Annotated in this window: 55 protein-coding genes and 3 tRNA genes; 18 read left to right on the top strand and 40 right to left on the bottom strand. The window is 60.1% G+C overall.

The annotated features are described in order from the left end of the window. Positions 1 to 172: 172 nt before the first annotated feature. Positions 173 to 248, top strand: a tRNA-Lys gene (locus RAE09_RS09060). 51 nt (positions 249 to 299) lie between these two features. Here RAE09_RS09060 and RAE09_RS09055 read toward each other — a convergent pair. From RAE09_RS09055 to RAE09_RS09035, 5 genes are all read right to left on the bottom strand, one after another. Then, entirely contained in the window at positions 300 to 1061 is a 762-nt protein-coding gene (locus tag RAE09_RS09055) for an ABC transporter ATP-binding protein (RefSeq protein ID WP_316981519.1), read from the bottom strand. Next, positions 1052 to 2107 (bottom strand): FecCD family ABC transporter permease, encoded by a 1056-nt coding sequence (locus RAE09_RS09050; protein ID WP_316981518.1) that lies wholly within the window; start codon positions 2105 to 2107, stop codon positions 1052 to 1054. The genes RAE09_RS09055 and RAE09_RS09050 overlap by 10 nt, the downstream gene beginning before the upstream one ends. After that, positions 2107 to 3270 carry an ABC transporter substrate-binding protein gene (locus tag RAE09_RS09045; protein WP_316981517.1) on the bottom strand — a complete coding sequence of 388 codons (1164 nt, stop codon included), beginning with the start codon at positions 3268 to 3270 and terminating at the stop codon, positions 2107 to 2109. The genes RAE09_RS09050 and RAE09_RS09045 overlap by 1 nt, the downstream gene beginning before the upstream one ends. Before the next feature lie 90 nt (positions 3271 to 3360). Continuing rightward, entirely contained in the window at positions 3361 to 4638 is a 1278-nt protein-coding gene (locus RAE09_RS09040; RefSeq protein ID WP_086588449.1) for a glutaminase, read from the bottom strand. Positions 4639 to 4688: 50 nt separating this feature from the next. After that, entirely contained in the window at positions 4689 to 4967 is a 279-nt protein-coding gene (locus tag RAE09_RS09035; protein WP_005323988.1) for a DUF3618 domain-containing protein, read from the bottom strand. A gap of 96 nt (positions 4968 to 5063) precedes the next feature. Here RAE09_RS09035 and bcp point away from each other — a divergent pair, with 96 nt between their 5' ends. From bcp to RAE09_RS09020, 3 genes are all read left to right on the top strand, one after another. Beyond that, complete coding sequence (bcp, locus tag RAE09_RS09030; RefSeq protein WP_316981516.1) at positions 5064 to 5531, top strand: thioredoxin-dependent thiol peroxidase; 468 nt, start codon at positions 5064 to 5066, stop codon at positions 5529 to 5531. 3 nt (positions 5532 to 5534) lie between these two features. Beyond that, positions 5535 to 6161 carry a TetR/AcrR family transcriptional regulator gene (locus RAE09_RS09025; RefSeq protein WP_316981515.1) on the top strand — a complete coding sequence of 209 codons (627 nt, stop codon included), beginning with the start codon at positions 5535 to 5537 and terminating at the stop codon, positions 6159 to 6161. Between the two features lie 75 nt (positions 6162 to 6236). Then, on the top strand, positions 6237 to 7223 hold the full coding sequence (locus RAE09_RS09020) for an HNH endonuclease signature motif containing protein (protein WP_316981514.1): 987 nt from the start codon (positions 6237 to 6239) through the stop codon (positions 7221 to 7223). 21 nt (positions 7224 to 7244) lie between these two features. Here the strand turns inward: RAE09_RS09020 and bioD are convergent, their stop codons facing one another. Beyond that, a complete protein-coding gene (bioD, locus tag RAE09_RS09015; RefSeq protein ID WP_005323982.1) occupies positions 7245 to 7904 on the bottom strand; it encodes a dethiobiotin synthase in 660 nt (219 codons plus the stop codon). After that, the gene (locus RAE09_RS09010; RefSeq protein ID WP_005323980.1) at positions 7901 to 9172 is read right to left on the bottom strand and encodes an adenosylmethionine--8-amino-7-oxononanoate transaminase; all 1272 of its coding nucleotides are present in this window, start codon (positions 9170 to 9172) and stop codon (positions 7901 to 7903) included. Before RAE09_RS09010 ends, bioD begins: the two co-directional genes overlap by 4 nt. Positions 9173 to 9215: 43 nt before the next feature. On the opposite strand from RAE09_RS09010, the gene RAE09_RS09005 reads away from it, so the two are divergent. Further along, positions 9216 to 10646 carry a peptide MFS transporter gene (locus RAE09_RS09005; protein WP_034668059.1) on the top strand — a complete coding sequence of 477 codons (1431 nt, stop codon included), beginning with the start codon at positions 9216 to 9218 and terminating at the stop codon, positions 10644 to 10646. A gap of 131 nt (positions 10647 to 10777) precedes the next feature. On the opposite strand, the gene RAE09_RS09000 is transcribed toward RAE09_RS09005, so the two are convergent. From RAE09_RS09000 to pflB, 5 genes are read right to left on the bottom strand one after another with little or no spacing between them, the layout of a single operon-like run. Further along, positions 10778 to 11920: an SPFH domain-containing protein gene (locus RAE09_RS09000; RefSeq protein WP_316981513.1), complete on the bottom strand. Its 1143-nt coding sequence runs from the start codon at positions 11918 to 11920 to the stop codon at positions 10778 to 10780. Positions 11921 to 11979: 59 nt separating this feature from the next. Further along, the gene (locus tag RAE09_RS08995) at positions 11980 to 13218 is read right to left on the bottom strand and encodes an alpha/beta fold hydrolase (RefSeq protein WP_316981512.1); all 1239 of its coding nucleotides are present in this window, start codon (positions 13216 to 13218) and stop codon (positions 11980 to 11982) included. 11 nt (positions 13219 to 13229) lie between these two features. Beyond that, on the bottom strand, positions 13230 to 14099 hold the full coding sequence (gene pflA / locus RAE09_RS08990) for a pyruvate formate-lyase-activating protein (RefSeq protein WP_005327293.1): 870 nt from the start codon (positions 14097 to 14099) through the stop codon (positions 13230 to 13232). 2 nt (positions 14100 to 14101) lie between these two features. Further along, on the bottom strand, positions 14102 to 14353 hold the full coding sequence (grcA2, locus tag RAE09_RS08985) for an autonomous glycyl radical cofactor GrcA2 (RefSeq protein WP_005323969.1): 252 nt from the start codon (positions 14351 to 14353) through the stop codon (positions 14102 to 14104). A 43-nt stretch (positions 14354 to 14396) separates the two neighbouring features. Then, the gene (pflB, locus tag RAE09_RS08980) at positions 14397 to 16484 is read right to left on the bottom strand and encodes a formate C-acetyltransferase (RefSeq protein WP_316981511.1); all 2088 of its coding nucleotides are present in this window, start codon (positions 16482 to 16484) and stop codon (positions 14397 to 14399) included. A gap of 316 nt (positions 16485 to 16800) precedes the next feature. Between pflB and RAE09_RS08975 the strand changes: the two genes are divergently transcribed. Continuing rightward, a complete protein-coding gene (locus RAE09_RS08975) occupies positions 16801 to 18711 on the top strand; it encodes a solute carrier family 23 protein (protein ID WP_316981510.1) in 1911 nt (636 codons plus the stop codon). Here RAE09_RS08975 and RAE09_RS08970 read toward each other — a convergent pair whose 3' ends face one another. Then, positions 18712 to 19302: a hypothetical protein gene (locus RAE09_RS08970; protein WP_236587107.1), complete on the bottom strand. Its 591-nt coding sequence runs from the start codon at positions 19300 to 19302 to the stop codon at positions 18712 to 18714. It lies immediately after the preceding gene. A gap of 78 nt (positions 19303 to 19380) precedes the next feature. After that, positions 19381 to 19462, bottom strand: a tRNA-Leu gene (locus tag RAE09_RS08965). Positions 19463 to 19534: 72 nt separating this feature from the next. Between RAE09_RS08965 and RAE09_RS08960 the strand changes: the two genes are divergently transcribed. Further along, on the top strand, positions 19535 to 19975 hold the full coding sequence (locus RAE09_RS08960; RefSeq protein ID WP_316981509.1) for a hypothetical protein: 441 nt from the start codon (positions 19535 to 19537) through the stop codon (positions 19973 to 19975). A gap of 2 nt (positions 19976 to 19977) precedes the next feature. Beyond that, on the top strand, positions 19978 to 20322 hold the full coding sequence (locus RAE09_RS08955; protein WP_179386919.1) for a DUF3817 domain-containing protein: 345 nt from the start codon (positions 19978 to 19980) through the stop codon (positions 20320 to 20322). On the opposite strand, the gene rdgB is transcribed toward RAE09_RS08955, so the two are convergent. The 8 genes from rdgB to clpS all read right to left on the bottom strand — a co-directional run bounded on the left by rdgB (position 20319) and on the right by clpS (position 25737). Then, positions 20319 to 20927: an RdgB/HAM1 family non-canonical purine NTP pyrophosphatase gene (gene rdgB, locus RAE09_RS08950; protein ID WP_316981508.1), complete on the bottom strand. Its 609-nt coding sequence runs from the start codon at positions 20925 to 20927 to the stop codon at positions 20319 to 20321. The genes RAE09_RS08955 and rdgB overlap by 4 nt on opposite strands. Then, entirely contained in the window at positions 20921 to 21649 is a 729-nt protein-coding gene (gene rph / locus RAE09_RS08945; RefSeq protein ID WP_316981507.1) for a ribonuclease PH, read from the bottom strand. Before rph ends, rdgB begins: the two co-directional genes overlap by 7 nt. Positions 21650 to 21664: 15 nt before the next feature. Beyond that, positions 21665 to 22426, bottom strand: coding sequence for an MBL fold metallo-hydrolase (locus RAE09_RS08940; protein WP_239194593.1), 762 nt, complete (start codon positions 22424 to 22426; stop codon positions 21665 to 21667). A gap of 71 nt (positions 22427 to 22497) precedes the next feature. Next, positions 22498 to 23277, bottom strand: a complete 780-nt coding sequence (gene murI / locus RAE09_RS08935) for a glutamate racemase (protein ID WP_316981506.1) — start codon at positions 23275 to 23277, stop codon at positions 22498 to 22500. Then, a complete protein-coding gene (locus tag RAE09_RS08930) occupies positions 23277 to 23930 on the bottom strand; it encodes a rhomboid family intramembrane serine protease (RefSeq protein WP_250409258.1) in 654 nt (217 codons plus the stop codon). The genes murI and RAE09_RS08930 overlap by 1 nt, the downstream gene beginning before the upstream one ends. A 13-nt stretch (positions 23931 to 23943) precedes the next feature. Then, entirely contained in the window at positions 23944 to 24870 is a 927-nt protein-coding gene (locus RAE09_RS08925; protein ID WP_316981523.1) for a P1 family peptidase, read from the bottom strand. Then, positions 24870 to 25406 carry a DUF2017 domain-containing protein gene (locus RAE09_RS08920; protein ID WP_316981505.1) on the bottom strand — a complete coding sequence of 179 codons (537 nt, stop codon included), beginning with the start codon at positions 25404 to 25406 and terminating at the stop codon, positions 24870 to 24872. Before RAE09_RS08920 ends, RAE09_RS08925 begins: the two co-directional genes overlap by 1 nt. Positions 25407 to 25410: 4 nt before the next feature. Next, positions 25411 to 25737, bottom strand: coding sequence for an ATP-dependent Clp protease adapter ClpS (gene clpS / locus RAE09_RS08915; RefSeq protein ID WP_005323948.1), 327 nt, complete (start codon positions 25735 to 25737; stop codon positions 25411 to 25413). A gap of 122 nt (positions 25738 to 25859) precedes the next feature. Between clpS and RAE09_RS08910 the strand changes: the two genes are divergently transcribed. Next, complete coding sequence (locus RAE09_RS08910) at positions 25860 to 27188, top strand: nicotinate phosphoribosyltransferase (RefSeq protein ID WP_316981504.1); 1329 nt, start codon at positions 25860 to 25862, stop codon at positions 27186 to 27188. An 18-nt stretch (positions 27189 to 27206) separates the two neighbouring features. Next, positions 27207 to 29186, top strand: a complete 1980-nt coding sequence (locus RAE09_RS08905) for an ATP-dependent DNA helicase (protein WP_250409257.1) — start codon at positions 27207 to 27209, stop codon at positions 29184 to 29186. Here RAE09_RS08905 and RAE09_RS08900 read toward each other — a convergent pair. The 4 genes from RAE09_RS08900 to nrdF form a co-directional block, all read right to left on the bottom strand. After that, the gene (locus RAE09_RS08900; RefSeq protein ID WP_316981503.1) at positions 29152 to 29883 is read right to left on the bottom strand and encodes an aminoacyl-tRNA hydrolase; all 732 of its coding nucleotides are present in this window, start codon (positions 29881 to 29883) and stop codon (positions 29152 to 29154) included. The two genes, RAE09_RS08905 and RAE09_RS08900, sit on opposite strands and share 35 nt — an antisense overlap. Next, a complete protein-coding gene (gene serB, locus RAE09_RS08895; protein ID WP_316981502.1) occupies positions 29876 to 31066 on the bottom strand; it encodes a phosphoserine phosphatase SerB in 1191 nt (396 codons plus the stop codon). Before serB ends, RAE09_RS08900 begins: the two co-directional genes overlap by 8 nt. A gap of 103 nt (positions 31067 to 31169) precedes the next feature. Further along, on the bottom strand, positions 31170 to 32864 hold the full coding sequence (gene ctaD, locus RAE09_RS08890; RefSeq protein WP_316981501.1) for an aa3-type cytochrome oxidase subunit I: 1695 nt from the start codon (positions 32862 to 32864) through the stop codon (positions 31170 to 31172). Positions 32865 to 33206: 342 nt separating this feature from the next. Continuing rightward, positions 33207 to 34196, bottom strand: a complete 990-nt coding sequence (gene nrdF, locus RAE09_RS08885) for a class 1b ribonucleoside-diphosphate reductase subunit beta (protein WP_005323941.1) — start codon at positions 34194 to 34196, stop codon at positions 33207 to 33209. Between the two features lie 146 nt (positions 34197 to 34342). On the opposite strand from nrdF, the gene RAE09_RS08880 reads away from it, so the two are divergent. Continuing rightward, entirely contained in the window at positions 34343 to 35038 is a 696-nt protein-coding gene (locus RAE09_RS08880) for a FadR/GntR family transcriptional regulator (protein ID WP_316981500.1), read from the top strand. A gap of 55 nt (positions 35039 to 35093) precedes the next feature. Here the strand turns inward: RAE09_RS08880 and nrdE are convergent, their stop codons facing one another. From nrdE to RAE09_RS08850, 6 genes are all read right to left on the bottom strand, one after another. Then, positions 35094 to 37256: a class 1b ribonucleoside-diphosphate reductase subunit alpha gene (gene nrdE, locus RAE09_RS08875; RefSeq protein WP_316981499.1), complete on the bottom strand. Its 2163-nt coding sequence runs from the start codon at positions 37254 to 37256 to the stop codon at positions 35094 to 35096. Between the two features lie 53 nt (positions 37257 to 37309). After that, positions 37310 to 37741 carry a class Ib ribonucleoside-diphosphate reductase assembly flavoprotein NrdI gene (gene nrdI / locus RAE09_RS08870; RefSeq protein WP_005327333.1) on the bottom strand — a complete coding sequence of 144 codons (432 nt, stop codon included), beginning with the start codon at positions 37739 to 37741 and terminating at the stop codon, positions 37310 to 37312. Between the two features lie 23 nt (positions 37742 to 37764). Further along, positions 37765 to 38004, bottom strand: coding sequence for a glutaredoxin-like protein NrdH (nrdH, locus tag RAE09_RS08865; protein WP_179386930.1), 240 nt, complete (start codon positions 38002 to 38004; stop codon positions 37765 to 37767). 307 nt (positions 38005 to 38311) lie between these two features. Further along, positions 38312 to 39217, bottom strand: coding sequence for an esterase/lipase family protein (locus tag RAE09_RS08860; protein WP_316981498.1), 906 nt, complete (start codon positions 39215 to 39217; stop codon positions 38312 to 38314). 165 nt (positions 39218 to 39382) lie between these two features. Beyond that, a complete protein-coding gene (gene ykgO / locus RAE09_RS08855; RefSeq protein ID WP_003847162.1) occupies positions 39383 to 39505 on the bottom strand; it encodes a type B 50S ribosomal protein L36 in 123 nt (40 codons plus the stop codon). A gap of 120 nt (positions 39506 to 39625) precedes the next feature. Continuing rightward, positions 39626 to 40981, bottom strand: a complete 1356-nt coding sequence (locus tag RAE09_RS08850; protein ID WP_316981497.1) for a sugar porter family MFS transporter — start codon at positions 40979 to 40981, stop codon at positions 39626 to 39628. Positions 40982 to 41008: 27 nt separating this feature from the next. Between RAE09_RS08850 and nadE the strand changes: the two genes are divergently transcribed. Further along, positions 41009 to 41830: an ammonia-dependent NAD(+) synthetase gene (nadE, locus tag RAE09_RS08845; protein WP_316981496.1), complete on the top strand. Its 822-nt coding sequence runs from the start codon at positions 41009 to 41011 to the stop codon at positions 41828 to 41830. Here nadE and RAE09_RS08840 read toward each other — a convergent pair. Both RAE09_RS08840 and RAE09_RS08835 read right to left on the bottom strand, forming a co-directional pair. Further along, positions 41827 to 42552 (bottom strand): fructosamine kinase family protein, encoded by a 726-nt coding sequence (locus tag RAE09_RS08840; protein ID WP_316981495.1) that lies wholly within the window; start codon positions 42550 to 42552, stop codon positions 41827 to 41829. The two genes, nadE and RAE09_RS08840, sit on opposite strands and share 4 nt — an antisense overlap. A 30-nt stretch (positions 42553 to 42582) precedes the next feature. Then, positions 42583 to 42957: a DUF805 domain-containing protein gene (locus RAE09_RS08835; RefSeq protein WP_316981494.1), complete on the bottom strand. Its 375-nt coding sequence runs from the start codon at positions 42955 to 42957 to the stop codon at positions 42583 to 42585. Between the two features lie 80 nt (positions 42958 to 43037). Here RAE09_RS08835 and RAE09_RS08830 point away from each other — a divergent pair, with 80 nt between their 5' ends. Further along, positions 43038 to 43946 carry an NAD(P)/FAD-dependent oxidoreductase gene (locus RAE09_RS08830; protein WP_316981493.1) on the top strand — a complete coding sequence of 303 codons (909 nt, stop codon included), beginning with the start codon at positions 43038 to 43040 and terminating at the stop codon, positions 43944 to 43946. A gap of 52 nt (positions 43947 to 43998) precedes the next feature. On the opposite strand, the gene RAE09_RS08825 is transcribed toward RAE09_RS08830, so the two are convergent. The 4 genes from RAE09_RS08825 to pgm form a co-directional block, all read right to left on the bottom strand. Beyond that, positions 43999 to 44071, bottom strand: a tRNA-Ala gene (locus RAE09_RS08825). A 76-nt stretch (positions 44072 to 44147) separates the two neighbouring features. After that, entirely contained in the window at positions 44148 to 44879 is a 732-nt protein-coding gene (locus tag RAE09_RS08820; protein ID WP_316981492.1) for a DsbA family protein, read from the bottom strand. Between the two features lie 54 nt (positions 44880 to 44933). Continuing rightward, the gene (locus RAE09_RS08815) at positions 44934 to 45371 is read right to left on the bottom strand and encodes a MauE/DoxX family redox-associated membrane protein (RefSeq protein WP_316981522.1); all 438 of its coding nucleotides are present in this window, start codon (positions 45369 to 45371) and stop codon (positions 44934 to 44936) included. A gap of 43 nt (positions 45372 to 45414) precedes the next feature. Then, the gene (gene pgm, locus RAE09_RS08810) at positions 45415 to 47031 is read right to left on the bottom strand and encodes a phosphoglucomutase (alpha-D-glucose-1,6-bisphosphate-dependent) (RefSeq protein WP_316981491.1); all 1617 of its coding nucleotides are present in this window, start codon (positions 47029 to 47031) and stop codon (positions 45415 to 45417) included. 133 nt (positions 47032 to 47164) lie between these two features. Between pgm and RAE09_RS08805 the strand changes: the two genes are divergently transcribed. The 5 genes from RAE09_RS08805 (at position 47165) to RAE09_RS08785 (ending at position 52815) form a co-directional block, all read left to right on the top strand. After that, positions 47165 to 48586 carry an alanine/glycine:cation symporter family protein gene (locus tag RAE09_RS08805; protein WP_316981490.1) on the top strand — a complete coding sequence of 474 codons (1422 nt, stop codon included), beginning with the start codon at positions 47165 to 47167 and terminating at the stop codon, positions 48584 to 48586. Between the two features lie 10 nt (positions 48587 to 48596). After that, positions 48597 to 48899: a fluoride efflux transporter family protein gene (locus tag RAE09_RS08800; RefSeq protein ID WP_049360965.1), complete on the top strand. Its 303-nt coding sequence runs from the start codon at positions 48597 to 48599 to the stop codon at positions 48897 to 48899. Continuing rightward, complete coding sequence (locus RAE09_RS08795) at positions 48896 to 49255, top strand: fluoride efflux transporter FluC (RefSeq protein WP_316981489.1); 360 nt, start codon at positions 48896 to 48898, stop codon at positions 49253 to 49255. The genes RAE09_RS08800 and RAE09_RS08795 overlap by 4 nt, the downstream gene beginning before the upstream one ends. A gap of 61 nt (positions 49256 to 49316) precedes the next feature. After that, a complete protein-coding gene (locus tag RAE09_RS08790; RefSeq protein WP_316981488.1) occupies positions 49317 to 50519 on the top strand; it encodes an alpha/beta hydrolase in 1203 nt (400 codons plus the stop codon). Next, positions 50506 to 52815 carry a bifunctional lysylphosphatidylglycerol flippase/synthetase MprF gene (locus RAE09_RS08785; RefSeq protein WP_316981487.1) on the top strand — a complete coding sequence of 770 codons (2310 nt, stop codon included), beginning with the start codon at positions 50506 to 50508 and terminating at the stop codon, positions 52813 to 52815. The genes RAE09_RS08790 and RAE09_RS08785 overlap by 14 nt, the downstream gene beginning before the upstream one ends. 54 nt (positions 52816 to 52869) lie before the next feature. Here RAE09_RS08785 and RAE09_RS08780 read toward each other — a convergent pair whose 3' ends face one another. Together RAE09_RS08780 and RAE09_RS08775 are read right to left on the bottom strand one after the other, a co-directional pair. After that, entirely contained in the window at positions 52870 to 55413 is a 2544-nt protein-coding gene (locus tag RAE09_RS08780; RefSeq protein ID WP_316981486.1) for an ABC transporter permease, read from the bottom strand. Next, positions 55414 to 56142: an ABC transporter ATP-binding protein gene (locus RAE09_RS08775; RefSeq protein WP_316981485.1), complete on the bottom strand. Its 729-nt coding sequence runs from the start codon at positions 56140 to 56142 to the stop codon at positions 55414 to 55416. Between the last annotated feature and the right edge of the window lie 215 nt (positions 56143 to 56357).

The following is a 56357-nucleotide window of genomic DNA, read 5'->3' as shown; positions in this document are numbered from 1 at the left end:
AATTTAGATTAGCGTCTCGCTCCAGCAATTACCAGAAGCCACTTCAGGCATTAACCAATTCGTTATACACCCCTAAAAACATGCGATGACCAGGCGATTTTACACTTTTCAAGAATGGCTGCTAGAGTATCTACTCGTTGCACAGAGAGCCACACGGCAGGAAGTCAACAATGCGCCATTAGCTCAATTGGCAGAGCAACTGACTCTTAATCAGTGGGTTCGGGGTTCGATTCCCTGATGGCGCACCACTTAAAAATTTAAATTAAAAAATTAGGCCGGGCAATAGCCCGGCCTTTTTGTTATCTCACCCGCAGCGGGGCAATGAGTGGAGCGCCTCCATGCTGGACGACGTCCGCCTCTACCCCATACACACCTTCCACAAGCTCCCCCGTGAGAACGTCTGAAGGCGTGCCCTGAGCGCGAATATGGCCCTTCTTAAGCACCACTAGCTGATCGCACATGCGCGCAGCCAGGTTGATGTCGTGAATGGCCACCAGGCCCAGGCTGCCATCGCGCTTCGCCTTGGCACGCACCTCGTCCAGCACGAAGATCTGGTGGTGCAGGTCGAGGGCGGAGGTAGGTTCGTCGAGAAGCATCAGGCCCGGGTTGCCCACCAACATCTGCGCCACCGCCACCAACTGGCGCTGGCCGCCGGAAAGCTCGTTGAGGTAGCGCGAGGCAATCGCGTCCAGCCCTAGCGAGTGCAGCACCTCGCCGGTGCGCGTAATCGGGTCCTCGCAGGCCTCACGGCGCGCAGAGATCAGCACGGCTTCAAACGCCCGCAGCGCGGCCGTGCTCGTGAGATCCTGCGGCACGTAGCCGATGAGCTGCCGGCGGCGCTTGCCGCGCGGGGCCGTGCCATCGACGCGGAAATCCACGTCTCCGTCGCAGCCGCGGTGCACGCCGGCCAGGGACTTAATGAGCGTGGTCTTGCCGGAGGCATTCGGCCCCAACAATCCCACCAGCTGCCCGCCGTGGAGTTTTTCCACATCCACGGACTCCAGCACGCGGTGTTTGCCATAGGCCGCACTCAGCCCGGAAATAGTCAGTTCTACGTCCACAGTGCCCTCCTTCGGGTCATAACGATGGCAATGAAGAATGGCACGCCCAGAAGCGAAGTAACGATACCAATGGGAATGGCCAGGCCCGGCTTAATCATCAGGCTCACCGCATGCGCGGCACACATCACGGCCGCGCCCGCCGCCATTGAGGCCGGCAAGAAGTAGCGCTGGTCCTCGCCCACCAGCATGCGGGCAATATGCGGGCCGACCAGACCAATGAAACCGATGATGCCGGCAAAGGCCACGGTCGTCGCCGCCACGAGCGACACCACGATGAGCACTACTACGCGCAGACGGGAGGTATTGATGCCCATGGCGGTGGCGCGGGCGTCGCCAAGCCGCAAGGCAGTAAGGCGCCAGCCCAGCGCCCATAGGATGGGCAGGGCGATAATCAGCACGGCCGCCAGTACGCCGTTGGCCGCCCAATTGGCGCGGGTAAGTGAGCCCATGGACCAAAAGACGATCTGTTGCAGCGCTTCGGCCGAGGACTGGTACTGGATAAGCGCCAGCATGGCCTGGAAGAAGAACACCAAGCCGATGCCCAACAGCACCATGGTCTCCGCCTTCGCGCCGCGGATAACGGCCGCGATAACAATAATGGCCGTAGCCACCGCGGCAGCAAGCCACGCCATCAGCGCCAGGTTGAACTGCGGCTGCGCAATCAGCTGCCACTTGAGCACGATGGAGGTGGCGCCGCCAAACGCGGCGGCCGCAGAAATGCCGAGGGTAAAAGGCTCGGCCAGCGGGTTATTGAGGATGGTCTGCATTTCCGCGCCGGCCAAAGACAGGGCCATGCCGATGAGCACGGCCATCACGGCCATGGGCAGGCGCAGCTGCCATAGCACCGTGCGCGTCTGGTCATCCAGCCCCGCGGGATTGACTATGCCCTTCATAACCTCGCCCGGGCTGATATCGATCGCACCCACGAAGTTGCTGATAATAAAAGCCACGGCTGCGATCAGGGTCAGGCCCGCAACAATGCCGATGCGTTGCCACGTTAACTTCTTGTGCTGCCGCGCCAGCGCGGCTACCTCTGCGCCCTCCATTAGTTGGTGCTAAAGAAGGTTCCCTCGCCGGAAACCGGCGAGTACTTTTCTTGCGCATCCATCCACTGCTTGGCGACGTCCATATCGGCATACGCCTCCGGGTCGATCCACTCGGCCACCTGCAGCAACGCTAGGTAATTAAACGGCGAATTATAGAATTGGTGCCACATGCTGTGGAAGTGGTGTTCCTTGACCGCACGCAGCTTATCGAAGCCAGCCTGCTTACCCGGCAGCTTAGCCACACTGCCCTTGGCTTCCTTTTCATCGATGCCGTAGCCCACTGCAGCGTATCCGACAGGGTGGCCTTCATCGTCCTTCATCTCAGACCAATCGCCACCGGTGGCGATGATCATATCCGGGTCAGATTCCAGGACCTTTTCCGGGGTGATCGTGCCAGACTCGCCCGGAATGACTTTATCGCCGACATTCTCGCCGCCGGCCGCGTTGACCAGCTGGGAGATATTGGAATCGTTCCAGGAGCCGCAGCAATCGGACACACCGGCCGAGCGCCAGACGAAGGTCTTTGGTTTATCCTTTACCTTCTCTGCGCGGTCCTCAACCAGATCCACCGTCTTTTGCCAATCCGCGTTGAATTCCTCAGCGCGGTCCTCTTGGCCAAAGATCTCACCGAAGATGTCCATAGTCTTAGGCGTACTCTCCAGCGGGTCGCGGCGGAAGTCGGTGACCGCATACTTCAAGCCAGCCTGATCCATCTTGTCGGTCAGGCCAGCTTCGCGGGAGGCATCGTATTGATCCAGCGAGAGCACAATGAGGTCCGGGTCTAGGCTCACGAGTTTTTCTACGGTGACATCGCCCTTGGCAAAGCCGCCGATCTCTGGAACCTCGTTTACGGACGGCAGTTCCTTTTCCAGCGCCGCGTAGTAATCCGGCACCATCTGCTTGAGATCCGTTCCGATGCCAACGACCTTGTCCAGTGGATTATCGGGGTCGAGTACACCGGTAGCAAAAATCGATCGGCCCTCCCCCAAAATCACGCGATCGGGAGCCTTATCCAGTTCCACGTCACGGCCGATGATATCGGTGAAGGAGAACTCGGCATCGCCGCTGGAGCCTCCAGTTACTTCCTCAGCTGCGCCGCAGCCGACGAGTGCGGTTGCCGATGCCGCCACAACCGCCATTACCTTGAAGGGGGTATGAGCCATTTTTAGTCCTTGGTCGTTGGATGCCCTCGCAGTTAACGCAAAGGGCCTTACATAGGACATCCTAACCTGATTAAGTAAGGTAACCCAAACCTAAACGGGTTCGCCGTTGATCGCGTAGTCTTCCGGCTCGCCCTTGGGCACCTCGGTTCCGTCCGACATGGTGCGATCTTCCAGCTCTCCATCCGGATCCACGATGGCGATATCGAAGCCAGACTCGCGGATTCGGCGTAGCCCCTCCTTCAGCATGCGCCGGCCCATGCGGTTCGTGCCCGTAATATGCGATAGCTCGAGCACCACCGTGCCCTCGCCAAAATCCGACTCCATCAACTCGTACAAGATGGTCTCGGCCGCGTTGAAGTTGATTAGGCCCTGCAGGTAGATCACGGTCAGCTCCGCATCCTGCTCCACCTTGCGCACTGGGTTCACGCCATAGCGCTCGTCTGTAGACATCAGGTGCAGGCCCATGTCCTTCGACAGCAGCTTGAACGCATCCACCCCGCGCACCGAGTTGCCTTCTTTGTTCAGTCGCGGCGAGAATGTCGCCACGCCCAACTGGCCCGGCAGCGTGCCCAGCAGGCCACCCGACACGCCCGACTTCGCCGGGATGCCCACCTCGGCCATCCACCGGCCGGCGCCGTCATACATGCCGGCCGAGCTCATCACCGATAGCGTCAACCGGCACACATCCGCGTCCAAAATCTTGTCTCCCGTTACCGGCTGCACCCCACCATTGGCCAGAGTTGCCGACATCACGGCCAAGTCCCGCACCGTCACCACAATCGAGCACTGCTCAATATACGTTGACACCGCATCGTGTGCCTCGTCCTGGATGATGTCGTAATTCCGCAGCATGTGTGCCAGCGAGAGGTTGCGTTCACTGACATCGAGCTCGGAGGAGCGCATGGCGTCGTCGATAAGCAAGTCGCGGCCTGCCAACCGGGAGAAGTAGGTGCGCAGCCGCTCCACGCGCGCGGCCGGCTCCGAATCCACGCCATTAATCAGCTGCGTGACCGCAATCGCGCCCGCATTGATCATGGGGTTGACCGGCCGATGATCATCGCGGTTGAGCGAAAGCTCGTTGAAAGCCTCGCCCGAAGGCTCCATGCCCACTATCTCGCGCACCGCGGAAAGGCCCAGCTCCTGCAGCGCCAGTGCGTAAACAAACGGCTTGGACAGAGACTGAAGGGTAAATTCCACCTCATCATCGCCCGCAGAGTAGACGTGGCCGGTGGTGGTGCACATCGCGGCGCCGAGATACTCGGGCTCTGCCTTGGCCAGCTCCGGAATATAATCCGCCACGGCACCGTCGCGATTATCGCGCACCTTGGTGAGGATTTCCTGCAAATAAAAAGGGATTGGTGTCTTCATCCCAACCCAGCCTACGAAAAAAGTCCCCGCGGTGTGCGGGGACTTCGCAATTAGTGGCGCTCGGACAGCAGGCGCTGCAGCTCCTTCAGGTCGCTCTTGCGGCGGCGAGAGCGGAAGACCGAGAAAGCAATCAGGCCAACCACAGCGGCGCCGACACCGCCCAGGGCCATCTGCACGTTGCGGTCCTGCAGCTTATCGGTGGCCGCGGTCTTAGCCTCGTTGGCAAAGTTCTGCGGCTTGCTGCGCTGTGCCAGCTCGTCCAGGGTGCCGGCCAGCTGGCGGCGGGTGCGCTCGATATCGCGCTGAATGTCTTCAATATTGCGTGCCACGAAGTTCTCCTCTTAACTTAGGTTCGCTCTTAACGGGGTCATTCTACCCCGCCGGCCCAAAAGCGTGCAGCCCGGGCGGTAAGTAAGGTGGAAACTATGACTGAAAACCGTTTGAACGTTGGAGATACCGCCCCTGCCTTTGCGCTTGCCGACGACGCCGGAAACACCGTTTCCCTCGCCGATTACGCAGGCCAGCGCGTACTGGTCTACTTCTACCCCCGCGCCAATACCCCGGGCTGCACCAAGGAAGCCTGCGATTTCCGCGATTCCCTGGAACAGCTCAATGATCTCAATATCTCCGTCGTGGGTATCTCGCCCGATAAGCCGGAGGCGCTTGCAAAGTTCCGCGCGGACCACGAGCTGAACTTCCCGCTGCTCTCGGACCCAGATAAGTCCGTCATGACCGCCTACGGCGCGTTTGGTGAGAAAAAGAACTACGGCAAGGTGGTCCAGGGCGTTATCCGCTCCACCTTCCTGGTCGAGCCGGATGGCACCATCGGTCAGACGCACTACAACGTCAAGGCCACCGGCCACGTCGCCCGCGTGATGAAGGGACTTAGCTAGCGCGTGGGAGAGATTCTGCTACCGCGGCGTCGGCCAGCGCAGGCGCGCAGTCGCGAGCGCTTCGAGCGCATTCTGCAGGCCGCCCGCGCCGTGCTTGTCGACGTCGGCTTTGAATCCTTCACCGTCGACGAGGTCGCCCACCGCGCCGGAGTGCCCATCGGCACGCTGTATCAGTTCTTTGCCAATAAATACGTGCTTGTCTGCGAGCTCGACCGCCAAGACACGGCCGCCAGCCGGGCCGAAATCGAGCGCTTCTCTCGCCGCGACCCGGACGTGCAGTGGCCCGATGTGCTGGATGAAACCATCGATCACCTGGCGCGCATGTGGCGCGACGATCCCTCCCGGCGCGCCGTGTGGCATGCCGTGCAATCCACCCCCGCCACCCGCGCGACGGCCGCAGATACCGAGCGTCAGCTGCTTTTCCCCTTGTCAGAAATCCTCTCCCCGCTCGCGCCGTCCATGAGCGATGACGAACGCATTGACCTGGCCGGCTTCCTTATCCACAGCGTGGTCTCGCAGCTCAATTACGCAACTGCGGGCGACCCAGGCGACTTTGACGCCGTGGTTGTAGAGATTAAGCGCATGCTCGTTTCGTATCTATTTGCCATTGCGGCCCACTGGGGCAGTTGACGCTTAAACAAGTTATCCACAGCTGCGGACGTCTTCGCCTTGGCTCGCCCGCCAGCTCTGCTTAAAGTTGCAGCCATGAGCGCACTGAAGGCCTATGCCACCCACATAGCCTCGGCGATGGACATCCTCGCCGAGGCCCACGGCATGTCTGAACGCGCCCTTGTCGAGCTGGGTTTGCCGGATGTCGAGGCCCGCGACCTTCGCGCGCTGGCCGCGGTCTACTTCGACCCGACCGGCTTCAGCCGCAAGCAACGCCACGCAGCCGCGGCCGCCCGACACCACGACCTCGTAACGCTCAAGCTGATTGAAAAGTACGTCTCCCGGGTGCGCACTAAGCGTGAGGCGTGGAACCTGCGCGTGGAGCTATGCCGCCTGCGTGGGCCGGCTTCTGAAATCGCCCGCCGCGCCAAGCAACGCCTGCGCGAACTTCGCCCGCGCCGCATGCCACCCCGCGAAGGCGTCCAACTCCTTCGCCGCCCGAACGGACCGTGGACTATGCGGATTACCGCACCCTCGGCCTTCCTTGCTGAATTCGACGCCGCGCTCGACCCCGACCGCCCACTCGATTCCCTCCGCGACCTACTTCGCGGCACCGGCGCGCCCTCCGCGCGCACCACCACTAACGTCATCATCCCGCTCAACGCCCTAGACCAAATCCTGGACGGCGACGGCGAGGAAGTCACGCTGCGCCTTACCAATGGCGCCACCATTTCCGGCGCCGAGCTCGTCGAGCGCACCTTCACCGAGCACGGCCTTGCGACGCTAATCCACCCCGTCAAGGGCCCCGTCAACCTGTATCGCACATCACGTTACGCCACCGAGAAACAGCGGCAGATGGCCGCGGCCGAAAATCCCACCTGCCCGTGGCCGCCGTGCAACCATCCGGCAGACAAGGCCCAGATCCATCACCTCAAGGCGTGGAAACACGGCGGGTTGACCAATATGGAGAACCTGACGGTGTGCTGCCCCTACCACAACGGGGTCAACCAGGATGATCCAAATGCCCCGCCGCTGCGCGGGCGCCTTGCCCGAGTCAATGGCAAGGTCCGCTGGGTTCGTTAGCGCTGCCTCTGCGAGGTAGCGCTACTCGGCGTGCTCTAAAAAGTCCGCGTAGACTTCGGCGGCTACCCGCGCGAATTCGGCGGGCGTCATGCGGGCCATGCCCTCCGGCAGGCTGCCCCACAGCGGACAGCCGGTCACCTGCGGCATCTCCTCGAGGTTCAGTCGGGTAGCTAAATCCGGATCGGCCGGCAGCGAGCCACCAATCAGCCCGAGCACCTCGATTCCGTGGCGTTGCGCCTCGCGCACAGTCAGCTCGGCCGCGTTGAGGCTTCCTAGGCTGAGGGAGGTGACGATGAGGAGCCTATCGGCGACGTCGGCAAGCGTATAGGCGTCCGCCAGACGCACGAGCAGCCCGCCGGCGCCTTCAACAAGCACCACGCGGCCGGGCGCGTCAAGGGCGGCAATCCACTCCTTGAGTTCCTGCAGGCCGGGTTGGTCCATGCCGGCCCGGCGCGCAGAAAGGTTTGGCGCCAGCGGCTCCGGGAAGCGCACCATCTCGGTGACCTCCACGCCTGCCAGCTTGCCGACGGTCACCGCATCCCCCTTCCCCTCCGGCTCCCCCGTCTGCAGTGGCTTAGCGTAGACAACCTCACGGCCGCGCTGCTTGAAGGCACTGGCGAGCGCGGCCGTGGCCACCGTCTTGCCGACGTCCGTGTTCGTCCCCGTCACGTAAATAATCACTGTCGTCCTCCTGCTACCGCGGCGCGCACGCCGCGGCACATCTGGGTTACTTCGTCGGCGGTGCTGATAAACGGCGGCATGATATAAATCAGTCGGCCGAACGGGCGCAACCACACGCCCTGTTCCACGGCCGCGGCCGTCGCAGCGGCCATATTTACTTCGCGTTCCATTTCCACCACGCCGATGGCACCAAGCACGCGCACATCCGCTACCCCCGGCTCCTCGGCTAGGTCTGCAAGCCCGCGCTGCAGCTGCTTTTCGATGCCCGCTACCTGCTCGCGCCAGTGCCCTTCCACAATGAGCGCAGTCGCCTCGGCCGACACGGCGCAAGCGAGCGGATTAGCCATAAACGTCGGCCCATGCATCAACGCGCGCGGGCGCATTCTCTCGGACACCTTCGCGGTAGCGAGCGTGGCGGCCATGGTCATAAACCCACCGGTCATCGCCTTGCCAACGCACATAATATCCGGCACGACGCCGGCTGCTTGGGTAGCAAAAAGGTCGCCAGTTCGGCCGAATCCGGTGGCGATTTCGTCGGCGATGAGCACGATACCGTGGCGGTCACAGATATCCCGGGCCCCGCGCACCAGCTCGTGGTCATGAAAGCGCATGCCTCCCGCACCTTGGACTACAGGTTCAATGACTAGGGCCGCGACCTCCTCAGTGATGCACGCTTCCAGCTCGTGCAGATAGGTTGCGCGCTCGGCCGGGCTAGCTCCGCGGGTAGGCGGCGCTGGGGCGAAAATCTGGCGCGCTAAGGTGCCAGTCCACATCGAGTGCATGCCGCCTTCAGGATCGCACACGCTCATCGCCGCGAAGGTATCGCCGTGATACCCCGATCGCCACGTCAGCATCTTGGTGCGCTCGGGGTGCCCTAGGCCACGGGCGTACTGTAGCGCCATTTTGATGGCTACTTCTACCGATACAGATCCGGAGTCCGAATAAAAGACCTGTTCGAAATCACCCCGGGTCAGTTCCATGAGGTTGCGGGTAAGCCGCGCGGCAGGTTCGTGGGTGAGCCCGCCGAACATGACGTGGCTCATTCGCTCGATTTGTGCGGCCGCTGCTGCTTTGAGTCGCGGGTGTCCGTGGCCGTGGGCGGCGGCCCACCAGGAAGACATGGCGTCGATAAGCGTGGTGCCATCCGCAAGCGTTAGATGGACGCCGGCGGCCGAGTCCACCACAAGCGTTGGCTCGCCTGGCTCGGCGTAGGGGTGCCAAATGTGTCGCGCATCGAGAGCGGCAATATCCTCCGCTGAAATATCCATGATTTTAGGTCTATCACAGACTTTCGGCCGTTATAGTGCTTTTATGACAATTATTAAACAGCGTTCAATCCGGCGTCTACCGGCGGCTTTACCAGCAGTCGCCGGAATTGAAATGTGGGAGCGCTTTAGCTTCTACGGCATGCAAGCCATCCTCGCCTACTACCTCTATTCCACCTCCGGCGGGCTCGGCATGGACCAAGCACAGGCCACCGCGCTTGTCGGCACATACGGTAGCCTGCTCTATCTGTGCACGTTCGTAGGCGGGTGGGTCAGCGACCGGCTCTTGGGCGCCGAACGCACGCTCCTTGCCGGCGCGGTTCTGCTCATTTGCGGGCACTTTTCGTTGTCCTTGGTGCCTGGCGCGGCAGGTCTCGTAGCCGGGCTTTTGCCGCTTGCACTGGGCTCAGGCCTGCTCAAGACAGCAGCAATCACCATTCTGGGTGCGGCTTTTCCTCCCGCGGCCGGCGCACGAGATGGCGCCTTCCAGATCTTTTATCTAGGGATTAATATCGGCGCCCTACTCGGGCCAATGCTTACTGGCTGGCTGGCACAAGAATACGGTTACCACGCTGGCTTCCTCGCGGCCGCGATCCTCATGTGTTGCGGGTGCGCCCTCTACGGCACGCTGCGCCGGCGGGTAGTTGCGGAATTCGATTCGCGGCCGCCCAACCCCACCACCACACCGGGCAGGGCCGCGGCGATAGCGTTGGCGGCCGTCGTGGGCGGCGTCGTCGTTGCGGTGACTGTCTCGCCAGATAAGCTGGCCATGCTTTTGCTCCTTACCACGATCACGGCCGCCCTCGCTCTCTTCGCCAGCATGCTGCGGTCGCCGCGGGTCAGCGCGCCGGAGCGGCGGAAGGTCGTGGCATATATTCCGCTGTTTTTCTGCTCTACGGCCTATTGGACCCTCCAACCGCAGATTTACGGCGTGCTAGCCGTGTACTCGGATCAGCGTGTAAACCGCATGGTAGGCGGATTTGAGATTCCAGCGGCGTGGACGCAATCGCTCAACCCCCTGTTCATCTTGGTGTTGTCCCTCCCATTGGCTGCTGGCATGGCCCGATGGGCTCGCTCGCGACGTCTATTAATGGCCGTAGGCATCATGGTGGCTGGTTCCGGAATGTTTGTGCTGTTGCCGTTCGTCGGGGGCGGAGAAAACTCAACGCCGTTCGCGGCTTTGGCCTTGACCATCTTCTTGATGTCGCTCGGCGAGCTATTCATCGGACCAGTGGGCATGGCGGCATCGGCCGCGCACGCACCACGGGCCTACGCGACGCGCTTTTCAGCACTGTACTTTCTCACCATGGCCATCGGCACCTCGCTGGCGGGAACACTATCGACGCTCTATGACCCTTCCTCGGCAGATGCGGAGCGGAACTACCTACTTATTGTCGGAATCGTCCCCGTCGCACTGGGACTCATGCTCTTGGTCGGCCGAAAGGACGTCGTGGACGAGGTGTCGGGCGGCGTCTAAGGTATCGGCTCCTGAGGTAGCTTGGGTGTCAGTGGAGAAAATCTGACACTCGTGATCGGGTATTACCTCCGCGCGGCGGATTATGCCACGCTGCGCGGTATAGGCGTCAAAGAGGTTATCGATGCTCAGGACTAGTCCTCGTTCTTCAGTTGCTCGCGCAGCTGCTGGAAGTACTCGCGGGCAGCCTGAGGCTGCGCCGTGGAGTGCTGGCCCTGCTGCGGCTCTGCCTGCTGATTCTCGGAGCGTTGCTGCTCAGCGCGCTGGGAAGCGGCGATGGCTTCGCGCTTAGCGCGTTCGGCCTGACGCTTAGATTCGCGCTCGATTTCTTCGGCGCGGGATGGCTTCTTAGGCTGCGGGCGACGGCACTGGGACGGCTCCTCGGCGGAGTCGAGGGCACGGTTGGCCATGAGCACATCGCGCATACCGCTGAAAAGATCGCCCATCCCCTGCGGGTTGGAGGGCATGTAGAGAACGGACGCCTGGCCGTTGTGAGAGACGTCGACCATAGCGTCGAGGTACTGGGAGACCAGCATGAGGGCTTCGGGGGATTCTTCCACGCCGGCGTCGCGAAGCATCTCGTACTGCTGGGCAATGCCCTCGACGATTTCCTTACGCTGGTCGGCGACGCCGCGGCCCTGCAGCTTCTTCGCCTCGGCTGCACCCTCGGCCTCCTTGACCACGCGGATCTTTTCAGCCTCCGCCTGGGCGACGGCCGCCTCGCGCTCGCGCTGCGCTGCGTTAATGGAGTTCATGGACTCACGCACCCGGGAATCAGGGCGAATATCGGTGACCAAGGTATTGACGAAGTTCCAGCCATATTCGGCCATGTTGTCGCGCAGGGAGGCCGCAACATTGCGGGCGATGGTGTCCTTGGAAGAGAAGGAATCATCCAGGTTCATATTCGCCACGGAAGAGCGAACATTGTCCTGCACGTAGGCCACAATCTGCTGCTCGTGATTGGAGAGCATGTAGTACGCCTCGCGCTCGCGACCCTGGACTACCTCGTACTGCACGGCGACAGGGATTTGGACGAAGACATTGTCCTTCGTCTTGGTCTCCACCATCACGTCCAGCTGGCGCACCTGCAGCGAAATCTTATCGCGTACACGGTCCACCCACGGCATTTTAAAGTGCAGGCCAGCATGCGCCACCTTTTGGAATTTACCCAATCGCTCCAGAATGGCAGCTTCGCGAGTGCGAACGATGAAATAGCCATCGAAGAGCGTTCCCAAGATAATCAGCAGAATAATGACTAATACTATGGTGGCAATCATTGAGTCTCCCTAAATGTCGTGATGATCACTAATATTTTCGCATAGGAAATAGCGAAATGCTAGTGAGCGTCGATAAGCGAAAAGAGCTTCCCCAAGATGGTCGCACCATCCTCGCGAATGCCGTTGTGCTGGAACTCATTGTTGATCCACGGCCGCAGGTCTCCCAGGTGCGCGGCCGTAGCCAAGGACTCCTCGAGCGGGACGAAAATATCATCGACGTAGATGGCCGCAGCCGTGGTGGGTACCTCGCCCAGCGCATAGGGCGGGGAGAATTCGTGGCGGGCGAGGCCATGGGCGGCGTCGGCAAACGCGTGCAAGGCCGGGTCCTCGTCGAACTGCCAGGGGAAAATGTGCTCGCCGGTCAGCCAGGTGCCGACCTCAGCAAACTCCGGAAATTCCTCGCGCACGCGGTGCGCCGCCCAGTTCGTAGCGGCCTGGCCACCGGCGCCGCCGTAAATCGACTCATGGATTGCGGCGTACAACGGAGCATCCGCAAAGCTCACGCGCTGGCCGACGTCCGCCAGGAAGTCACCCCGCAACCGCTTCTCCCCCGCTACGGTGCGGAAGGGCTCTTCCAGCAGATAGGCCAGCGAATCAAAGCCGGTGCCGCGGCCGAGCTCGATGCCGATAGTGCGAAACCGCAGTGCGGACAAGCGCTCACCGGTAGGAAGCCGCTCATCCGAATTGTCGAGGTGGGAAATGATCTCCTCGATCCGGCCCTGTGCCCACGGGAATTCGCGGTAGAAGCGCTGTTGGCGGACCTTGAGCTTGCTGAAAGTAGCGCGGTAGAGCTCATCCGCGCCCTTCAGCGTAGGGATGCCGCCAGTGAAGAAGGCATGCTCGACGCGCTCCGGCGCCTGGGAGAGGTAGGCGGTGATGCAAAAGCCGCCGAAGGATTGGCCGAACAGCGACCATTTCTCGAGTCCGAGGTGCTCGCGCAGGCGCTCGGCATCGCGGACGATATTGTCTTGGCGCAGCAACGCCAAGTGCCCTGCAGTGCGCTCTGCGGCCGGGCTAAGCGCATCAATGCGGTGCGATCTGCCGGTGCCGCGCTGATCCATGAGGATAACGCGGTAGCGCTCTAGCGCCTTGCTAATCAGCCCCGTAGGCGCCAACGGCCGAGGCGCCGGGAAACCGGGACCGCCCTGCAGGTAGAGCAATGCGGGCAGGTCCTCTCCACCGGGCGGGATTATTTCGCGGGCGTAGAGCCCAAAAGTCCCGTGGGGATTGGAATAATCCCACGGGACTTCTAGGTGGTGCTCTTTAATTGTGTGGCCGAAGCGGCGATAGGAGGTCATGTCCTCCCAGACTAGTGGACTTCGAGACCCTTCGAGCGGAAGACGTCGCGGATTTTCTCCACATCCTCCGGCTTTGGTGGCTTCGTGTCAGCTAGCTGGTAGTTCATACCCAAGTTATCCCACTTGTCCTTGCCCATATTGTGGAAAGGCAAGACCTCAACGCGCTCAACGTTGGATTTCCAACGCGCCACGATATTGGCCACATTTTCCACGTTCTCTGGCGAGTCCGTGAGGTCTGGCACCACCACGAAGCGGATCCACACCGCCTTGCCCATCTTGTTTAGCCTGTCGCCGAAGTCCAGCGTGGGCTGGAGTTCGCGCTGAGTGACCTTGCGATAGGTTTCCTCGTCGCCCGACTTGACGTCGAGAAGCACGAGGTCGATATTGTCCAGGTCCTCGTCACGCAAACGCGCACCGAGATAACCGGCAGTATCGATGGTGGTGTGGATGCCCGCATCGTGAACTTCCTTCAGCACGCGGCGCGTGAAAGAAAGTTGGAAGAGGGGTTCACCACCGGAGATGGTGAGACCGCCACCGGAAGCGTTGAAGATTGGCTTATAACGCTTAATGCGCTTGACCACATCCTCGACCCGCTCCAGCGTGCCGGTCTTCATCTCCCAGGTGTCTGGGTTATGGCAGTACTGGCAGCGCAGTGGGCAGCCGGACATGAACATCGTCATGCGGGTACCCGGGCCATCGACGGCGGTCACGAGCTCCCAAGAGTGCACGAGGGCAATATCGCCGGTACGGCGCGCCTCCATGAGTTCGGGGCGGGTAATGTCATCGAATTGAGCGTCGTCTCCCAGGCCCGCGGCCGCGCCGCGGACTCGCTCTCCCTCTTCAGGAGAGAGGGTAACGACACCAGTAACGCCATCTGCCATGATTAGGAACCCTGGTGGAAGGTGCGGGAGATAACGTCGAGCTGCTGCTCCTTGGTCAGCTTGACAAAGTTGACAGCGTAGCCAGAGACGCGAACGGTGAGGTTCGGGTACTTCTCTGGGTGCTCAACGGCGTCCTCGAGGGTGGACTTGTCCAGCACGTTGATGTTTGCGTGGTACAGACCAGAGTTCATCTGGTGTGCATCGCGGTTTGCCTTCATTGCAGACATGCGGTCTTCGAAAGTTGGGGTTGCCATGATTTTCTCCTTTTCGAGATGGTTGAGGGGGGGTTGGTGGTTTTTACTTCTCCATGATGAAGCCAGCATCCAGAACGCCCACCAAGTTATTGATGCGCTCTTCTGGGGTGCGGCCCAATCCGGAAGGAGTAATGGTGTTGGTCAGCGAGATGCCGTCCAAGGCGTCCTTGTAATCCAGTTTGCCGACCGACAGCATGGACGCGACCATACCGTGGCTGTCAGCACCGTTTTCTGGGTTAGCACCCGGGGAGAACGGCGTGCCAGCCTTGTGGCCCGACGGGAAGGCGCCTGTTGCCTTGCCGTAGACCACGTTCGAGGTAATGGTCAGCACGGACTGGGTTGGGATGGCGTTGCGGTACATCGGGATGGCCTTAATCTTTTCCATCACGGTGTGGACAATGGTAGCGGCGATATCATCGGCGCGGTCATCATCGTTGCCGTAGAACGGGAAGTCACCTTCGGTGACGTAGTCCGTAATCAAGCCGGTCTCGTCGCGTACCGGGGTGACCTTAGCGTACTTGATAGCAGCCAGGGAGTCAGCGACGATGGACAGGCCGGCGATGCCGCAGCCCATGGAGCGGACGATATTGGAATCGTGCAGCGCCATCTCGACTGCCTCGTAGGCGTACTTGTCGTGGGAGTAGTGGATGATGTTGAGGGCCTCAACGTAGGTGCCAACAACCCAGTCCAGCATCTCCTCGTACTTCTGCCAAACCTCGTCGAAGTCCAGCGGGCCGTCGCCCTTGATGGGCTCGTAGCCTTCGACAACCTGCTTGCCGGTTACCTCATCGCGGCCACCGTTGATGGCGTAGAGCAGAGCCTTTGCGGCGTTCACACGAGCGCCGAAGAACTGCATCTGCTTGCCAACTTCCATCGGGGAGACACAGCAAGCAATTGCGGCGTCATCGCCCCACTGCTCACGAATCTGGCGGTCAGACTCGTACTGGATGGAGGAGGTCTCAATGGAGATGTGGGCACAGAATTCCTTGTAGCCCTCTGGCAGCTTCGGATCCCAGAAGATGGTGATGTTTGGCTCAGGTGATGGGCCAAGGTTCACCAGGGTCTGCAGCAGACGGAAGGAGGTCTTGGTGACCATGTGGCGGCCGTCGTTGCCAAAGCCAGCGTCGGACCAGGTTGCCCAGTATGGGTCGCCGGAGAAGATCTGATCGTAATCGATGGTGCGCAGGAAGCGAACGATACGCAGCTTGAGAACCAGGGAGTCGATGATCTCCTGGGCGTCTTCCTCGGTGATGATGCCAGCGGCGAGGTCGCGCTCGAAGTAGCAATCGAAGAAGGCGGACAGGCGGCCGATGGACATTGCGGCGCCATCCTGGGACTTAATGGAAGCCAGGTAGCCGAAGTAGGTCCACTGCACTGCCTCGTGAGCGGTCTTAGCCGGCTGGGAGATGTCGAAGCCGTAGGACTCGGCCATCTTCTTGAGCTTCTTCAGGGCCTTAATCTGCTCGGAGTGCTCCTCGCGGTAGCGTGCCCAGTGCTCAGAGAAGCCAGCATCTGCGACGGAATCGCGGGAAGCCTGCTTTTCCTCGATCAGGTAGTCCACACCATACAGTGCGACACGGCGGTAGTCGCCGATGATGCGGCCACGGCCGTAAGCATCCGGCAGGCCGGTGATGATGTGTGATGAACGAGCAGCGCGGATGCGCGGGGTGTAGATATCGAAGACCGCATCGTTGTGGGTCTTGCGGTAACGGGTGAAGATCTTCTCCACCTCAGGATCTACTTCCTTGCCCGCTTCGGCGATAGCCTGCTTGACCATGCGCCAGCCACCGAACGGCATCATGGCGCGCTTCAGCGGGGTATCAGTCTGCAGGCCGACGATGACGTCGTCGTCCTCTGAGATGTAGCCGGCCGGGAAGGCGTCGATATCGGTCGGGGTGTGGGTGTCAACGTCGTAAACGCGCTGCTCGCGCTCGACGGACAGATACTTCTTTTCCAGGGTGTCCCAGACGCGCTTGGTCTTCTCGGTCGGGCCTGCCAGGAAGCTGGAGTCACCGTCGTACGGCGTGTAGTTGCGCTGGATGAAGTCGCGGACGTTAATGCCCTCGGTCCATGGACCGGACTCAAATCCCTTCCAAGCTTCAAACTGTTGAGGCTGCGTTGCGGTAGTCATAATTCCCTTCTCTCGGGCGAATTGCTATCAGGGGATAAATGCCGCTTTCTTCGAGCCACAGCACCAAGCCCCTCTGGCCTCAATTGTTGACCAATTCCCTGGTAATAACAAGTCTCGCAAACGTTTGAAAGCTAAGTAATAAACCGGTCGTGTTGTTTCGCAGGTGAGTGATTTTATGCAGTACGCACGTACGTCTTCCATCGGGGGTGAAATAGCCCCGAACGTGTTCCGCATCACCACTAAATTTTGGCCGCTACCTGCGCGAACCTCTACTGTTAATCCCGTTCAGCTTCGCTTCCGCACAAAGGAGGACTTCGTGGCTTCCCAGCCCAAGCATCCAGTAGATATCGTCCCACCCGCGCCCAAACTAGCCGCCTTGGGTTTACAGCATGTGCTGGCGTTTTATGCCGGCGCAGTCATCGTCCCGCTGCTCATTGCCGGCTCGCTCAATCTGGATGCGGAAACCACCATCCACCTCATTAATGCGGACCTGTTGACCTGTGGCATTGCGACGATCATTCAGTCCATGGGCGTCGGCAAGCGCATTGGCGTGCGCCTGCCCATCGTGCAGGGCGTGACTACTACGGCCGTCTCCCCGATTATTGCCATTGGCCTGGGCGCGACCGACGGCGCGGGTGGGGTGGCCTCGCTGCCAACCATTTATGGCGCCATTATTGTCGCCGGCCTTTTTACCTTCTTCGCGGCGCCGGTCTTTGGCAAGGTGCTGCGTTTCTTCCCGCCGGTGGTCACCGGTTCGGTCCTACTGGTCATGGGTACGTCGCTGTTGGGGGTGTCGGCCAATGACTTTGTCAATTACGCCGAGGGCGTGCCGGCCACCCGCGACTTACTCTATGGCTTTGGCACTCTCGCGGTCATCATCTTGGTGCAGCGTTTTTCCTCCGGCTTCCTGGGCACCCTGGCCGTGCTCATCGGCCTAGTCCTGGGCACTGGCGTGGCGCTCGTGCTTGGCGACGCCTCCTTTGACGAGGTCTCCTCCGCCCCCGCCCTCGGCATTACTACCCCGTTCTACTTCGGCATGCCGAAGTTCGACTTGGTGGCTATCTTCTCGCTCATCATCGTCATGATCATCACCATGGTGGAAACCACCGGTGACGTCTTTGCCACCGGAGAGATTGTCAAGAAGCGCATCCGCCGCGATGACGTCGTGCGCGCCATTCGCGCCGATGGCCTGTCCACCCTGGTGGGTGGCGTGATGAACTCCTTCCCCTATACCTGCTTTGCCCAAAACGTTGGCCTGGTGCGCCTGACCAGCGTGAAGTCGCGCTGGGTGGCCGTTGCCGCCGCCGGGTTCATGATGGTGCTGGGCATTTTGCCCAAGGCCGGCGCGGTCGTAGCCTCCATCCCCTCCCCCGTTCTCGGCGGCGCCTCCCTGGCGCTTTTTGCCAACGTGGCGTGGGTGGGCCTGCAGACCATCGCCAAGGCCGATCTTTCTGATGGCCGCAACTCCGTCATCGTCACCTCCGCGCTCGGCCTGGCCATGCTGGTGACTTTCAAGCCGGATATCGCCACCGCCTTCCCGGAGTGGGCGCAAACCTTCGTCTCCTCTGGCATGTCCATCGGCGCGATTACCGCCATCGTGCTCAACCTTTTGTTCTTCCACACAGGAGGCAAGCAGGGAACGCAGGTGTCTCGGGCCGTCGGCAAGAGCGTGAGCCTCCAGCAGCTCAACGGCGCCTCCCGCGAGGAATTCGTCTCCGCACTGCGCCCGCTGTTTAATAACGAGACCTGGCCGCTGGAGCTGGCGTGGGAGTCGCGTCCCTTCGGCGATGTTAATGAGCTGCGCGCGGCCATTCAGGTGGCCGTGCTGACCGCGGATGATTCCCGCCGCGCCGCCCTCATCCACGATTACCCGGCCATGGATGAGCTGCTGCTTGCCGACGCCGACGAAGCCGCCACCATCTCCGCCGACCGCGGCTCCCTGGGCCTGACCGACCTGGATGATGTGCAGACCGAGCGCATCACCGAGCTTTCCGCCGCCTACCGCGAGCGCTTTGACATGCCGTTTGTGGCCTATTTGGATACCAATGACACCGTCGAGCGCGTCATTGATGCCGGCGTGCGCCGCCTGGCCAACTCCCCGGAACAGGAAAACCGCACCGTGCTGGGCGAAATCGTAGAAATTGCCAACGACCGCTTCGATATTCTGCTGGCCGATGCCAACCCGGTCCGCTCCTCGTGGGACCGCAAGTTCACCGAGGTGGACTAGTTAGCGAAAGGAAAAGTCCACTTCGGCCTCTGGGTCCACGCCGGAAATAATGCCGGTGTAGAACTGCTTGGCCTGGGATTGGAGGACATCGCGATTATCCGCGATGTCCTCTTTCTTTTTGTCCTCGTTGAGGATCTTGGTGATGGTTTCCGCCTTATCGATATCCGGGGTAATCCAACTCAGCGCCCCGTTGTCCTCCACCGCGGTTTCGAAATTCTCATCCGAGTGCCCGATGAAAATGAACTCGGGGATCTCCACGCGGAAGTGGTGCGGGGATTCTTCTTCCACCTGAACCTGCGAACCTTCGATGCCGAGCTTGGCACGGTAGGAGTACTTGATGTACTGGGTGCGCTCGCTGCCCGGGACCTGCCAATTCCACAGCTTGCTGGTAGCGGATTCCTCCGATAGGCCCTCGATGCCCAGCGAGACGAGCACCACCTGCTCTTCACGCTCCACGGCCTTGATGACCTTGGTATTACTCGATTCGGTCTCCACCTCCACCGGTTCCCGCACCTGCCAAATGAACACCGCGGCGGCAGCCACGGCGGCAATGAGAATGACGGCGACAAGGGTGGAAAGCAGCTTTTTCATGATGACCATCTTAGGGCGACTATGCGGGCGGTGATATGCGAAAGCGCCGCCAGCTTCGAGAGCCAGCGGCGCCGATAGTGCGCCCGGTGAGACTTGAACTCACACGTCATAAGACACTAGAACCTAAATCTAGCGCGTCTGCCAATTCCGCCACGGGCGCGGGGGACTTGCCATAGTGTACACGGCACGCCGTCAATCCAGAAACCAGGGGTGTTCTGTTTTCCGGCCGCTGATGGGTAGGGTGGAACGCGTGAGCACTCAAGAGGAAAAGAAGAACAAGCGCATGCAGGTGCGGTGGTGGCACATCCTCCTCATCGCGTTTTTCGTCGTGCTCTTCCTATTCCTGGCCTATTGGCAATGGACGCGCTTCCGCTCCGGCTCGGGCACCTTCCAAAACTTGGGCTATGCCTTCCAGTGGCCACTGTTCGCCGTGTTCGTGGTCTATGCCTATCGCACCACGCTGCGCTATGAAAACGAGCGCCTCGCGGCCGAGGAAGAAGCCCGCGACATGGATAGCACCACCACTGAGGCCCCGGCTGAGTCTCCCGCACAGCCGCAGGCGAACACCAAAATCGATGAGGATTTCCTGCCCCAGCGGCCTCAAATAGATGTGGACACGTTCAACGCCATGAATACCCCGCGCCGCCGGCGCGGCGAGAATGAAGAAAGCTGATTATGACCAACAAAGTTCACCCCGCCCGCCAGGCCCGCATCCGCGGACCTTTGAAGTTTTTCTCCATCGCGGCCACCGTGACCGGTATCTTCCTGATTATCCTGGTCATTCGCATGGTCTGCCAGTACCTCATCGGCATGGAGATCCCAGAGTGGGCCACCTATATCGCGATCGTGCACGGCATCGCGTACATGACCTACCTGCTGTCCATCCTTATCCTCGGCCCGCGCGCCCTGTGGCCGGTGGGCAAGCTCTTTACCACCGCCCTTGCCGGCGTGGTGCCCTTCCTGTCCTTCTGGATGGAGCACAAGCGCCGCAAGGAGATTAAGGAGGAGTTCCAGCTTTAGGAACTACGAACCAGCTCCGCGATGGCGGGGACTAGTTGACTTAGAGCGCGGCCGCGATGCGAGACCGCGTTCTTTTCTTCTGGGGACATCTCCGCGGCCGACCGGGACTCGCCTTCTGGCTGAAAGAGCGGGTCATAGCCAAAGCCGTTGTCCCCGCGCGGCTCGCGCAGGAAGCGGCCTTCCCAGCGGCCCTCGGCCACGTGCTCGGTGCCATCGGGAGTCACGAGCGCGCAGACGGAGACGAAAGCGGCGGCGCGGCGCTCATCGGGAACATCGGCCATCTGCGCCAAGACCAGGTCACTATTGGCCTGGTCATTGCCGTGCTGGCCGGACCAGCGGGCGGAAAGCACGCCGGGCATGCCGTTGAGCTCTTCGATGGCCAGGCCGGAATCATCCGCGATGGTGGCAAAGCCGGTCGCGGCCGCGCCGGCGCGGGCCTTGATAAGCGCGTTATCGGCAAAGGTGCGGCCGTCTTCCACCGGCTCTGGGTAGGGCTCCACGGCGGATAGCGGGCGCAGCTCGACGCCCTCGATGCCAGCATCGGCCAGGATGCGCTCGAGCTCCGCGAGCTTCTTCGGGTTATTGGACGCGACGAGAATTACCACCCTAGCGCCGCCTTCTGTGCGGCGATAAGCTCGCTGCAGCCCTTCTGCGCTACGTCAAGCATCTCATTGAGCTCGTCGCGGCCAAAGAGGCCGTGCTCGCCGGTGCCCTGGATTTCCACGAAATCACCGGATTCCTGCATCACCACGTTGAGGTCGACCTCGGCGCGGGAGTCTTCCTCATAAGGCAGGTCAAGGCAGATTTCGCCATCAATGATGCCAACCGAGACCGCAGCGATGGGATCGAGCAGTGGCTCGCCGGGGACGACGCCCTCGGCCTTGAGGTGTGCGATGGCGTCGGCAAGCGCAACATAGGCGCCGGTGATAGACGCAGTGCGGGTGCCGCCATCGGCCTGCAGGACGTCGCAGTCGAGCTGGATGGTGTTCTCGCCCAGCTCCTCGAGGTCCACCGCAGCGCGCAGGGAGCGGCCGACGAGGCGGGAAATCTCATGGGTGCGGCCCTTGACCTTGCCCTTCATGGATTCGCGCGGCATGCGGTCATGGGTCGCGGAAGGCAGCATGGCGTACTCGGCGGTAAGCCAGCCTTCGCCCGAATCGCGCTTGAAGCGCGGCACGCCATATTCCACGGATGCGGTGCACATGACGCGGGTATTGCCAAACTCCACCAGCACCGAGCCGGCCGGGTTGGTGGTGAAATTGCGGGTAATGCGGACGCTGCGCATCTGGTCCAGCGCACGCCCATCGGCACGAGTAAATTCAGTCATGCCGTCCAGCGTATCTTAGAACTCCATCCCCGCGGCGCCGAGGACAATCTCTCCATCGAATTCGGAGCGGGCTGCCTCCAAAGTTGCTTGCGCATCGCCCCACGGTTGAATGTGGATGAGCACCAGCTTGCTCACACCCGCCTCGCGTGCCGCCCTACCGGCTTCCGCGCCCGACATGTGCATGTCCGGCGCCTTGCCCTCCGAGGTCTCGCCCCAGGCCGCCTCGCAGAGGAAGATATCGGCGCCACGGGCGGCTTCGACAAGCGCGGGCGTATAAGAAGAGTCACCGGAATAGGTAATGGTCTGGCCCGTCTTCGTATGCTCCACGCGCAAGGCATAGGCCTCTACCGGGTGATTTACCGGGAAGGGGGTGATATAGACATCGTCCACGAGCTGGCGCTCGCCCGGCTCCCAGGCGCTAAAGGCGAAGGTATCGGACATGTCATCGATGCCATCGACCTCATCGGAGGACAGGCGGCCCAGATGCGTAGGCGTAGCCTTCGGCCCGAAGCACATATTGCGCGAAGCCGCCGGCGCCGTGGGATGGAAGCGGCGCCACACCATCAGGGAAGGAAAATCCAGGCAGTGATCGGCATGCAGATGGCTAAAGGCCACGTGCGCATCACAAGGATCCTGCTGCTGTTCCAGCTGCGCCAAAGTACCGGGGCCCATGTCGAGGACGATGGACGGCGCATTATCGAAGGACAGCAAGTAGCCAGAGGCGGGATTCTGGGCGGTGGGGACGCTACCGGAGCAGCCTAGGATGGTCAGCTTCATGGGCTCAATAGTTCCATGAATTCGCCCCACATGCGTACTCAACGTGCAAACGGGGGAGAAATTGCACTTCCTTATGCAATCTGGGGGCCGAGAAAGCGCGTGGCAAGGCGGGCAAAGGCTTCCGGATCGCCGGTGGATTCAAAAGTGTGGACCGGCTGAGTATCTGCGGGGGCCAACATATCCGTTTCCGTGAGAATCCGCATCACATCCTTGGTGGTTTCCTCCGAGGAGGTCACCAAAGAAACATTATCGCCCATCGCCAGCTGGATAATGCCGGTCAGCAGCGGATAGTGCGTGCAGCCCAAGACCAGGGTGTCTACCCCTTGTGCCTGCAGCGGGGCCAGGTAGCCCTCGGCGACGCCGAGGATTTGGCGGCCGGCGGTAATGCCCCGCTCGACAAAGGGAACAAAATCCGGGCAGGCGGTGGCAAAGGCCTGCACCTTGGGGTTGAGTGCGAATAAGTCTTGATAGGCGCCAGACTTGATGGTGCCTTCAGTGCCGATGACGCCGATTTTTCCGTTGCGCGTGGTGGACATGGCGCGGCGCACCGCGGGCCGGATGACCTCCACGATGGGGATATCGTAGCGCTCGCGCGCATCGTGCAAGAAGGCGGCGGTGGCGGTATTGCAGGCAATGACCAGCATTTTGCAGCCGCGCTCCACCAGCCGATCGGCCACGTCTTGGGAAAAGGCGCGGACTTCCGAGATGGGCCGCGGGCCATAAGGGCTGTGCGCGGTATCGCCGGTATAGATGACGGATTCGTGCGGCAGCTGTTCCATCACCGCGCGTGCTACGGTGAGCCCGCCCACGCCGGAATCAAAGATGCCGATGGGAGAGGTCGCAGTTGGCATTAGCGCTTCACTGCCTTAACCGGGTCGTCCGAGGTAATGGTCATGCCGGCGAGGATTCCGCCAATGGCGCCGAAGAGGTGGCCCTGCCAGCTCACGCCCTCGTAGACGGGCAACACGCCCCATACCAAGCCGGAGTAGGCGAAGCCGAGCACGATGCCCAATATGGTCTGGATGAGCGAACGGTTAAAAATTCCGCGCACAATCAGATATGCCAGCCAGCCATAGACCAAGCTGGAGGCACCGATATGGGAGGTACCGGGGCCGCCGATAAACCAGGTTCCAAGGCCCGCGACCAGCGTGGTGATCAGCGTGACCTCCCACCAAGCCTTGCGGCCGGACAGACCGATGAGGAAGCAGAAGATGGCGCCGGGCACCGAGTTGGACATCAAGTGCTCAAAGTTCGCGTGCAGCAGCGGGGCGGTGACAATGCCCCAGATGCCATTGAAATCCAGCGGGCGAATGCCGTAATTAGAAAGCTGGCCGCCAAACAAGAAGGCGTTGATGATGTGGACCGCCCATTCCACCACGAGAAAGCCAATGGCTATGGAAAAGCCGGTGGTGATGCGGCCACTGCGGGTGTAGTTCTTGGAATCGCCGCGATTGACCTGGCCCGTGGGCGCCGGCTGGTAGTTAGATGTTCCACCTGAAGTCATAATGCGCCTTATCTTAGTCCAGCAGATCGCGGTACGCGCTCAAGCCTAGGCCGGGGTCGGCGGCGGTGACCGCGTTGACGATGGCTTCTTCCACGGCATCGGCGGCCGCGGCGCACAGCTGGGTCACCACCTGCGTGCTCAGTTCGGCTGGGCGCTTGGCGGTGGACAGGGCAAAGATCGTGTCCCCATCCAGTGGCGAATGCGCAGGACGTACCGCACGGGCGATGCCATCGTGGGCAGTCATGGCCAGGCGCTGGGCTTGGGCGGTGGTAACGGGGGCGTCGGTAAGCACGGCGCCGATGGTGGTATTGAGCTTGGACTCCGCTGGGTGCGGCAAGGCGCGGTAGGCGGCAGCATTGACCGGGGTGCGCCCCGGCGCGCCGTACAGCCGGCCGGACTGCGGCTCGATGACCTCGCCCACGGGGTTGGCAACCATCGCGGCACTGACCTCGTAGTCACGAACCCGGCGCGTGGCCAGCCCGAAGCCGCCCCGCAGCTTGCCCGCGGTAGCACCCACGCCGGCTCCCACCGAACCCATTGATTCGTCGCTGCCTATGAGCGCGGCTCGCAGCGCGGCTGCGCCTTCCTCCGGCCCAGGACGGGAAGGTCCGACCAGCAGATCAAAAATGACGGCGCCGGGAACGATGGGAACGCGCGGCCCGGGCTTATCCTCGCCGAAGACGGGAAAGCCGATCCCTTGCTCTGCCAGCTCATTCATCACGCCGTCGGCAGCGGCTAGGCCAAAGGCGGAGCCACCTGCCAGCACCACGGCGTGGACGCGCTCGACCGTATTATGCGGCTGTAAAAGGTCCGTTTCGCGGGTGCCTGGGCCGCCGCCGCGCACGTCGACGCTGCCGAGCGCTCCGCCGGGCCCGCAGTAGAGCACTGTGACTCCGGTATCGGTGCCGCTATAGTGCCCGATGCTCATGCCGTCCAGCATTAGTCCATCAGCACCTGCAGCAGCGAATCCTGGCAAAAAGCCAGCCATTCCACGAGGCTATCGCGGTCAGACATCAGGTTGTTATCGGCCACATCGCCCGCCGCGACAAAGAGGCGGAGGTCGTTGAGGCCGGCGACGAAGGCTTGGGCCTCTTGCTCGTTGATAGTGACCTCTACCCCACCGGTAGGGCCGAGGGCGGCGCCAATTACTTGCAGGTTTTCCAGCTTGGCGCGCGCAATGTCGTTTTCATGCAGGGAACGCAGCAGCGAGGCATCGCCTTCATATTCCTCATCACCGGGCATTTCAAAGTCCGGGAAGAGACGGGCCAGTGAGGGATCGTCTGGGGCCTCGGTGTGGCCGGTGGGCATGTCCAGCATCTCTGCCAGCTCGTCCTTAGGCGCGGACTGGGCGCGCTTAATGATCGCCTCGGAGACGGTGGCAGTGAGATCGCCCAGTACTTCGCGCTCCATTGGTTCGAATACGGCCGTGATCTTCGGCGCGCGCATGAGGGACTTCTTTTTCTTCCACGGTTGCATCTATTTAACCTGCCTGCTGCATCGTTGCCCACAGACCGGCGATCTGGAGCTTTTTCACGTCCGCTTCAATCTTGTCGCGCTCGCCGCTGGACACGGCCGCTTTGCCCTCGGTGTGGACCTGCATCATGAGTTCATTGGCCCGCTTCTTGTCATAGCCCAATACGGTTTGGAATACATAGGACACATAGCTCATCAGATTGACGGGGTCATCCCACACGATGCACATCCACGGCAGGTTCTCGCTCGTGGCTACGTCTACGTCGAGTTCTTCATCCAATTCGGGCGTAGCCATGGGAGAGCTCATCCGGACTACAGGAAATTGCGCCTTCATGCCCTCTAGCCTAACCATATTTGGGAATTTATTGTGGGCCCGCGCAATCTGGCTTCAAACATTCCGGCGCCAAAGAATCTAAACCCCTGAAAAGCACCTAGTCAGTGGGTATTATCACTCCCGTGAATGACAAAGCTATCCCTAATGATCGCTCTACTGCACTGCTCACGGATAAATATGAGCTAACGATGCTCCAGGCCGCGCTGCGCGATGGCTCGGCAAACCGCCAGGTCACCTGCGAGGTGTTCGGCCGCCGCCTGCCCAATGAGCGCCGCTATGGCGTCGTTGCCGGCACCGAACGCGTCCTGCGCGCAGTGGAGGATTTCCGCTTTTCGGCCAATCAGTTAGCGGAGATGGACTTCCTGGATGAGCAGACCAAGGAGTATCTGCGCCACTATCGCTTTTCCGGGCAGATTGACGGCTACCGCGAGGGCGAGCTTTATTTCCCCAACTCCCCCATTCTGACGGTGCGCGGCACCTTTGGGGAATGCTTGATTTTGGAGACCGTCATCTTGTCCATCATGAACGCCGATTCCGCGGTGGCTTCGGCCGCCTCCCGCATGGTCACGGCGGCCGACGGCCGCCCCATTATCGAGATGGGCTCGCGCCGCACCCACGAGTATGCGGCGGTAACCTCCGCCCGCGCGGCCTACCTGGCCGGCTTCAATGCCACCTCCAACCTGGAGGCGGGCTACCGCTACGGCATTCCGGTCTCCGGCACTGCCGCCCACTCTTGGACCTTGGCGCATACCAACCCGGATGGCACCCCGAACGAAGAGGCCGCCTTCCGCTCCCAGATCGACACCCTCGGTGTGGACACCACGCTGTTGGTCGATACCTATGACATCACCAAGGGCGTCGAGACCGCAGTGAAGGTAGGCGGACCGAAGCTCGGCGGCGTTCGCATCGATTCCGGTGACCTTGGTGCGCTCACCCGCCGCGTGCGCAAGCAGCTGGATGATTTGGGCAATCACAACACCAATATCGTGGTCTCCTCCGACCTCGACGAGTTCGCCATCGCTGGCCTGCGCGGCGATCCAGTAGACGCCTACGGCGTCGGCACGTCCGTAGTAACCGGCTCCGGCGCGCCCACCGCGGGCATGGTCTACAAGGTCGTAGAGGTAGACGGCATCCCGGTGGCAAAGCGCTCTTCCTCCAAGCAATCCGTCGGCGGTGCCAAGCGTGCGCTGCGCACCTACCGTTCCTCAGGTGTGGCGGTAGAAGAGATCGTCTACCCCTTCGACGCACCAGCGCCGGATACCGGCCAGCTCGATACCCGCGAGATGACCATTCCGCTCATGCGCGATGGCCACATCGTCGACGGGCTGCCTGATCTGCATGCCTCCCGCGAGTATTTGGATCAGGCCCGCAAGACCCTGCCATGGGAAGGCCTGGCGCTCTCCCGCGATGAAGCGGCCGTGCCCACGCGGATGGTGGGCTTTAAAAAGTAGGCCGCTAGACTGTGTGGGGTGAGTGAGCACGCAGATGAGCCCCTAAACCTCGACACGGAAACGCTGCTGGGAAAAGCCGTTGATGCGCTGGGCGGCAGCCGGCGCGAAGGCCAGGTGCGCATGGCCACGGCCGTCTCGGCCGCGCTCGAAAAGGAGCGCCACCTGGCAGTGCAGGCCGGTACCGGTACCGGTAAATCGCTGGCCTACTTGGTCCCGGCTATCCGGCATGCGATGAACTCGGGGTCCACCGTCATCGTCTCCACCGCGACCCTAGCCTTGCAGCGCCAGCTGGTGGAGCGCGATCTGCCGCGGCTTACTAAGGCCCTCGCCCCTGTGATGGAGCGTACGCCCACCTTCGCCATCATGAAGGGCCGAAATAACTACCTGTGCATGAATAAGATTGCGGCTACCCCGGATGACCCGGAAGCTCTTATCGACGAATCCGAGATCTCCCACCGCGGCAAGGCCGTGCGCCGTATCCACGAGTGGGCGCAGGAAACCGACACCGGTGACCGCGATGACCTAGAGCCGGGCGTGCCGGACTTAGTGTGGCGGGCGGTATCGGTAACCTCCAACGAGTGCTTAGGTGCTTCGCGCTGCCCGCACGGGCCGGATTGCTTTGCGGAAGAGGCTCGCAGGGCGGCTGCCGACGTCGATATCGTGGTCACCAACCACGCCATGCTCGCCATCGACGCGGTTTCTGAAGCAAATATCTTGCCGGAGCACGACGTCGCCATTATCGATGAGGCTCACGAGCTCGACGGCCGCATCACCTCCGTGTCCACCGCGGAGATTACTACCCGCGCCATCAAGATGGCCGCCAACCGCGCGAAGTCGCTGGGAAATGCCGGCAGCCTCTCGGACTTGGCCGAGGAATTTGATGACCTGATGAAAATCCAAGAGCCCGGCCGTTGGACCGACTTGGATGAAACCTCCCAGGGGCATCTGCGCGCGCTTGCCGACGAATTCCTGCGGGTTAAGTCCCTCATTTCTCGCGCACCAGAAGGCGAAGCGACCGACGACCCAGAGAAAAACGCCGAGCGCCAAAACTTGAGCAACCACCTTTCCGACCTCGCGCAGGCCGTAGCGCGCATGCTGGAGGTTTTCGCCACCGATGACCCGGCCAAGCAAGACGACGTCGTCTGGCTCGAGCGCGATCCGCGCAGCGACGCCGAGACCCTCGCCGTGGCGCCCCTCTCCATCGCCCACATGCTGCGCGAAAACCTCTTTGGGGAGCAGACGGTGGTGCTGACCTCAGCCACCCTCGCCCTCGGCGGCCGCTTCGATGCCATGGCCGCCCAGTGGGGCATGCCGAGCGGCACCTACGACACCTTGGACGCGGGCACGCCTTTCGACCCAGCCAAATCCGGCATCCTGTATACCGCCAAACACCTACCCACGCCGGGCCGCGACGGCCTGCCCAAAGAAACCATCGATGAGATCTACGAGCTCATTATGGCCGCCGGCGGGCGCACGCTTGGTCTGTTTTCCTCCCGCCGCGCGGCGGAAGAGGCGGCCACCGCCCTCAAGCCGCGCATCCCCTTTGACCTCTTCGTGCAAGGCGAGGATTCCATCGGCGCCCTGGTAGAGAAATTCTCCCAAAAGGAAAACTCCTGCCTCTTCGGCACGCTTACCCTATGGCAAGGCGTGGACGTGCCGGGGCCGGCCTGTTCGCTGGTCATCATCGACCGCATTCCGTTCCCCCGGCCGGACGATCCCCTGATGCAGGCGCGCGCCCAAGCGGCCGATGCTGCGGGCCGCTCCGGGTTCATGGAGGTCTCCGCCAACCACGCCGCCTTGCTCATGGCACAGGGCGCAGGCCGCCTGCTGCGCCACGTGACCGACCGCGGCGTGGTGGCCGTACTCGATAACCGCTTGGAGTATAAGCGCTACGGCAGCTTCCTCAAGGCCTCCATGCCACGCTTTTGGCAGACCACCGACGCGGATACGGTGCGCGGCGCGCTTAAGCGATTGGTCGCCGCAGGGCGCACACGGTAGCCGAGTCCGGCGCAATCTCCGTAAACCCGGCGTCCACGATGACCACGGCGCCATCCTGCGCGCAGGCCGTGCGAAAATCTTCGCCGGACACCTCGCGCACCGAAAGCTCAAAACCGGTATCGGCCCAGGCACGGGCCTCGTCCACCGACATCGCCGCGGCGAGCATCATCGAACCGTGGCCCACCTGCGCTGCGGCCTTGCCGGCAGACATGTCGAGGCTGCGGTCGACGTAGATGACGGGGGCGTCGCCAAGCGGGGCTCCCGGCTCATCATAGGCAAGCTCAGTGTGCCCGATCTGCAGCTTGCCGATGAGCGGATCCACCTCCCCCACGGCCGAAGGCGCGAAGGCCCGGGCACGGTCCGCCACAGTCACGCCCGGCAGGCTCTGCACATCGCGCCAGGCCTTATTGCGCGCCCGGCGGGCGATTTTGCGGATGCGGTGGCCATACCACTGTCCCAGGGCGTGGGCGAAGGCCCCGTCCTCCCCCGCGCGCTCGTCCAAGCACACGGCCACAACGGCGCGAGCGGCCGCCTCCAGCACTTCCGTGCGCGCCGGCGGCTCCTGCTTTGGCAGGTTAAGCGCAATCTGCATCGCTTGGATGGTGGCGGGCTCGTCAGGGTTTTCTGGGTCATCGCGCCACGAGCGCGAGTCACAAGCCTCTACCAAGCGCTGGTGGGCGATTTCAAACTTATCCACGAACAACCTCCTCGGCCGGAATTCCCAAAATCTGTAGTACTTCATCCAGCCGCCGGTGATTTACCGAGGTATCCGCCACTTCTTGCAGCGCCGGCTTAGCGTTAAAGGCAATCCCCAACCCCGCGGCGGTAATCATATCGATGTCATTGGCCCCGTCGCCCACGGCAACCGTCTGGCGCATGCCCACTCCGGAATCCGCGGCGAACTCCCGCAGGAATTCCTCCTTGGCCTTGCGGTCAACCACCTTGCCGGTTATGCGGCCGGTGAGCTTGCCATCGGCGATCTCCAAAGTATTGGCGCGGACGTAGTCCAAGTGCATTTCTGCGGCTAGGCCCTCTAGGACTTGGATGAACCCGCCCGAGACCACAGCGGTGCGATAACCGATGCGGTTGAGCGTGGCAATAGTCTCGCGGGCACCGGGGGTCAGCTGTATCTCGCGGGCTACCTCATCAAGGATGGAAGCATCCAGGCCGGCCAAAACGGCCACGCGCTCGCGCAGGGACTCCTCAAAGTCCAATTCGCCGCGCATAGCCCGGGCCGTGATGGCGGCGACCTCTTCCTCTATGCCGGCGTGCGCGGCCAGCATCTCGATGACCTCGCCTTGAATGAGGGTGCTATCACAGTCGAAGCAGACGAGGCGCTTGGAACGCCGGCCCAGACCCGCCGGTTCGATAGCAATGTCGATGCCAATCTGCTGTGCCAGCTCTGCCAGCGCCTGGCGTACGGGTGCCGCGGAACCTTGGAGGGACAAGAAAAGCTCCAGTCCGGTCAGCGGAGAGGTGGAAAGCCCGCGGATGCGATCGATATTGGCATCGAAGTTGACCAATACGCGGGCGACCTCCTCTACGTGGTGGGCGGTTACTTCCGTTCCCATGAGGACCACCGCATGCGTGGAGCGAGCTCGCGCGCTAGATTCCTCCTCCCGCACGTCCACGGATACCTGCTGCCCGTAGATGCTCAAGGTATTGCGCAACCCCTGTGCAATCTGCTCGGCACGCGCACTGGGAATGCGGGTATGGGCAGCGAGGGTGATACGGCCGGAAAAGATGGCCTGTTCGACGTCGACAAGCGCGGCGCTATAAGACGCCAACACGCGGAAGAAGGCAGCCGAGACCCCAGGTTTGTCCGGCCCAGTGGTGGTAACGACGGCATAGGTATCAGTTTGGGGACTCACGCCGCCCATTATCGCACGTGGGGCAAATAAGATACGCCAAAGCCGCCTCCCACGGCCCTTGGTGGGCTGGGAGGCGGCTTAAGTCAGGAGTGCTTTAGCGAGTTGTATCGCTTTAGTGGCTACCCACGTGTGCTTCTTCGCGCATGCGCTGAACCATGTGCGGGTAGTGCAGCTCGAAGGCCGGACGCTCGGAGCGGATACGCGGCAGCGACACGAAGTTGTGGCGCGGCGGCGGGCAGGAGGTTGCCCACTCGAGGGAGTTGCCGTAGCCCCATGGGTCATCCACGGTGACAATCTCGCCATAGCGCCAGGACTTGAATACGTTCCACACCAGCGGGATAACGGAAGCGCCGAGGACGAAGGAGAAGATGGTGGAAATCTGGTTGAAGACCGTGAAGCCATCGGACTCCAGGTAGTCAGCGTAACGACGCGGCATACCCATGTTGCCGACCCAGTGCTGAACCAGGAAGGTGCCGTGGAAGCCGATGAAGGTCAACCAGAAGTGAATCTTTCCCAGACGCTCGTCCAGCATGCGGCCGGTCATCTTCGGGAACCAGAAGTACAAGCCGGCGAAGGCGGAGAACACAACCGTACCGAACAGGGTGTAGTGGAAGTGCGCAATCAGGAAGTAGGACTCAGCCAGCTGGAAGTCCAGGGCCGGGGATGCCAGCATAACGCCGGTCATGCCGCCGAACAGGAAGGTAGCCATGAAGCCCATGGCGAAGATCATCGGGGTATCCCAGGTGATGTGGCCCTTCCACATGGTGCCCACCCAGTTGAAGAACTTAACACCGGTTGGAACCGCAATCAGGAACGTCATGAAGGAGAAGAACGGCAGCAGGATAGCGCCGGTGACGAACATGTGGTGTGCCCACACAGCCATGGACAGGGAGCCGATGGCCAGCAGCGCGAAGACCAGGCCGATGTAGCCGAAGACCGGCTTGCGGGAGAAGACCGGAACGACCTCAGATACAACGCCGAAGAACGGCAGCGCGAGGACGTAAACCTCAGGGTGGCCGAAGAACCAGAACAGGTGCTGCCACAGGATGGCGCCGCCATTAGCGGAATCGTAGATGTGGCCGCCCAGCTTGCGGTCATACAGAACGCCCAGTGCCGCAGCGGTCAGCAGTGGGAAAATCATGAGCACGATGGCGGATGCGGTAAACACAGCCCAGCTGAAAACCGGCAGACGGAACATGGTCATGCCCGGTGCGCGCAAGGTCAGGATGGTCGTAATCATGTTGACGGCGGAGGCAATGGTACCGACACCGGTAGCGCCCACGCCGACGATCCACATATCCGCGCCGATGCCCGGGGTGTGGACACCATCAGCCAGCGGCATGTACATGGTCCAGCCGAAGTCAGCTGCACCACCTGGGGTAACGAAGCCCAGCAGCATCACGGTGCCGCCCAGCAGGGTAACCCAGAAGCCGAAGGCGTTCAGACGCGGGAAGGCCACGTCCGGCGCACCAATCTGCAGCGGCAGGATGTAGTTACCAAAGCCCCACACAACTGGGGTCGCAAACAGCAGCAGCATCACGGTGCCGTGCATGGTGAACAGCTGGTTGAACTGCTCATTGGACAAGAACTGGAGACCCGGGGTGAACAGCTCCGCGCGGATCAACAGTGCCATAAAGCCACCGAGGAAGAAGAAGCTGAAGGACATGATCAAGTACATGATGCCCAGCTGCTTGTGGTCGGTGGTGGTTAGAAATACCCAAGCCTTTGAACCGGTCTTCGCGTTACCGGTTGGCTCTGGACGTGTGGGGGCGACGTAATCGTCGACCCGTGGCGCCACAGCGGTCATAAAATCCTCCTGAATAACAAAGTGTCTGTGGACAGACTCCACCTACACCTAGGTTTACTCGCCTTATATTAGGCCATTTTCCCCTGTTCTTTCCAGCTTCCCCCAATACTTCGCCGCAAGGACAAGCCTCACCACTGACCACATCTGCCACATTGCCCCTGCACGTGGCGCGGCCACTATTTCCGGCTACGGTTTTCGCCCGAAATACACCGTGCTATATGTCACAGCCGCGCCGAATTGTGCGGCCCCAAAACGCAAAAACACACCCCCGCTCGTTATCAACCTTTCGGTTGAGTTCGAACAGAAGGTGTGCCGCTAGACCACGCTGATCAGCGGGAATGCTTAGAAGTCCCAGTCATCATCCGTGGTGTCCTCAGCCTTGCCGATGACATAGGACGAACCCGAACCAGAGAAGAAGTCATGGTTCTCGTCGGCGTTCGGCGACAGGGAGGACAAGATAGCCGGGGAAACGCGGGTCTCATCGGCTGGGAAGAGCCCCTCAAAGCCCAAGTTATTCAGTGCCTTATTGGCGTTGTACCGCAGGAAGCGCTTAACGTCCTCGGTCCAGCCCAGGTCATCGTAGAGATCCTCGGTGTAGTCGATCTCATTGTCGTAGAGGTCATAGACCAAGTCGAAGGTGTATTCCTTCAGCTCCGCCTGGTGCTCTTCATCCAGCTGCTTATACGCCTGCTGGAACTTATAACCAATGTAGTAGCCATGCACAGCCTCATCGCGGATGATCAGGCGGATGATATCGGCGGTGTTGGTGAGCTTCGCGCGGGAGGAGAAGTACATCGGCAGGTAGAAGCCGGAGTAGAACAGGAAGGACTCCAGCAGCGTGGAGGCCACCTTCTTCTTCAGCGGATCATCGCCCTTGTAGTAGGACAAGATGATCTTGGCCTTCTTCTGCAGGTTCTCGTTTTCTTCGGACCAGCGGAAGGCATCGTTGATCATCGGCGTGGACGCCAGGGTCATAAAGATATTGGAATAAGACTTGGCGTGCACGGACTCCATGAAGGCGATATTGGTGTAGACCGCTTCCTCATGCAGAGTCTGGGAATCCGGAAGGAGGGAAATCGCACCCACAGTGCCCTGGATGGTATCCAGCAGCGTCAGGCCGGTAAAGACCCGCATGGTGGTTTCCTTTTCCTTCTCCGTCAGCGTCTTCCAGCTAGGAAGGTCATTGGAGACGGGGACCTTTTCTGGCAGCCAGAAATTACCGGTGAGGCGATCCCAAACCTCGAGGTCCTTTTCATCCGGGATGCTATTCCAGTTAATGGCCTTAACTGGCTTTTCATGACTAGAAACGTAGTCATCGTACTCGTGCGACACGCGGCGTCACTCCAATACATAATACGGACACTTTTAGCTCCCCAGCATACCCAATTCGCCCGCCCTCTAAATCATTGTGGTGGATGCCTCATGCCTATACTGATCCCAGCTATACCGAGTGCCCGCACAGAGAGGATTCACCCACCATGAGCGCCACCCCTCCCCTACTCGGCTCCGTGGTGGATCAACTCGGCGCGGACATCGTGAGCGGAGACCTCGCGGAGGGCGAGCGGTTCCGGCTGGGGGACGTCGAAAAGCGCTTTGGCATCTCCCGCACTGTGGCCCGCGAGGCCATGCGCGCCCTGGAGCACCTCGGCATGGTGAGCTCTGGGCGCCGCGTGGGCATCACGGTGCTACCGATGGAAAAGTGGGCGGTATATGACCCGGCGATCATTGGCTGGCGCTTAAACAACGATAAAACGCGCGGGCAGCAAGTGGCTCGGCTCAACGAGCTGCGCCTTGGCATCGAACCGGTGGCCGCACGTCTGGCTGCCGGCAATGCCACCGCCCAGCAGCGGGCGGAATTGCTGCGCCTCGCCGCGCGCTTGGCCGAGCTGGAATCCACCCCGTCTCCGCGCGTGGGCGAAGAATTGGAAACCGATCTGCGCTTCCACACCCTCATCCTGCGGGCCTCCGGCAATGAGATGCTGGCCGCACTCGCCCCTTCCCTGGTGGCGATGCTCAAGGGCAAGTCGGTTTTTGGATCCCGCAAGCGCGACCCCATCGGCGGCACCACACAGCTGCACATGGAGCTGGCCCGCGCCATTAATGCCGGGCTTGCCGACGCCGCCGAAGAAACCTCCCGCACCATTCTCGACCGCACCCGGGCAGAAAACGGCTAAGCGCCTCGCTGCACGTCCTTCCCCACGACGTGCAGCGAGGCGCCCTACCTGCGGTTTAGAGCATGCAGGATACGCAGCCCTCGACCTCGGTGCCCTCCAGCGCCATCTGGCGCAGGCGGATGTAGTACAAGGTCTTAATGCCCTTGCGCCACGCATAAATCTGCGCGCGGTTGACATCGCGGGTGGTCGCGGTGTCCTTGAAGAAGAGCGTGAGCGATAGGCCCTGGTCCACATACTTGGTAGCTACGGCATAAGTATCGACGATCTTCTCGTAGCCAATCTCATAGGAGTCCTTGAAGTACTCCAAGTTGTCATTATCCATGTGCGGCGCCGGGTAGTAGACGCGGCCGATCTTGCCTTCCTTGCGAATCTCGATCTTGGAGGCAATCGGGTGGATGGACGAGGTGGAGTTATTGATATAGGAAATCGAGCCCGTCGGCGGCACCGCCTGCAGGTTGCGGTTATACAGGCCGTGCTTAGCCACTTCCTGCTTCAAGTCCTCCCAATCCTGGGCGGACGGGGTGTGGATCGAAGAGGCGTCGAAAAGCTCCTGCACCTTCTTGGTCTTCGGCTTGAACTCTTCCGGATCGTAGCGGTCGAAGAATTCGCCGGAAGCATACTCGGACTGCGGGAATTCCGTGAAGTACTCGCCGCGCTCGCGGGCAATCTTATTGGAGGCGCGCAGCGCCGCATACAGCACGGCCGCGAAGTAGGCGTTGGTGAAGTCCAAGCCTTCTTCCGAGCCGTACTCGATGTGCTCGCGGCCCAAGTAACCATGCAGGTTCATCTGGCCCAAGCCGATGGCGTGGGACTCATCATTACCACGGCGCACGGACGGCACGGAGTCAATGGAGGTCTTATCCGCCACGGCGGTCAGGCCGCGGATGGCGGTTTCCACCGTATTGGCAAAGTCCGGCGAATCCATGGTCATCGCGATATTCAGGGAACCCAAGTTGCAGGAAATATCGCTGCCCAGCTCGTCATAGGTCAGGTCCGCGTTGAATTCGGAGGCGGAGTTGACCTGCAGGATCTCCGAGCACAGGTTGGACATGTTGATCCACGAGGTCTTCACCGGGTTCGCGCGGTTTACGGTGTCCTCGAACATGATGTACGGGTAACCGGACTCGAACTGCAGCTCTGCCACGGTCTGGAAGAAGTGGCGGGCGTTGATCTTCTTCTTGCGGATGCGTGGGTCTTCCACCATCTCCTCATAGTGCTCGGTGACGGAGATGTCACCGAAGGCCTTGCCATAGACGCGCTCGACGTCATACGGCGAGAAGAGGTACATATCATCATTGCGCTTAGCCAACTCAAAGGTGATATCCGGCACGACGATACCCAACGAGAGGGTCTTAATGCGGATCTTCTCATCCGCGTTCTCGCGCTTGGTATCCAGGAAGTTCATGATGTCCGGGTGGTGCGCGTTGAGGTAGACCGCACCGGCACCCTGGCGGGCACCGAGCTGATTGGCGTAGGAGAAGGAATCCTCCAGCAGCTTCATCACGGGGATGACGCCGGACGACTGGTTCTCAATGTGCTTAATTGGTGCACCGGACTCGCGGATATTAGACAGCAGGAGGGCCACGCCGCCGCCGCGCTTGGAAAGCTGCAGCGCGGAGTTGATGGAGCGACCGATGGACTCCATATTGTCCTCGATGCGCAGCAGGAAGCAGGAAACGAGCTCGCCGCGCTGGGCCTTGCCGGCGTTGAGGAAGGTCGGGGTAGCCGGCTGGAAGCGACCGGTCATGATCTCGTCTACGAGGTGCTCGGCCAAGCCTGCGTCGCCGTCTGCCAAGAACAGGGCGGTCATGGACACGCGGTCCTCAAAGCGCTCGAGGTAGCGGCGGCCATCAAAGGTCTTCAGCGTGTAGCTGGTGTAGTACTTATACGCGCCTAGGAAGGACTTGAAGCGGAACTTATAGGAATAAGCGCGCTTGAACAGCTCCTTAATAAAGGAGAAATCATACTGCTCGATGACCTGCGGGTCGTAGTACTTGTTATTAATCAGGTAATCGATCTTTTCTTCCAGATCATGGAAGTAGACCGTGTTTTGATTAACGTGCTGCAGGAAGAATTGGTTAGCGGCCTCGCGGTCTTTTTCAAACTGAATCTTGCCGTTAGCATCGTAGAGATTCAGCATCGCGTTCAGAGCGTGGTAATCCAACTGCTCCTCTGGCTTTACTGGCTCGGCGACGGTCTTCCCCAATTGCGTACTCACAGCTGACAAGGCCTTTCTAAAAATCAGGATCTTTATTTAAGTCGTGGTGGGCGCTAGGCCGCAGCCTCGAGCCCAAGCTCGGCGGCGTTAGCCAATAAACCTTCACGACAAATTTTTATATCGTCATCGTTTCCCAGCAACTCGAAACGATATACATAGGGCACTTTACATTTGGCGCTGATGACGTCACCAGCCTTGCCAAAGTCGGCACCAAAATTGCTATTGCCACCCGCGATCACCGCGCGAATGAAACTACGGTTGTGCTCATCGTTCAGGAACTTAATTACCTGTGTGGGCACCGGCCGAGAGTTCTGGTGGCTAATGGACGCACCCCCGCCGTAGGTGGGGCACACCAAAACATAAGGCTCGTTGACTTTGAGGGGCTCGTCCGTGCGGCGCAACGGGATGCGCGCACTAGGAAAGCCCAGTTTCTGCACGAACCGGTGCGTATTTTCCGTCGCGGAGGAAAAATACACGACCAACATCGCTACTGGCCTCCCCTACTCCCCTAAGCGGATGCGGTCAGGGAAGCCAAGCCCTTGATACGGTCAGGGCGGAAACCGGACCAGTGCTCGCCATTAGCCTCAACTACCGGGGCCTGAACGTAGCCCAGTGCCATGACGTAGTCACGGGCTTCATCATCAACAGAAATATCGACCAAGTTGTAATCGAGACCGGCGCGGTCGAGGGCCTTCTTGGTGGCATTGCACTGGACGCATGCTGGCTTGGTGTAAACGGTGATAGACATATAGATCCTTAAAGCTCCTGCATTGAAAAATTCGTCAGAGCGGGGAGCGTTTTCCCGCCTAAACGGGCGCTTCCTGCGCCGCTCTGAGCAACATCAACGACACTATACTTTGGGGGAAATACCCGCAACTAACACAATATGTAGTAGTTACAGCCGTGGTATTCCCAGGATGGCACACCCCCGGACCCCACATGTTGACCACACCTACGGACAGCCATGAAACTACACCAATGGGATTCCTGCAGGTTTACCTGGAGTTCACCATTTTGTGTGCCAAAGTTCACATTTAAGGGGCCGGCGGCCCGCTCTAGGCCCCGCTTATCGGCGCCCCCTCAGAGGCACAGGTCGCCGGGTCCGGCCCCTCCCCCGGGGCACGCTTCAGCCCAAAAATGACCTGACTCAAAACCGTCGGGTCGGTCGGCAGCTTGTCGTGCCGGGGAGACACACCGCAGACCTCGCCCAGGTCGAGGTTGACCACATCGGCGCCGTCAACGGCTGCCAGCTGCGAGGAGCTATTCGGGGTTACCGTCGTATCCGCTGGCGAGTAGATGGAGGTGTAGAGCACGCCTGGCGCGGTGTCCGGCAGCGCATTGAGCCTTTGCATAAATTCCGAACCCACCACCTGTTGGATGCCGGCCGTACTTGCCAGGAAAGCAGCGAGGTGCGGTGCGAAGGCAATGATTTTAGAGAGCGCCTCCCCCTGCCCGTTAAGCGTGGTGCCGTGGAAGTTGCCGCCCAGCGCCACCGCATGGGAGACGTGGTCGGCCCCATCGTGCATCTGGGTATAGGTCTTGATGTGCATACCGCCTTGGGAATGGCCCACCAAGTTCACCTTGTCCGAGCCAGTGATCTCGCGGACATAGTCCACCTGATCCGCAATTTCCGCGGCCGAATCATCCAGGTCCGCGATGGCTTTGACGCTTGGAATCATATTCTGCAAGGTGACATCATCGGCGCCATAGTCAAAGGCCCACACGCACGCCCCCTGATCCTTCAACATCGGAATCAAGCTTTTCCACACACCCGCATTGTTATAGGTGCCATGCAGTAGCACCACCGGCTCAACAATCTGGCCAGAAGGCACACAGGAAGGGTCATTGATCCCAAAGGACTCTGGAACAGAGGACTCCCACTCCGACTGAGAGGCATTAGCAGTAGGGGCGGATAACCCAAGGGCGGCAGCGACAAGCGCGGCAACGATTCGCTGGGACATTATTCTTCTTTCTCACGGCATGAATAGACAAAATAATTATATTCATATATTTGCCTTTATGCTCACCGGGGCTGAAGAGAATGTATCCTTTTGTGCCAGAGCTCACGCATAAAAAATCCGCCCCACTCCGGAAATCCGGAGGGAGCGGATGGAATCGCGTCTCAATTAGCCCTGACGAGCCTTGAAACGGGGATCCTTCTTGTTGATCACGAAGACCTTACCGTGGCGGCGAATAACCTGGGCGCCCGGCTTCTTCTTCAGCGACCGAAGGGACTTACGGACCTTCATCGGGCGCTCCTTTCGTTATGCGCAATCTACATGCGGTTGAATAAGTAAAGCACGGACTGGGAATCCCCAGCCATGACACGAGGAAAAATGTTACCTCACACGGCCGTCAATACCAAAACACTAAGGCATCACGGGCGCGGACTCGCGCTCGTAGCGCGACTTCATCTCCTCGCCTACCTCATCCAGGCTACGTCCCATAGTCTCTGGAACCAAAACCTTGGTGTAGCCGATGGCGATGAGACCAAAGACTCCAAAGACCATAAACGCCACCGGGCCAGTCAGCCACTCCACTAGCGGCAAGAAGTACTGCGCCACGGCCCAGTTGGTGGCCCACAACGATAGTCCCGCAATGCCCATGCCCAGGCCGCGCACTTGCAGTGGCACCAGCTCGGAAATGAGCAGCCACGTCGTAGGCGACACTGCAGCCTGCTGGAAGGCGATAAACAGCGCCATGAATACCAACGAGACCATGGCCATAGCGGTGGAGTCCTGCGCATGAGAATAGGCAAAGGAGAGGATAAACAGCGAGACCACGTTGCCGGTCAGGCCGATCAGCAACAATCGCTTTCGCCCAATGCGGTCCACGACCTTGAGCCCCACCCAGCAGGCCAACACGGATACCGTGCCGATAACGATGGAGGTATAAACCGAGTTGGCCGTGGAAATCCCCACCTGGTTCATCATGGTCGGCGCGAAGTACACGATGGCGTTGACGCCGGTAATCTGCTGCGTCAAGCCCATCAGCATGGCAAGCAGCACCGTAATCTGCATCCACCGATTGGCCTTCAGCGCCTTCCATTCGGATCCGCTGGATTTTCGCGCGGTCTCCTGCGAGGTCAGCTCCGAGATATCCATCCCGGCGCGCCCGGCGATCTCCTGGGCGCGGGGCATTTTCCCGTTAGTGGCCAGCCATACCGGCGTCTCTGGCAGGAAAGCCATTCCGAGCGCCAGCGCCAGGCCCGGCACTGCGGCTAGGCCCAGCATCCACTCCCAACTGCCGGTAGAGGCCAACGCGGAGTTGACCAGGTAGGCCATCAGCTGGCCCACCACAATCGCCAGGGTATTAAGTGAGACCATGCGCCCGCGCACCTTGGCGGGCACGATCTCCGCGATGTACATGGGGGACACGATGGAGACCGCACCCACGGCAAAGCCCAAAAAGGTGCGGGCCGTGGCCAGCATCCCCACCGAACCGGAAAGCGCACACCAGAGGGAGCCCAGCACGAAAATGATGCCGCCTGCAATCAGCGTGAAGCGGCGCCCATACCTATCGGCGATGCGCCCGGCCGTCAGCGCCCCTACTGCAGCACCCACGAGCAGCATCGAGGTCACCCACCCCTCTTGGTGGGCGCTCATGTCGAATGCGGGGCTAATAAAAAGCAAGGCACCGGACATCACTCCGGTGTCGTATCCAAAAAGCAGCCCGCCTAGGGCCGCTATGCCAGCTACTACCTTGACATAAACTTCCTTATTCACAGCACAATATTGTGTCAGGCGGCTACCATGAACGTCATGTCGAACGATGCCGAAAACCTGCAGCAAACCATCATAAAAGCCCTGGGTGTACGCCCCTTTATCGATCCAGAAGCGGAAGTCCAGCGCCGCGTTGATTTCTTGACTGACTACCTGCGCACCACCGGTGCCAAGGGTTACGTACTGGGTATTTCGGGCGGCCAAGACTCCACCTTGGCGGGAAAGCTTGCGCAGCTGGCGGTGGAGCGCGTCGACGGCGCGGAGTTTTGGGCCGTGCGCCTACCCCACGGCGTGCAGGCCGATGAGGACGATGCCCAGATTGCCTTGGATTTCATCCAGCCCGATCACCGCCCCACCGTCAATATCAAACCGGCCACCCTGGCCCTCGACGAACAGGTGGCGGATGCGCTGCAGCTTGCCGACGTCACCGATTTCAACCGCGGCAACACCAAAGCGCGCCTGCGCATGACCGCCCAATATGCCATCGCAGGCGAGGTCGGCGCGCTAGTCATCGGCACCGACCATGCAGCGGAAAACGTCACCGCTTTCTTTACAAAATGGGGCGATGGCGCGGCGGATCTCCTCCCCCTGGCCGGCCTTAATAAGCGCCAAGGCGCCGCCCTCCTAGAGCACCTTGGTGCCCCGCGCTCTACCTGGGAGAAGGTTCCCACCGCGGACTTGGAAGACGATAAGCCCCAGCTTCCTGATGAAGAGGCCCTCGGCGTCACCTACGCCCACATCGATGACTACCTGGAGGGCAAGACGGTTCCCGACGCCGCTCGCGAACGCATTGAAACCTTATGGCACCGCGGTTCCCATAAGCGCATCATGCCGCAGGGGCCGAACCTTTAGCCCAGCGCCTCCAAGGTTGCGGCCGCCGCGCGCTCCAGCGGCCGGTTATAGCTAGCGCCGTGCGTAAGCGCATGCACCGCCAGCGGGTGCAGCTGGTGCATGGGAATCCACTTCTCTATGTCCTTCGGCACACCATAGCCCCGGAAAATTTCTTCCAGGTACGGTGCCCCGAAAAGCGCCAGCATTCCCAAATCCGTATGCGGATGCCCACCGTGGGCAGCAGGGTCGATCATGATTCCGCCGTCGGAACCAAAGAGCAGGTTTCCCGCCCATAGATCGCCGTGGATGCGTGCCGGCGCCACATCCCAACTGCGCGCGGCGATGGCATCGCAAGCGCGCCTTACCAAGTCCAATTGCGCCGCACTTATCCCCGCCAGTTCCGCGAAGGGCAATACGCGCTGGTTAACGTAGAACTCGCCCCAATTATCCGTCGGGATACAGTCTTGCTCGATGCTGCCGATGAAGTTCTTGCCCTCCCATCCGGCAGGAGGCGCGCCAAACGCTTCGGCTCCCGCACGGTGCATGCGCGCCAGATCCGCACCAAATGTCCGCGCCGCCTCCGGTGTGGGCATGACCTCGTCCACGCGCTCGGTAACGATTTCTAGCCCGTCGGCGCTCACGACGTTGACCACCGCGTCGGTGGCTTCCCCGAGCCACCGCAGTCCGGCTGCCTCGGCACCTGCTTGATCCGTGTCGCGTACTCGCTTTGAAAAAGTCTGCATGTCACCCAGCCTAATCAGGCAAGGCAATTTTTAAAGCGCCGCGCGCTCGCGCGTGGGCAGCGCCATCATAAAGAGCAACGCAATCCCACCGAGCACGGGAATGAACCCAATCAGGCATAACAGGCCCGTCCGCCCAGAATCATGCAAGCGCCGGCACATCAAGGAAACGACTGGAATCACAAGTACCGCCTCTGCAATAGTCTCAATGTCCACGCCACAGTGCCGGTCGATAATGCCGATTGACACAGAAAGCAGCACGAGGAAGCCAAAGACCCACCAAAACTCACTCATGGACGCCCGGCCACGAAAGTTGAAGTACTTTACAAAGAACCTGCCTACCGCCTGTACAGGCGACGCCCCATAGAGCGCTTCGCGTGTAAAGAACCCTGTGGAATCATGATTCATTCTGCGCGCGAGCCCCTTTGATGTTGACTGCATATACTCGGCTGCGCACCATGCTACCCACTTCCTATAAAGGAGGAGCAATGTACTCGGACGTCATCATCGTCGGCGGTGGCTTTGCCGGCACAGCCGCGGCTATCACTTTGGCCCGCGCTAACCGGAATGTTCAGGTTATCGATTCCGGGGCTCCCCGCAATCGCTTCAGTGACCATGCCCACGGCATCCTTGGCCTCGATGGCGTAGCTCCCACCGAGCTGCTCGAGCGGGGCCACGCGGAATTGCAGAAATTTGGTGGAAATATTTGCCACGACACCGTGGAAAGCCTCTCCCGGCCTTCCGAGCAGGCCCTGTGGCAAGTAGGACTCACCGATGGCACGCTTCTAGAATCCCGCCATGTCCTCGTTGCTACTGGCCTCACAGACAAGCTTCCTGATGTCCCTGGTCTTAGTGATTTATGGGGAACGCGCCTCTTTCACTGCCCTTATTGCCACGGCCATGAGGTCAAGGGGAAAAAGGTTGCGCTCATTGGCGGCGCGAATCCGCCTTTTACTATCCGCATTAGCAAACTGCTTTCTAAGTGGACGAGTACTCTGACCTTCTACCCCAACGGCCTTGAGCTCACCGATCTTGATCGCACTCAACTCGCCGGATTGGGCGTAAAAGTAGTCGATGCAGAGGTGACACAGGTCCAAACAGATGAAGCGACTCCAACCGGCGTAAAGGTGCACAGCTCTGCTGGAGAAGACACCTATGAAGCATGCTTTACTGGGCCCGATTTTCTGCCCAATGACGCACTGCTGCGGGATGCCGGCTGCGAATCAGCCAACGGGTGGGTCAGCGTAGAGCATGGCCAGACCTCGGTATCGCGCCTGTGGGCGGCCGGCAATGTGGTCAGCTCACCGGACCAAGTCTCGCAAGCGATGGGCAGCGGCGCGGCCGTGGGCATCGCCATCGATCAGCGCATGCTCGATGAGGATCTGGCGGAGCTCTAGCCCTCCGCAACAAGAAAAAGGAGAGGAACTAATGTTCCTCTCCTTTATATTGTGGAGCTAACGGGATTCGAACCCGTGACCCCCACACTGCCAGTGTGGTGCGCTACCAGCTGCGCCATAGCCCCTCAAACGAGGTGCAACCCTGTGGGCTGCAACTCGCTTAAATATACATGGAGGGTATTTAACTCTCCAAATCGCCTGCTACTTAGTGACGATTTCTACCCAGTCACCCAGGTTCTTGCCGGCCTTTTGATCCTTCTCGGATGGAACATCTTTGCCATTTTGAACAATACGCGGCGAGGAGACAGAGCCAGTTTCTTTATCCAGCTTGTCGTAGTTGGTCTTCGCCACCTTATTGCCCTGCTTGATGTCTACGTCCTTCATGGACTCAACAACATCATCTTCCGCGCCAAGCTCCTTGGCTTGGTTAGCAATGTCTTCGATGCCCCACTTATTAGCAACACTTTGCTGGTTTTGCATGAGGAAGTCACGCAAATTCCAATAGGTTTTGATGTCGCCGGACTTTGCCAACTCCGACATAGCGGCTGCTGCCTTTGTGGAGTAGCCTTCCTGGCCTTCAATATCCTTGCCATCCAGGAAGTTGAGGGTGCGCACATGAACGATCAGCTTGCCCTCTTCAATAGCCTTCTTCATGTCTCCGTCGGTAGCCTGAGCCAATTCAGCACAGTGCGGGCAGGAGTAATCTTCGTACAGATCTACCTCAGGGGTATCGTCCGTAGCGCTCTCGCCCCTCAACGTGATAGCACCATCATTGAACTCCATAGTCATATTGACGTCTTCGATGCCATCATCAGATTGCTTGCCATTCCACACGATATAGCCAATAACAACGGCAATGATGACGAGAAGTACACCGACTCCCCAGATAAAACCGTTGCCACCCTTGGCGTTCGGGTCAGTTACTTTGCTCATTTGAACCTTGCCTTTGAAAATTCTCGGACCAATTCAGCCTACCTTGCCCACCTACTAGGGGTGAAGGGCAAACTTGGTGAAAGGGCGTTTAATAGTCCAAATAGTAAAGAATAGATACGCGGCATCACGCAACAGCGTTTTCGCATAGTCCATTCCGCGGTCAGGATTTTGGGCGTCATAGCCAAAGCAGCCGCAGTCAATATCTAACCCGCGGGCCCAGGCTTGCGCAATGCCCACCATAAACAACAGCAATACGATGGTTGCCACGATGGAGGACTTGCGCAAAAACAGCCCGAGAAGCAAGAGCACGCCACCAATAACTTCTAATGGGCCAATGACCGTTGCTAGGTAAAGAGCCCAATCAGGCGTAAAAATGTCATAGCCTTTGATGGCCTGGGTCATGTCTAGAGTTTTGCCGAGTTTGTGCACGCCGGCTTCAATCCACACCCAGGCCATGCCAAAGCGGGCGATGAAGCTGATGACATCAAGCATCAGCTTCCCATTAATCTTGCTACTCACGAGGTTGAGTGTAGCGTTAAACCCCTAATACATGGGAAACAACTGCCTGTGCTTCTGCTTGCACCTGCTTGAGATGTTCCTCACCCAAGAAAGATTCGGCATAGATTTTGTACTTATCTTCCGTACCGGAAGGACGGGCGGCAAACCAGGCATTTTCCGTCGCTACCTTCAGGCCGCCAATGGCCGCACCGTTGCCGGGCGCCTCCGTCAGCTTGGCCACAATGTCCTCCCCCGCCAGCTCCGTAGCGGTGACCTTGTCCGGAGACAGCTTCTTGAGGATGGCCTTTTGCTCGCGGTTAGCTGGGGCGTCGGTGCGAGCATAGGCTGGGGCACCGAATTTTTCCGCCAGCTCCGCATAGCGCTGAGACGGTGTCTTGCCCGTCACCGCGGTGATCTCCGCGGCAAGCAAGTCCATAATGATGCCATCCTTATCGGTGGACCACACGGAGCCATCGAAGCGGAGGAAAGACGCACCGGCGGATTCTTCGCCACCGAAGCCAATGGTGCCTTCGACCAATCCCGGCACAAACCACTTGAAGCCGACGGGAACCTCCACCAATTCGCGTCCCAAGCTTTTCACCACGCGGTCAATCATGGAGGAGGACACCAAAGTCTTGCCCACACCGGCATTCCCCCACTGCGGGCGGTGACTAAAGAGGTACTCGATGGCCACGGCGAGGTAATTATTGGGATTCATCAGGCCAGCATCGGGCGTGACAATGCCATGGCGATCCGCATCGGCGTCATTGCCGGTGGCAAGGTCGAAGCTTGAGCGGGCGTCGATAAGCGAGGCCATGGCATCCGGCGAAGAACAATCCATGCGGATCTTGCCGTCCGTATCCAAGGTCATAAAGCGGAAGGTGGAGTCCACCTCTGGATTCACCACGGTCATGTTGAGCTCATAATGATCCGCGATGGCCTGCCAATAGTCCACCGAGGCACCACCCATGGGATCAGCGCCGATGCGCAGGCCAGAATCTTTAATAGCCTGCATATCCACCACATTCTTAAGGTCAGCCACGTAGTTGTGTACATAGTCATGCTTAATGCAGCGCTCGTCCAGCACGCCCGCGACAGACGTCCGCTTCACGCCCTCCAGCCCGGCGCGCAGGTAGTCGTTGGCGCGACCTGCAATCCAATCGGTTGCCTGCGCATCGGCCGGGCCGCCGGTTGGCGGGTTGTACTTGAAGCCACCATCGCGCGGAGGGTTATGAGACGGGGTAATCACAATGCCGTCGGTACCGGGATTGGTCAAAATTGCGTGGGATACCGCCGGGGTCGGGGTATAGCGGCCACGATCATCGACGCGAACCTCCAGCCCATTGGCCAGCAGCACCTCGAGGGCGGAGACCATGGCGGGCTCGGATAGCGCATGGGTATCGCGGCCGATAAAAATTGCCCCGGTAACGCCTTGCTCCGCGCGATAGTCCACAATGGCTTGGGTGATCGCCAGGATATGCGCCTCATTGAAAGCGCAGTCGAGTGCGGAACCGCGATGCCCAGAGGTGCCAAAGGAGACCTGCTGGTCAGGGTTATCCGCATCCGGGGTGCGGGTGTAGTAGGCGGTGACCAATTCTGCGATATCGATGAGGTCCGATGGTTGTGCCAGGGTGCCGGCGCGCTCGTGGGCCATGGCGTGCTCCTTGGGGTTGGGGTCCGTATAGTTATAGCTTGCCTTTTCCCCGGTGATTGCGCAGGACGGATATTCCCCCGGCTGGGGGTATGAACAAATTTACTCCATTTCTATAGTTCGCTAGATTTACAGAATGGACTCGCTTAATTCCATCCTCTCCGCCATCAGTACCGTGGTCTGGGGACCATTCATCCTCATTCCGCTCCTGTTGGGCACAGGTCTGTGGCTGACAATCCGTTTGGGCGGCCTCCAGTTCCGAACGCTGGGGCGGGCGATGCGCCACGTCTTTGCCACAGACTCTGATGATGAGTCCACCGAAGGAGATATTTCCAATTATCAGGCGCTGACCACCGCTCTTGCCGCCACCGTAGGCGTGGGAAATATCGTGGGCGTGGCCACTGCGCTGTCTATTGGCGGCCCGGGCGCGCTGGTGTGGATCTGGATTACGGGCCTGGTTGGCATGGCTTCCAAATACACCGAGGCATACCTCGGTGTACGCTTTCGCACCACCGACTCCAAGGGCGAGATGTCCGGCGGCCCGCAACAATATCTCAAGCGCGGCATCCCCGGACCGCTCGGCTCCGTGCTAGCTGTCTTCTTTGCTATCTTTGCAATCTGTGCCTCTTTTGGCATTGGCAACCTCGCCCAAGCCAATGCCGTGGCCACCAATATGGAATCGACCTTCGGCATCGCCCCGGCGGCCACCGGTGCGATCCTTTTTGTCTTGGTCGGCTCCGTGCTCCTCGGCGGCATCCAGGCCATCGGCCGCATCACCGCGGCCTTCGTACCTTTAATGATCATCGTTTATGTTCTTGGCGGACTCTATGTGATTTTCTCGCACGCTACCGAGATCCCCGCCGCCTTCGCCATGATCTTCAGCGATGCTTTCACCGGCACCGCCGCGGGTGGCGGGTTCGTGGGCTCCACCATCATGATGACCATCCAATACGGTGTTGCCCGCGGCATCTTCTCCAATGAATCCGGCATGGGTTCCGCCGCCATCGCCGCCGCGGCTGCCAAGACCCCGCACCCGGCGCGCCAGGGGTTGGTATCGATGACCCAGACCTTCATTGACACCATCATCGTGGTCACCATCACCGGCTTGGTCATTGTGGTGGGCGGTACCTGGGATATGGGCCGCGACGAGGCTGGAATCATGACGGCCGAGGCCTTTTCTCGCGTACTCCCAGGTGACTGGGGTGGCACCATCGTTTCGCTCTCCATTATCTTCTTCGCCTTTTCCACCATCATGGCCTGGGCGTATTACGGCGAGCGTTCCTTGGAGTCCCTTTGCGGCCGCAAGGCTTCTATCCCCTACCGCATGTTCTTCGCCTGCCTGCTTTTTGTCGGTTCCGTCTCGGAGCTCGAGCTTGCCTGGACCTTCTCCGATCTAGCCAATGGCCTCATCGCCATCCCGAACCTCATTGGCCTGCTCCTGCTCTCCGGCCTCGTGGCCCGCGAAACCAAGGCCTACCTAGCCTTTGACCCCAAGCTCACTAAGCCGGTAGATGAGGTGCGCGCGTTCGTAGAGTCCCAAGGAATGAAGTGGAAGTAACATAGGGCGCATGCCTCAATTCCTCGTCGTGGGTGCTGGCGCCGCGCTCGGTGCGGCTGCCAGATACTTGCTTTCCGTAGCACTCGGCGGCGGCATGATCCCGCTGCTCATCATCAATATCCTTGGCAGCGCGCTCATGGGCTACTTCCGCCCCAGCCCATTCTGGGGCACGGGCGTGCTGGGCGGTTTCACTAGCTTCGCTACCTTCGCTTTCCTGACCTCCGAGGCGCACTGGACCATCGCTCTGGCTTATGTTCTAGCCACCATCGTTGGCTGCGTGGGCGGCTACCTGGCGGGTGACAAGCTGCGATGAATCTTCTTTGCGTCCTTCTCGGCGGCTTCATAGGCGGCAGCCTCCGCTATGGTTTTACCCGGCTTTTACCTGCCCCCTACTGCACCTTCGTGGCGAATATTTTGGGTTCCCTCGCCCTCGGCCTGGCTTATGGTTTCGCCCAGCTTGCCGACGTCCCCCTCATCCACCCCTTCCTCGCCCTCGGCCTTGCAGGTGGCCTGTCCACCTGGTCCACGCTGGCCAAGGAACTAGGAGAAATGATCAAACGCAGGCAATGGTGGCGGCTGAGCAAGTATCTCTTCTGGACCATCGGGCTCGGCATCGTATTAGCTTGGCGCGGCACCATCTGGGCGGCCCGCATTTATTACGGGATTTAAGGGGTAAACTCCCAGCTAACTAGCAGTTACTTTTGGCCCGCTCAGGCCTAATATTTTTCGCGTGAGTTTCCTTTTGAATCTGCCTTTGGCGGATCCCATCAATGGCGTGATCTTCTACGCCATCCTCGCGATTGCGGCCATCATCATTCTCCTCCAACGCAAGGTGTGGCCACTGGTCATCGCCGCCTTGCTGTGCATTATTGCTTGGTTCCTACTCCGTCACTGGCAAGTACCGTGGTACATCTTCCTCGCCGCTTTCGTCCCCGTGGCGGCGCTGGTGCGCAAACCTAAGATTGTCACGGTCACCGCCGGAATCTTTTCCCTTCTGGCCACGGTCGGCATGGTCAACATGGAATACCAAACCTATCCAGATATTGCGTCCCTTGACCCGCGCCCTGTGGCAAAGGAAATGAGCTACGAAGAGTTTTCCCACACCAAGTCTGGTGCAGCCATCGTCCATGTGGATCTTCCCGGCACCACCTCCCATTTCGCCGCTCGGCAAGCCACGGCGTATATTCCGCCGGCATACTGGACGGACCACACCTTGCCTGTCATCGTGCTCCTGCACGGCAACCCGGGCGGCCCAGATCAGTGGTTCGGTTCGGGCGAGGCGGCCGAAACTGCAGACCAATTCCAGGCGGCTAACGGGGGCCGCAGCCCCATCGTCATAGCCGTGGACGCCACCGGCTCTGAAACCGCCAACCCCATTTGCGCCGATAGCTCCCAGGCTAAGGTAATGACCTACCTCAGCCAGGACGTACCACAGGCCATTAAACAAAAATTCAAAGTTAACCCGGATCAGCGCACCTGGACGGTGGGCGGATTAAGCTACGGCGGCACCTGCTCCCTACAGATCGCCACCAACCGCCCCGAAGCCTATGGTTCCATCATCGACATTTCCGGCGAGGCTGAGCCCACCATTGGCAACCACGCGGCGACGGTGAAGAAATTCTTCGCCGGGGACGAATCCGCTTTCAATGACCAAGACCCCGCCCACTTGCTCGCCCACAAGCACTTCTCTACCCAGGCCATCTTCATCGCTGGCGATAAGGACACTGCTTCGGTCAATGCTTTGCACTCGCTTTCCGATGCCGCCCGCGCCGCCGGCATGAAAACCTACTTTGGCACCCGACCCGGCGGCCACTCCTTCCAGGTGTGGCGCCCAGCCCTGCGCGAATCCTTCGCTTGGGCCGCTAGCCGCGGTGGAATGACCGCTATCAAGGATCCCTTCGATGGAATTGGAGCCCACGATGTCCGTTCTTAAAACCATTGTGACCAGCTTTCCCGTTTCCCTAGCCGTCTTAGTCATTATGTGGGCGCTTCACCTAGTGGACTTCCCCACCTCCCACTGGCTGGCGCTGACTACCGCGCACCCCGGCGGCGCCATTATCTTGTCGGTGCTCATCGTGCTGTGGCTCGTTCCCGCTGAATGGCGCTTAGGTTCCTTGCGCACATTGGCGGTAGGAGTTGTCTCCCAGCTCATCAGCGTCCCGCTGTCCATCGTGCTCGCCCGCGGCATTGAGACCGTAGGCCTAAATCGATGGGGCAATGACTTATTGAGCGATACCTTCCTCACCCCTATCGGCTTTATCACCGGTGCTGCTGGTTTTGCTTCCGCTTTACTCCCCCGCCTATGGCGCCGCCGACTGCGCGTTTCGCTTATCGTGCTTACCGCCACTTTTGTGCTCTATTCCGGCACCATGTCAGATGTTCTCGGCATCGTCGCCGCCATGCTTTCTATTACGGCTGGCCAATTGCTCTTTAAGCCCGAATCCGCGCCGCCTTCCATCAGGGAGCGTCGCGTGCTCCTCGCCGTCGGTATCGCCTGCGTAGCCATTGGCCCCGCCTTCGTGGCACTCGACCCCATGGCCGAAGGTCCGTTCTCCCAAATCACACAGCTCCTGTGGGCACCACACCTTTCGGCTCTGGAGGCAACTCAAGCCTGCACAGATTCGCTAACTTCTACCAGCTGCACCGCCGCAGTCGATCTCGCCCGTGCCCAGGGCATCGGCGCCTTGGTAGCCAATATCATGCCGTTTATCATCCAGCTGGTGGTGTGTTTTGGTCTCATGCGGGGCCGCGTGCTCGCTTGGTGGATGTCGGTTATCACTCAAATACTGGCCATCGCCTTGCTGACCTACCAGCTTTGGGACGATGCCCGCCTGAGCTACCTCCTGCCCAACCTCGTGCTCGTCATCCTTCCCTGGCTCTTGGCGCTGTTCATGCTGCTTATCAATTATTCGCTCTTCCGGATCCGCGAAAACCGCGCATTTTTCACCCGCACTATTGTCTTCGCTATCCTTGCCTCTACCCTCGGCGCGGGCTTGTGGATCCTTACGGCCTCGTTGCACAACACCGTTCCCCCAGCAAATCTTGCCGACATCCTCGCAGAGACTCCCTTGCGCTTCGTTCCGGCCGTTGTTGCGCTTATCCTTCCCCACCACGTCGCGCCGGCAACGATGTTTTCCTGGTTCATCTACCTATGGGTTGGAAACGCCTTCTGGATCCTGCTGGCAGTCCGGCTCTACCTTGGCTTTTCTCGGCCCGTTGATCCTGCACAAGAATCCGACCGCGACTCGGCCCGCCGCCTGCTCGAATCCGGCACCGGCGATCATCTTTCCTTTATGACGCTGTGGAAATCCAACCGGTACTTCTTCCACGGTGACTCCTATGTGGCCTACCGTGTCTCCAATGGCATCGCGCTCACGCTGGGCGCCCCCGTCGGCCGCGATATCAGCGCCGAATTCGAGCGCTTTGCCGCCGAGCAAGGCTGGGCCGTGGCGTGGTATTCCGTCAACGCGCAGTTCGCGGATGCTCACCCGCAGCTCAAGCGCCTTCAAGTTGCAGAAGAAGCAGTCCTCAACTGCGAATCCGTGGAATTCAAAGGAAAGAAATTCCAAAATGTGCGCACGGCCCGAAACAAAGCCGAGAAGGAAGGCGTTAGCACTCGGTGGACCACGTGGGAGGAGCTAGATATTGCCTCTACCGCCCGCATTAGCGCACTCAGCGAGGACTGGGTTTCCGACAAGGCCCTACCCGAGATGGGCTTTACCCTCGGCGGCTTAGAAGAAATGACGGTGACCGGCACCCGGCTTTTGCTTGCTGAGTCCGCCGATGGCACTTTGCATGGTGTGACCAGTTGGATGCCGGTTTACGAAAACGGTGCTATTGCCGGCTACGTTCTCGACGTCATGCGCCGCAACGAGCACGGCTTTAAGGGAGTAATTGAACTCCTCATCTCAGAGGCTATGCTCATTGCCCAGTCCGAAGGCCTTGCCTGGATCTCCTTGTCCGGTGCGCCATTGGCTGGACAGCCTGACGAGCCTAACTGGCTCGACGTCGCCCTCAATCGCATTGGGGAAGAAGTCGAACCGCTCTACGGCTTCCGCACCCTCGCGGCCAGCAAGCGCAAATTCCAACCCGAGGAGCACCCGTGGTACCTGTGCTATCACGATGAATTGAAGCTTCCTTCCATCGCGCTGGCCACCATGCACGCCTACCTGCCCGATATGAAGACCAAGGATGCGGTATCGGCAGTCAAGGCGTGGATGGCCGCATAAAAGCAATAAGGCCTCCCTTCATCATGCGATGAGGAGAGGCCTAAGACTATGTAGCTAGTCAGCGATTGCTTCCAATGGCGGCGTCTTCGCCGCGCGGTGCGACGGCCATACTGCCGCGATAATGCCGACGAGGGCCGAGCCCACAAGCATAATGAGCACCATTGCCCACGGAATCTGCGCAGAGTCTAGTCCCTCATCACCGAGGATCTTAATGAAGGACCAGCCCAAGCCGAGACCAATGAGGATGCCCATCACCGCACCAAAGAGCGCGATCTGCACCGACTCGAGGGTAATCATCGTGCGGATCTGGCGGCGTTGCGTGCCCACGGCCCGCAACATACCGATCTCCTGGCGGCGCTCGATTACACCCAAGGTCAAGGTATTGACAATGCCCAACACCGCAATAATGACGGCAAGGGCGAGCAGACCATAAAGGATGGAGAGCATCTGGTCAATAAAGCCTGCAGCTTGGCCCGCATACTCCTCACCGGAATTGACCTGAACTACAACCAGATCCTTGACCGCATCCTCCAGGTTATGGCGCAGTTCTTCCTTGTCATAGCCTTCTTGACCCAAGACGCCCACCATTTGGACGGTAAAGGACTTCTCCGGTGCAACCTTTTCAGCTACCTCCTGCGAGAGCACCATATTCTGCACCACATCGGTGGGCTTAAAGGTACCGACCAGCTTCGCCTCTGCCTTCTTGTCCTTTTCCGCAGAAGTAACCTTGTAGGTCTCTCCTACCTTCCAGCCGTGTTCCTTGGCAAAGTCCTCGGTAGCAATGAAGCCCTTCTCCAAGTTGGCATCACCCTCGACCATATCGAGCGCAATCATCGACGACGGATCTCCATCCGCAGTCATCGTTTGCTGGAATTGTGGACCATAATCCATCGATGCCTGACCATCCACGGCCACCGGAGCCATACCGACGGTAACCACCTTATCGACGCCCTCGGCCTCAGCCGCGCGTTTACCTGTGTCCTTCGGCGTCGGGAATTCACCGGAGCTAGGACCGGAAAGCAGGTAATCAGAAGTGATGTTTTGCTCCACGGTATCGGCCACAGAGGACTTCATCGTTGCGCCCAGCATGCCAATAGCGGTAACTAGGGCCACACCCAAAGTCAGCGCGAAGGCAGTGGCGGCGGTGCGGCGCGGATTGCGACGAGAGTTGGTAGCCGCCAACGAACCGATGGCGCCGAACGGCGTACCGATTGCCTTGCCCACCGTCGGTACCAAAGGCAGCGACAAAGCAGGGCCGGCTAGGAAGAACCCCACGATGACGCCGAATGCGCCGAGGCCGACGAGGATGGCGCGGACGTTCGTCTCGCCGTCGGAAAGCACGCCTGCCAACGCCGCAATAATACCCACCAGCAAGATAATGGCACCGAAAATCGTGCGTACCTTCAGGGAAGCTCCGGAAGCAGATTCGGTAGTGCGCATTGCCTCAACCGGCTGCACGCGGCCCGCGCGCCGTGCCGGCGCCCACGCGGATACAACCGTCACGATAGTGCCCAAAATGATTGGAACTACGATTGCCGAAACGCTCAGGCCCAAGCCACCGTCGAACGGCATTCCTTTCGCGCTCATTACTGCCTTAATGATGGCCACCAAGCCCATGCCGGCAACAACGCCGACAATGGAACCCAGAAGTCCCACGATGGCAGATTCCACCACCACCGAATTTGTGATCTGCCGGCGGGAAGCACCCAGCGCGCGCAGAAGAGCAAACTCCTTGGTACGCTGCGCAACAATCATAGAGAAGGTATTTGCAATGATGAAAGTGCCCACCAGCAGCGCAATCAGGCCGAATGCAATCAGGAAGTAATTAATGAACTTCAAGGCAGAAGACATCATCTCAGAGGTTTCCTCCGCCAAGCGCTCGCCCGACTCTGCCTTGACGTCATATTTGTCATTTAGGTGATCCACCAAGGCGTTCGCATCCACGCCTTCGGCTACAGAAACCTTGAGCTGGCTCGGATCGCCGTAGCGCTCCAGGTAGTCCTTCTCGGACATGCTCAGCACGATGCTATCGCCTTGGTCGACGGCGGGCTCCGAGATACCAGAAACGGTAACCGTATCCTGCTCATCGGGGTGAACCACAATGAGCTTTTGTCCCACGGAGATTCCATATTTATCCGCCGCGGAGGAATTGACAAGGACCTCGTCCTTACCGCTCGGCTCCTCGCCCTCCTTCAGCTTATCGGCACCGCCAACGACCTTATCCTCTGGATAAAACGGGACAACGCTGGCCGTACCGCCCTGAGTCTGATAGGCCTCCGAGTTCTCATTGGCTGCGACGACGGTCTCCGAATCCGCGATGTTGATGTTCTTGACATCCTTATCGTCAGCCAGCTTCTGACGCAGCTTGTCATCCAGTTTCGCACCGTTGTCGTCCTTTTGGCTCACCACTGCGTCCACGCCGCGGAACTGATTATCCACGGCGGAGTCGAACGTAGACTTCAGCGAATTGGTAAACATAAACGAGCCGGCAATAAACGCCGTGCCCAAGACCACCGCGAGAATTGTCAGCCCAAGGCGCAACTTGTGCGCCACGATATTGCGCAGGGACACCCTGCGCATTGCATTTCCGCGTGCCATTTAGCCCTCAATCTCCGCCATTACCTGGTGAATGGCCTCCATCGTCGGATTGTGCAACTCGTTGACAAGCTTGCCGTCAGCAAGGAAAACCACCCGGTCCGCGTACGACGCTGCCTTCGCATCATGCGTCACGATGACCACTGTTTGGTTGTCCTTATCCACCGCGGTTCGCAAAATGTCGAGCACCTCGGCCGAAGAATTGGAGTCCAGGTTGCCGGTTGGCTCATCGCCAAAGATGATTTCCGGCCGCGAAACCAATGCACGAGCACAGGCCACGCGCTGCTGCTGTCCGCCAGACAATTCAGCTGGGCGGTGTTCTAGGCGCTCTGCTAGGCCAAGGCGCCTAGTGACCTCCTCAAACCACTGCTTATCGACGCCCTTACCCGCAATATCCGTAGGCAGCGTAATGTTTTCCGCCGCAGTCAGCGTGGGCACAAGGTTAAAGGACTGGAAAATAAAGCCCAGCCGGTCACGACGCAGCGCCGTAATGTCTTTGTCGTTGAGCGCCGACATATCGGTATCACCGATAAATGCTGATCCGGAGGTCGCCGAATCGAGACCAGCCATGGTGTGCATCAGCGTCGACTTACCGGAACCCGATGGGCCCATGATCGCAGTGAATTCGTTCTTACCGAATTCAATGGATACATGATCAAGAGCGACGACGGCTGTGTCATCGCTTCCGTATTGCTTAAACAAGTCAACGGCGCGAGCCGCAGCATCAGTCATGAGACAAATTCTCCTTGTAAATGGGAAACTACCTATTTAAGTCTAGCGACCGTCGTCTCCGGCCAGCATCATCCCTGAGGAGGAAAACGGCATGGGACCTGGCCCCCGTTAGGTAGACACCTGATATCCAGCCCGGTTGGGTTGGGAAGAAAGGTAATCTACCACCATGCCTAGGTACTCCGAACAGTTCAAACGTGATGCTGTAGCCCTCTACG

Origin of the sequence: Corynebacterium tuberculostearicum, from assembly GCF_032821615.1 — a bacterium.
In the GTDB taxonomy this organism is placed as follows: domain Bacteria; phylum Actinomycetota; class Actinomycetes; order Mycobacteriales; family Mycobacteriaceae; genus Corynebacterium; species Corynebacterium tuberculostearicum_H.
This window is presented reverse-complemented; position numbering and strand designations above follow the sequence as displayed.

Excerpts from the sequence above, each read along its gene's own strand:
- rph (WP_316981507.1), bottom strand. The coding sequence starts at position 21,649 with ATGACTGAATTTACTCGTGCCGATGGGCGTGCGCTGGACCAGATGCGC.
- RAE09_RS08880 (WP_316981500.1), top strand. The coding sequence starts at position 34,343 with ATGAGCGCCACCCCTCCCCTACTCGGCTCCGTGGTGGATCAACTCGGC.
- RAE09_RS08930 (WP_250409258.1), bottom strand. The coding sequence starts at position 23,930 with ATGACTTCAGGTGGAACATCTAACTACCAGCCGGCGCCCACGGGCCAG.
- serB (WP_316981502.1), bottom strand. The coding sequence starts at position 31,066 with ATGGGCGGCGTGAGTCCCCAAACTGATACCTATGCCGTCGTTACCACC.
- RAE09_RS09010 (WP_005323980.1), bottom strand. The coding sequence starts at position 9,172 with ATGGATATTTCAGCGGAGGATATTGCCGCTCTCGATGCGCGACACATT.
- RAE09_RS08830 (WP_316981493.1), top strand. The coding sequence starts at position 43,038 with ATGTACTCGGACGTCATCATCGTCGGCGGTGGCTTTGCCGGCACAGCC.
- RAE09_RS08940 (WP_239194593.1), bottom strand. The coding sequence starts at position 22,426 with ATGAAGCTGACCATCCTAGGCTGCTCCGGTAGCGTCCCCACCGCCCAG.
- RAE09_RS09000 (WP_316981513.1), bottom strand. The coding sequence starts at position 11,920 with ATGATTGCCACCATAGTATTAGTCATTATTCTGCTGATTATCTTGGGA.
- RAE09_RS08955 (WP_179386919.1), top strand. The coding sequence starts at position 19,978 with ATGACCAACAAAGTTCACCCCGCCCGCCAGGCCCGCATCCGCGGACCT.
- pflB (WP_316981511.1), bottom strand. The coding sequence starts at position 16,484 with ATGACTACCGCAACGCAGCCTCAACAGTTTGAAGCTTGGAAGGGATTT.
- RAE09_RS08800 (WP_049360965.1), top strand. The coding sequence starts at position 48,597 with ATGCCTCAATTCCTCGTCGTGGGTGCTGGCGCCGCGCTCGGTGCGGCT.
- pflA (WP_005327293.1), bottom strand. The coding sequence starts at position 14,099 with ATGGCAGATGGCGTTACTGGTGTCGTTACCCTCTCTCCTGAAGAGGGA.
- RAE09_RS09050 (WP_316981518.1), bottom strand. The coding sequence starts at position 2,107 with ATGGAGGGCGCAGAGGTAGCCGCGCTGGCGCGGCAGCACAAGAAGTTA.
- RAE09_RS08815 (WP_316981522.1), bottom strand. The coding sequence starts at position 45,371 with ATGCTTGATGTCATCAGCTTCATCGCCCGCTTTGGCATGGCCTGGGTG.
- grcA2 (WP_005323969.1), bottom strand. The coding sequence starts at position 14,353 with ATGGCAACCCCAACTTTCGAAGACCGCATGTCTGCAATGAAGGCAAAC.
- RAE09_RS09040 (WP_086588449.1), bottom strand. The coding sequence starts at position 4,638 with ATGAAGACACCAATCCCTTTTTATTTGCAGGAAATCCTCACCAAGGTG.
- RAE09_RS08795 (WP_316981489.1), top strand. The coding sequence starts at position 48,896 with ATGAATCTTCTTTGCGTCCTTCTCGGCGGCTTCATAGGCGGCAGCCTC.
- RAE09_RS08920 (WP_316981505.1), bottom strand. The coding sequence starts at position 25,406 with ATGCAACCGTGGAAGAAAAAGAAGTCCCTCATGCGCGCGCCGAAGATC.
- RAE09_RS08775 (WP_316981485.1), bottom strand. The coding sequence starts at position 56,142 with ATGACTGATGCTGCGGCTCGCGCCGTTGACTTGTTTAAGCAATACGGA.
- pgm (WP_316981491.1), bottom strand. The coding sequence starts at position 47,031 with ATGGCCCACGAGCGCGCCGGCACCCTGGCACAACCATCGGACCTCATC.
- RAE09_RS08860 (WP_316981498.1), bottom strand. The coding sequence starts at position 39,217 with ATGTCCCAGCGAATCGTTGCCGCGCTTGTCGCTGCCGCCCTTGGGTTA.
- RAE09_RS09045 (WP_316981517.1), bottom strand. The coding sequence starts at position 3,270 with ATGGCTCATACCCCCTTCAAGGTAATGGCGGTTGTGGCGGCATCGGCA.
- ctaD (WP_316981501.1), bottom strand. The coding sequence starts at position 32,864 with ATGACCGCTGTGGCGCCACGGGTCGACGATTACGTCGCCCCCACACGT.
- RAE09_RS08960 (WP_316981509.1), top strand. The coding sequence starts at position 19,535 with ATGGGTAGGGTGGAACGCGTGAGCACTCAAGAGGAAAAGAAGAACAAG.
- nadE (WP_316981496.1), top strand. The coding sequence starts at position 41,009 with ATGAACGTCATGTCGAACGATGCCGAAAACCTGCAGCAAACCATCATA.
- RAE09_RS08820 (WP_316981492.1), bottom strand. The coding sequence starts at position 44,879 with ATGAGCAAAGTAACTGACCCGAACGCCAAGGGTGGCAACGGTTTTATC.
- RAE09_RS08925 (WP_316981523.1), bottom strand. The coding sequence starts at position 24,870 with ATGCTGGACGGCATGAGCATCGGGCACTATAGCGGCACCGATACCGGA.
- clpS (WP_005323948.1), bottom strand. The coding sequence starts at position 25,737 with ATGAAGGCGCAATTTCCTGTAGTCCGGATGAGCTCTCCCATGGCTACG.
- murI (WP_316981506.1), bottom strand. The coding sequence starts at position 23,277 with ATGCCAACTGCGACCTCTCCCATCGGCATCTTTGATTCCGGCGTGGGC.
- RAE09_RS08785 (WP_316981487.1), top strand. The coding sequence starts at position 50,506 with ATGTCCGTTCTTAAAACCATTGTGACCAGCTTTCCCGTTTCCCTAGCC.
- RAE09_RS08995 (WP_316981512.1), bottom strand. The coding sequence starts at position 13,218 with ATGACCTCCTATCGCCGCTTCGGCCACACAATTAAAGAGCACCACCTA.
- nrdI (WP_005327333.1), bottom strand. The coding sequence starts at position 37,741 with ATGTTGGTCGTGTATTTTTCCTCCGCGACGGAAAATACGCACCGGTTC.
- RAE09_RS08780 (WP_316981486.1), bottom strand. The coding sequence starts at position 55,413 with ATGGCACGCGGAAATGCAATGCGCAGGGTGTCCCTGCGCAATATCGTG.
- RAE09_RS09005 (WP_034668059.1), top strand. The coding sequence starts at position 9,216 with ATGACAATTATTAAACAGCGTTCAATCCGGCGTCTACCGGCGGCTTTA.
- RAE09_RS08835 (WP_316981494.1), bottom strand. The coding sequence starts at position 42,957 with ATGAATCATGATTCCACAGGGTTCTTTACACGCGAAGCGCTCTATGGG.
- bcp (WP_316981516.1), top strand. The coding sequence starts at position 5,064 with ATGACTGAAAACCGTTTGAACGTTGGAGATACCGCCCCTGCCTTTGCG.
- RAE09_RS08840 (WP_316981495.1), bottom strand. The coding sequence starts at position 42,552 with ATGCAGACTTTTTCAAAGCGAGTACGCGACACGGATCAAGCAGGTGCC.
- RAE09_RS08805 (WP_316981490.1), top strand. The coding sequence starts at position 47,165 with ATGGACTCGCTTAATTCCATCCTCTCCGCCATCAGTACCGTGGTCTGG.
- ykgO (WP_003847162.1), bottom strand. The coding sequence starts at position 39,505 with ATGAAGGTCCGTAAGTCCCTTCGGTCGCTGAAGAAGAAGCCGGGCGCC.
- RAE09_RS08970 (WP_236587107.1), bottom strand. The coding sequence starts at position 19,302 with ATGAAAAAGCTGCTTTCCACCCTTGTCGCCGTCATTCTCATTGCCGCC.
- nrdH (WP_179386930.1), bottom strand. The coding sequence starts at position 38,004 with ATGTCTATCACCGTTTACACCAAGCCAGCATGCGTCCAGTGCAATGCC.
- RAE09_RS09020 (WP_316981514.1), top strand. The coding sequence starts at position 6,237 with ATGAGCGCACTGAAGGCCTATGCCACCCACATAGCCTCGGCGATGGAC.